Genomic DNA, 57,671 nt, shown 5'->3' on the forward strand with positions numbered 1-57,671 from the left:
CGGGCCTTTTCCGTATAGGGGCCTTCGAAGTGGGTGTCGAGGGTGTGGTTGAAATGGTCGAACCAGAGTTCGAAGTGTTCACGGCTCAGGGGGAACTTGTCGTGGACGCGTTCATGGCGATAGACCATGTTACGGTGGTAGGTGTCCTTGCCCAGTAGCATCTTGCACCAGTAGCCTTCGATCATCGGCAGATGCTCGGCCAGATGCACGCCAGCCACCTCCATGAACACCGGTTCCATCACCGGATCATCCAGCAGGCTGGCGTAGAACAGCTGTACCATGCGGTGGATCGCAGCAGGATTGTCGAGATCCATAGGCCCTCCGCCCCATTCAGGTTCGGGAATGCCTCAGGCATTCCTCCGGCGAACTTCTGATGATAACGCAGGTTTACCCGAACCCGTCACCCCGTTTTTGCAACGGGTCACCGGTCAGCCCACCAGCCCCGCCGACTGGATAAAGCCGGCGATCCCGGACATCACGATTTCCGCCGCCATCGCCGACAGGATCAGGCCACTGATTTTGGACATGATGTTCAAGCCGGTCTTGCCCAGCGCCTTTTCCAGGTAACCCGACAGGTGCAGCAACACGCCCAGGGCCAACAGTCCGGTGACCAGCCCCAGCAAACCACCGGCCATTTCCGGCACCGTGTTGAGCTCGGCGCCATACACCAGAATCGCACCGATGGTGGCCGGCCCGATGATGATGGGAATCGCCAGCGGCACCACCGCGACATCGTCCCGGTTTTCTTCCGGCAGACTGGTGGCGTGGTTGCGGGTGCCGCTGGTCACCAGGCTGATCGCGGTCAGGAACAGCAGCGATCCGGCACCGATCCGGAAGGAATTGAGCGTGATCCCGATCGCTTCGAACAGCAACGGGCCGGCGAAGAACAGCACCAGCCCGAGGACCAACGCCGAAAACACCGATCGGTTGATCACCCGCTTCTTCTGGCCAGCGTCATCACCCCGGGTCAGGGCCAGGAACATGGTGACGACGAAGAACGGCGCCAGCAGGAACAGGAAGCGGATGGCGCTACTCAGATAGGTCGCGAAAAACGTGTGTAACATGGCAATTCCGGTCAACAAACAGGAGGAAACTCAAAGGGCTGCAGACCATAGCCTAGACCGGTACCGACGACTATGCGTAGTTGCAACCGGTGGGCAATGGGTTTCCATACACGGGTGTATTGTGGGAAGCTGACGGACCCAAAACCGACCCATCGGAGAGCCTATGCCATTGAGCCGCCCGGAAACCCTCGAGACACCGCGAGGACAATTTGCCTATCGGGAAAGCGGGCCCACCGATGGACCGGTCGTGGTCATGATCCACGGCTGGCCGGAAAGCAGCTATTGCTGGGCCGGCGTCGCCGAGCATCTGGACCCGGACCTGCGGGTGATCGCACCGGACCTGCGCGGGCTCGGCGACAGTGAACGCACCCCGGGTCAGGAACCCTACCGCAAAGCCGCTCTGGCACGGGACGTTATGGCGCTGCTGGACACGCTGGAGATCGACGATTTCTATCTGGTGGGCCACGACTGGGGCGGCATCGTCGCCCAGGAAATCGCGCTGGCGATCCCCGACCGGGTGAACAAACTGGTGATCATGAACATTGCGATCATCAACAACCTGAAGGGCAACCAGGAAGTGATCGAGACGGTGCGCTCCGGCAGTGGCAGTGTGTACTGGTACCAGCACTTCCTGCAGACCCCGGATCTACCGGAGGCCATGATCCCCGGCAACGAGAAAACCTGGCTCAAGCATTTCCTGCGCACCTGGAGCCGCGACGGCTTTCCCGAGGACGCTCTGCAGGAATACGTGCGCATGTTCCGCATTCCCGGCACGCCGGGTGCCAGCGCCAACTACTACCGCACCTTCCACGACGACGCCAAACGCTGGGCTACCACCGCCGGCCACATCTGGCCCATGCCGGGGCTGTACATCTACGGCAACCGGGACAAGGTCATCATCCCCGAGTACCTGAACCACATCGAAGACTGTTTTGAGAGCATCCGGGTGGAACAGGTGGATGCCGCCCACTTCCTGCAGGAGGAGAAGCCGGCGGAAGTCGCCGGTTACCTGAACGATTTCCTGGGAGAGTAATCAGGGACGAGAGGTGCTGGCATCGGCTTTCGGGGCCGCCGGCTTGCGGAACAGCACGTAGTTGCCCAGCAGGGCCAGCACGGCGCCGACAACGGCGGGTGCGGTCCACTGGAAACCTTCCAGCCAGGTGGACACGCTCAGCGCGACAACCGGGAACAACACGGTGGCATAGCCCGCGCGGTCGGCGCCGAGCGTCCGGATCACCGTCAGGTAGCTGTAGAACGCGATGATCGAGCCGGGGATCGCCAGGAACAGCGTCGCACCCCAGAAGCTGGGCGCGGCCGGCAACTGCCATTCAACGCCCTTGATCAGGCACCAGACACCCAGGATCACCGCCCCGTAGAACATCGCCCAGGCATTGCCCGCCAATAGCGGCACCTCGGCCGCACGGACCTTGAGGCTGATCAGGTTGCCGAAAGAGAACCAGTAAGTGCCTGCCAGCGCAAACAGGATGGCCGAGGCGCGGGCATTACCCAACTCCAGATCGGTCCAGAACAGCAGCGCCACCCCGGTCACACCCAACGCCACTGCGGGATAGATCCGCCGGTTCGGCGTCAGGCGCAGCAACAGCCAACCGTTGAAGGCGTTGAACAGGGCCGCCAGGGAAAACACCACCGCCAGCAGGCCGGAGGTCATGGATTCGGCAGCCCGATAGATCAGCAGGAAATTAACGCTGTAGAGGGTCAGCCCCTGCAACACCAGCCAGCGATGCTGCAGCAAACTCAATTTGGGAAGCTGGCGCGCCAGCTTGAGCACGCCCAGGGTCACCGCCGCCGCCAGCACAAATCGATAGAATACCGAGATATCCACAGGCGCCGACTCCACCTGCAGGCGAATCGCCGTCCAGGTCAGCCCCCAGATCAGGACCGTCAGGCAGTAATGTGCGGCGATGGGCATGGGTTACGTCCTTGTCGCGAAATCCTCGAAACAGGACCGAAAGGGTAGCGTAACCCCGAAAGAAATGCTGCAGGGCGGCGTCACCTGTCGCTTTGGCGACACCGCTTGTCGTCAGGAGTTGTTGAGGATATCGACAATCTCGCGGGTGTCGCGGATCACGCGGTATACCTTGTCTTCAATCCGCACACGGTCGTAGCGCCCATCGAGGTGGTGAACCTCGCCGTAGCGATAGTAATCGCGAGGCAGGTGATCTCCGCGGTGCAGTTTTTTCTGCCATCCAGGCGGCAACGATTCCCCCCGATCGACCTTTTTCTGCAGGCCTGGCGGCAAGTCATCGTAACCATCGTGATGGTGGCCACCGGCGTAGGCGACACTCACAGCCCCGGTCAGCAGGACAGCGGTCATCAGTAGACGTTTCATGGCGGTTACTCCCTGGCCATCTTCGGTACAGGAACGCTACCACGTGTGTGGCGATGCGTGCCGTTACCAAAGCTTAAAGAACCTGTCATGCATCGTGCTGGCCCATGACGATGCGCGCCATCAGGTCCTCTATGCGGCCGATGTCATCCTCCTCCCCGCTGCGCCCGGTCAGGACGACCTGGGAACCGATGGTCGCAACGTAGAGCAGGAGTGAGAGATCCCGCGTACGCTCCGGGTCGCTGCTGATGCGACTGAACAGAGAGGCATTCTGGCTGATCCGCGCCTCGTCGACTTCGGCCACCAGCTCGGCGGCGTAGGTATTGCGACGGGCAAAGTCGCGGACCGCCAGCTCCACCTGCAACCGGCGCACGTTGCGGGCGGCGTCGGTCAGCAGCAGCTCCAGGATCTGACGCAGTTCGGTTTCCACATCCCCACCCTGGGGCTTCCAGTACTGCAATTCGTGCAGGCGGCGATCGCGCCAGCGGTTGAGGAAACTGACCACCAGGTCTTCATGGTCCTTGAAGTGCCAGTAGAAGCTGCCCCGGGTGACGCCCAGCTTCTTGGCCAGGGTCAGCACCCGCAAGTGACTGAAACCACCGGCGGCCACTTCGCCGGCGGCCGCGTCCAGCCAATCGTCCCGCGTGAGCTGACTCTTGTCGCCGGTGGCCAATCGACCGCGTTTGGCCCGGGTTTTCGCTTCACTCATACCGCTTATCGTTCCTGTCGAGACATCATGACGTGGGATTCTACATGAACCGGCCAACCGTTGACCGCACCCACAACATACATTAGTGTACGGAAAAACAATACACCAGTGTATGGAGCCATCACCCGACGACTCCGTCACCTGTCTTCCATCTTTCGCGCGGGTCGGCGCCTTGGTTCGCCCCGCCTGCCAACAAGGAGCAACGCGATGAGTAGCGCGCACTACGACGTGAACGGCGAGATCGCCGTTATCCGCCTGGATAACCCGCCGGTGAACGGCCTGGGACTGACCCTGCGCCAGGGGATTGTGGATGGCATCAAACAGGCCGAAGGCGACGACGCTATCAAGGCCGTGGTCCTGATCGGCTCCGACCGGGCCTTCTCCGGCGGCGCCGACATCAGCGAGTTCGGCACGCCGAAGATGCTGGCCGAGCCGATCCTGACGACCGTCATCCATTACCTCGATACGGCGAAAAAGCCGGTCATCGCTGCCATTAGCGGCGCCTGCATGGGCGGCGGTCTGGAACTGGCCCTGGGCTGTCATTACCGCGTCGCCAAACCGGACGCACAGATCTCGCTGCCGGAAGTGAAACTGGGCATCCTGCCCGGTGCCGGCGGTACCCAGCGCCTGCCGCGAGTGATCGGCGTCGAGCACGCCCTGAATATGATCGTCTCCGGCGCGGCCGTGCCGGCCAAACAGTTCCAGGGCAGCCCGCTGTTTGATGACATTATTGACGGCGACCTGCTGGAAGGTGCTCTCGCCTATGCGAAAAAAGTGGTTGCCGAGAAACTGCCGCTCAAGCGCGTACTTGACCTGAAGGCGACCCACGCCAATCCGGAAGGATTCTTCATGTTTGCCCGCAACACCGTGGGCGCGGTGGCCAAGAACTACCCGGCTCCATTGAAGTGCGTGGACGCGGTGGAGGCCGCCGTCACCAAGCCGTTTGACCAGGGCATGGCCGTCGAGCGTGAAGCCTTCGCCAACCTGCTGCAGACTCCCGAATCCAAGGCCCTGCGCCACGCGTTCTTCGCCGAGCGCCTGACCAGCAAGATCGCCGACGTACCGAGCGACACCCCGACCCGCGACATTAAGCAGGTGGGCGTGATCGGCGGCGGCACCATGGGCACCGGCATCACCATCAACTTCCTCAACGCCGGCATTCCGGTGACGCTGGTGGAGATGAAGCAGGAAGGCCTGGACCGGGGCGTCGCCGCCATCCAGAAGGTCTACGAAGGCCGGGTGAAGAAAGGCAAGATGAGCGAAGACAAGGCAAAAGCCTGCCTGGATCTGCTCACCCCCAGCCTGTCCTATGACGACCTCAAAGACGCGGATCTCGTGATCGAGGCGGTGTTCGAGGAAATGGGCGTCAAGCAGTCCGTTTTCGAAACGCTGGACGCCACCTGCAAGCCGGGTGCGATCCTTGCCTCCAACACCTCCACCCTGGACCTGAACAAGATCGCCAGCTTCACCCAGCGTCCGGAAGACGTCATTGGCCTGCACTTCTTCAGCCCCGCCAACATCATGAAGCTTCTGGAAGTGGTGCGCGGCGACGAGACCGCCAAGGACGTGCTGGCCACGGCCATGAAACTGGCCAAGACCATCAAGAAGACCGCTGTGGTCTCCGGCGTCTGCGACGGTTTCATCGGCAACCGCATGATCAACCAGTACCAGCGTGAAGCCATCCTCATGCTGGAAGAAGGCGCCACGGTGCAGCAGATCGACAAGGCCATCGAGAAGTTCGGCTTCGCCATGGGCCCACTGCGCATGGCGGATCTGGCCGGCGGCGACATCGGCTGGGCCATTCGCAAGCGCCTGTACGCCGAGCACCCGGACATGACGAAGATGGTCGTGGCCGACCGCCTGTGCGAGATGGGCCGCTATGGCCAGAAAACCGGCTCCGGCTTCTACCGCTATGAGCCGGGCAACCGCAACGCCCTGCACGACCCGGAAGTGGACAAGGTGCTGGACGAAGTCCGCGCCGAGCTGGGCATCACCCCGCGCAAGATCAGCAACCAGGAAATCGTCGAGCGCTGCGTCTACGCCTTAGTGAATGAGGGTGCGCGCCTGCTGGACGAAGGCATCGCCCAGCGGGCCTCCGACATCGACATGGTGTACCTGACCGGCTACGGCTTCCCGGTGTTCCGCGGCGGGCCCATGCACTACGCCGAGGAAGTGGGTCTGCCCAATGTGGTTCGAGCCATGGAGCCCTTCGCCAACACGCACACCCAGCCGGGCTTCTGGGAACCGGCTCCGCTGCTGGCGCGCTGCGCCGCCGAGGGCAAGCGTTTCGATGAGCGCGCCCAATAAGTCGGGTATCCGGTCAACGAATTTCAGCGGGGTTGCCTGCGGGCAGGCCCGCCAACAGGAGAATTGTTATGTCCAATGATGTCGTCATCGTATCCACCGCCCGTACGCCGCTGGCCAAGTCCTGGCGCGGCGGGCTGAACATGACCCACGGCGCTACCCTGGCCGGCCATGCCATCCAACACGCGGTCGAGCGCTCGAAGGTCGATCCCAATGAAATCGAAGACGTGCTGATGGGCTGTGCCCTGCCCGAAGGCTCCACCGGCAACGACGTGGCCCGCATGGGTGCGATCCGCGCCGGACTGCCGGTCACCGTCGGCGGCGCCACCATCAACCGCTTCTGCTCGTCCGGCCTGCAGGCCATCGCCATGGCGGCCCAGCACATTGCGGTGGATAAAGTCCCCGTGATGGTCGCTGGCGGTGTGGAATCCATCTCCACCGTGCAGGCCAACGTGAACCAGAACTACCTGATGGAACCCTGGCTGGCCAAGCACAAGCCGGAACTCTACTGGTCCATGCTGCAGACAGCGGAAACCGTCGCGGAGCGCTATGGCATCAAGAAGGAAGCCATGGACGAGTACGGCGTGCGCTCGCAGCAGCTGGCCGCCAAGGCCCGTGAAGAGGGTAAATTCAACGACGAGATCGTGCCCATTACCACCACCATGGGCGTGGCGGACAAGGCCACCGGTCAGCTGAGCACGAAAGAGGTCACCGTCAGCCAGGACGAGGGCATCCGCCCGGATACCAACCTGGAAGGCGTTAGCAAGATCCGCTCGGCCATGCCCGGCGGCGTGGTCACGGCCGGTAACGCCAGCCAGTTCTCCGACGGCGCCTCCGCCTGCGTGCTGATGGACGGCACACTGGCACAACAGCGCAACATCGAACCGCTAGGCATCTTCCGCGGCTTTGCTGTCGCCGGCTGTGAGCCGGACGAGATGGGCATCGGCCCGGTGTTCGCCGTGCCCAAGCTGCTCAAGCGTCACGGCCTGACCGTCGATGACATCGGCCTGTGGGAGCTGAACGAAGCCTTCGCCGTCCAGGTGCTGTATTGCCAAGAAAAGCTGGGCATCCCGATGGATCGCCTGAATGTGAACGGCGGCGCGATCGCCGTGGGCCACCCTTACGGCACCACCGGTTCCCGCCTGGTCGGCCACGCGCTGATCGAAGGCAAACGGCGCGGCGTAAAGTACGTGGTGGTGACCATGTGCGTAGGCACAGGCATGGGTGCGGCCGGGCTGTTTGAAGTCGCCTGACGTAAACCTGAGGCTGATGCTTTGGAGGTGGGCGCCAAGACTTGATCGAAACCAGTGGATGCCATCGCTGGAGCAGAGGACAGGATGTCCTCGTCGCATAAGCGGCCATGGACGGCCCTCTTAGGCGACGGAAGCGATGGCATTCACTGGTTTCAGCCCCAAGTTTGCGAGCTCGAGCAGGAAGCCAAGGGACACCCTTGCCTACGCTGTATTAGACGGCCTTCCCTGGCCGGCTAATACGACCGGGACATCCCTGTCCCTCCTTCGGCAAGGGCATCCCCTGGCTTCCCGGCAAGTCTGGAGTGAGCGCCTATCAGGCGAAAATGACTTGCCAGCACCTGCAGAACCACCGGAAATCAAACCATCAGCTACATTTAAAACGAGCACCCACAACAAGACAGCGTTTCCAGACGTCGACCTGACAACGAGGTTAGCCATGGACCTGAACTATACCCCCGAACAGGAGGCCTTCCGTGAGGAAGTGCGCCGGTTCCTGAAAGACAATCTCCCCAAAGACATTCGCGATCGTGTCAAAAAGCGCCTGCGCCCGGACAAGGCGATGACCCAGCGCTGGCAAAAAATTCTGTTCGACCAGGGCTGGGGCGCATCCACCTGGCCGAAGGAACATGGCGGCCCGGGCTGGTCGCCCGTCGAACAGCTGATTTTCGAAGAGGAATGCGCCCTCGCCGGTGCGCCGCGCCAGTTGGATTTCGGCCTGCGCATGGTCGCCCCGGTGATCATGGCCTTCGGCAACGAAGAGCAGAAGCAAAAGTACCTGCCGCGCATCCTCAGTGGTGAGGACTGGTGGTGTCAGGGCTACTCGGAGCCCGGCGCCGGTTCCGACCTCGCCTCACTGAAGACCAAGGCGGTCCGCGAGGGCGATCATTACGTCGTCAACGGCCAGAAAACCTGGACCACCCTGGGTCAGCACGCCAACTGGATCTTCTGCCTGGTGCGCACCAGCAACGAGGGCAAGCCACAGGAAGGCATTTCCTTCTTCCTGATCGACATGAACACCCCCGGCATCGACGTGCGGCCCATCATCATGCTCGACGGCGAGCACGAGATTAACGAGGTCTACTTCGACAACGTGAAGGTGCCTGTGGAAAACCTCGTCGGCGAGGAGAACAAGGGCTGGACCTACGCCAAGTTCCTGCTGGGCCATGAGCGCACCGGCCTGGCCAACGTCGGCCAGTGGAAAGCCATGATGAAGCGCCTGCGTGAAGTGGCCGACGAGCAGCCGGATGGCGATCGGGCGCTGATCGAAAACCCCCGGTTCCGTGACCGCCTCGCCCAGTTGGAAATCGAGCTTCGCGCTCTGGAGTTGACGGTCCTTCGGGTGTTGACTGACGAGAACGGTCCAGGCCCACAGGCCTCGATCCTCAAGATCCGAGGAACCGAGATCGGCCAGGCGCTGTTCGAGCTGATGATGGAAGCGGTGGGGCCCGACGCCCTGGCGCACATTCCGGAAGCGCTGGAGCTGGACTACCCCGGATCCCGGGTCGGCTCGCCCGACGCCACACCGGCCGCCGGCGACTACTTCAACATGCGCAAGCTATCGATTTTTGGCGGGTCCAACGAGATCCAGCGCAATATCATCGCCCAACGGGTTCTGGGACTGTAAGGAGGCGCGCATCATGAATTTCAATCTCACCGAAGAACAGCAAATGCTGCAGGACTCCCTGCGCCGCTTCCTGGCCAACGAATACGGCTTCGAGAAGCGCAAGGAGATCATTGCCGCCGGCCAGGGTCTGGACAAGCCGACCTGGAATGCGTTCGCGGAAATGGGCCTGCTGGGCTACACACTGCCGGAGGAATACGGCGGCCTGGGCGGTAATGCGATGGACACCTTGCTGGTGATGGAAAGTTTCGGCCGTGCGCTGGTGATTGAGCCCTACCTGTCCACCGTCGTGTTGGGCGGCGGCATCATCCAGGACGCCGGTTCCGACGAGCAGAAAGAACGGATCCTGCCGAAAATCGCCACCGGCGAGGAGTTCCTGGCCTTGGCCCATCAGGAACCCGGCGGGCGTCACAACCTGGATTACGTGAGAACGGAGATCCAGAAACACGGCGACGACTACATCCTGAACGGGCGCAAGACGGCCGTGCTGAATGCCGCCGGCGCGCACTACCTGATCGTCTCCGGACGGCGGGGTGGGCGGCCGACAGAGCCGGTTTCCCTGTTCCTGGTGAACCACGACACCTCCGGCGTCGAGATCGAGGAATACACCACCCATGACGGTCACCGGGTGGCCGACGTGATCCTCGACAGCGTGATGGTCAGCGACGACGACCGTATCGGCGCCCGCGGCCAGGCCATGCCCATCGTCGAGAAGGGCGTGGACCGGGCGATCGCCGCCCTGTGCGCCGAAGCCGTCGGGGCCATGGAAGCGCTCAACGAAACCACCATGGAGTACGTCAAGACCCGCCAGCAGTTCGGCATGCCCATCGGCAAGTTCCAGGTCATTCAGCACCGTCTGGCGGACATGTTCATCGCCGCCGAGCAGGCCAAATCCATGGCCATCCTGGCCGCCAGCATGGCGGACTCCGACGACCGCAAACAGCGCCGCGAAGCCGTGTCGATGGCCAAGACCCTGGTCGGTCAGTCAGCCCGCTACGTGGGCCAGCAGGCGGTCCAGCTGCACGGCGGCATGGGCGTGACGGACGAGATGTTCGCGGCGCACCTGTTCAAGCGGCTGACGCTGATCAACCTGCAATTTGGCGACGCCGACTACCACCTCGGACAAGTCAGCGACGGGCTGCTGAAAAGCGCCTGAAACCTGCCGGGTGCTGTCATGGCGGCAGCACCCGCTTCAACCACAAGGGGAAGTGAGTGAGCGTTAAACAACTCTTCGACCTGAGCGGCAAGGTGGCCCTGATCACCGGCGGTTCCCGGGGTCTGGGCCTGCAAATGGCCGAAGCACTGGGCGAAATGGGGGCCAAGGTTGCCCTCACCGCCCGCAAGCAGCACGAACTGGATGAGGCCGAAGCGCACCTCAAGCAACAGGGCGTCGAGGTGATGACCCTGGCAGCCGACATGTCCGATCTGGAAGGCATTCCGGCGGTTGTGGACAAGATCGTTGCCGGTCTGGGCGATATCGACATCCTGGTCAACAACGCCGGCGCCACCTGGGGCGCGCCCGCCGAGGATTACCCGGCCGAAGGCTGGATGAAAGTGATGAACCTCAACGTCAACGCGGTCTTCTTCCTGACCCAGACCGTGGCGAAGAAATGCTTCATCCCGCGCCAGTCCGGCAAGGTCATCAACATCGCCTCCATCGCCGGCCTGTCCGGCAACCCGGAAGCCATGAAGACCATCGCCTACAACACCAGTAAAGGCGCCGTGGTGAACTTCACCCGGGCGCTGGCGTCGGAATGGGGCCACCACAACATCAACGTGAACGCCCTGTGCCCGGGCTTCTTCCCGTCCAAGATGTCCCAGGGCCTGCTGGACGCCCAGGGCGACACCATGCTGGACCGCATTCCGCTGAACCGGTTCGGCGGTGAGGAGGATCTGAAAGGGGCCGCAGTGCTGATGGCGTCCGAGGCAGGCCGGCATATTACCGGGCAGTGTCTGGCGGTAGATGGGGGGACACTGGTGAGCTAATCCACCGATACCCGCGGTGAACTCCGCAAGCCGCGGGTATAACCGGGTTGGATGAGATACCTCAGGCACTCTCCAACCCTGCAAGCTGGCAAAACCAGTCCTATGCTGAAAAGGTAATGACGTGCCTCAAGTGGACTGCCACCACTGGGATATGATCATGACCTCACAATCCCCCGACATGCATTCGCACCCGGGCACGGTCACGGCGCTCATCCTCTCTGCTGTCCTCTTGCTTCCTGCTAAGACGATTGCCGAATCCAATTGCCGCGAGCCCCTGGTCCCCGAGGATCAGGTACGACGGGCAGCCGGCGTTACCGTCACAGGCGTGGGGTTGATCACAGCGTGGGGAATCGTGAATTGGGATTATTTCTCCGTCTCACCCACCGCGTCTTCTGAAGGGTGGTTCGGCCAGGATACGCCGGAGGGCGGCGCCGACAAGCTTGGACACCTGTTCACCACGTATGCAACGACCCAAGGGGTTGCCAGTCTGTTTGAACACTGGTGTTTCACGCCGGAGGATGCCGCTCTCTATGGTGCGCTCTCGTCATTTACCATGCTGAGCTACATGGAGCTCGGAGACGCCTTCAGTGACTATGGGTTCTCTTATGAAGACCTGATCGCCAATGCGATCGGCGGCATTGCGGGCTACTACCGATACCGGTACCCCTCCCTGGCCAAGAAGATCGATCTTCGCTGGGAAGTCGGCTTCCAGCCGAATCAGGGCGACATTGTGACCGATTACGACAACGCCAAATACTTGGTGGCGGTCAAGCTCAACGGTTTCGATCTTCCGGGAAACAGCTTTCTTCGGCATCTCGAGCTGCATGCCGGCTACTACACCCGGGGCTACTCGGCCCCGGACGAACCCGATGAAAGAACGCTGTATATCGGCATCGGACTGAACCTGACGGATCTGTTTCGCCGGCACGGACATCACAAGGTGGCCACGTTCCTCAACTACTACCAACCACCGTTCACTTATATCCCGTTGGAGAAAACACTGCCGGAGTAACGGGTGATCCGTCCGGTTCCTCATCAGGCCGGCACGGCCTCTCCAGCGACTTCCCGCAATGACGCCGACGTCTCGCACACATAATGCTGCGCGTCGAACCGGTTTGTCTGCTGCCGGAAGGCCCAGGTAAAGCTCGGCCACAGGGTGGTGTTCTTGCCGTTCTCGTTCACGTACCAGCTGTTGCAGCCGCTATCCCAGACCGAGCCGTCGGACTTGGCCTGCAGCATGGCGTTGTAATCCGCCTGGACACCTTCCTTCACATCGACCGCTTCCCAGCCCTGCTGGCGCATCTGGGCCAGCGCGTCCATGACGTACTGGATCTGGGATTCGATCATGTAGACCATCGAGCTGTGGCCCAGGCCGGTGTTGGGACCGACCAGCATGAAGAAGTTGGGGAAACCGTGCACGGTGGTGCCCTTGTAGGCTTCGGCGCCGTCGCGCCAGGCGTCCAGCAGATCACGGTTGCCGCGGCCGAAGATCATGCCGTGGGGAATCGGATCCTGGGCCTTGAAGCCGGTGCCAAAGATGATGGCGTCCACTTCCCGCTCCACGCCGTTTTTATCCACAACCCCGCCGGCCGTGACTTCCTGGATACCGTCGGTGCGTACGTCCACATGGTCCTGCGCCAGGGCCGGATAATAGTTGTTCGACAGCAGGATGCGCTTGCAGCCGATGGTGTAGTCCGGCGTCACTTTCTTGCGCAGGGCCTTGTCGGGGATCTGCTTGCGGATATGGCGACGGGCTTCCAGCTCGGCCACTTTCATCAGGCGCGGATTCAGGGCCAGCGCCAGGACACGGGATTCCAGCTGCCAGTAGATGGAATTGCGCAAGGCCGACTGGGCCGCCGGTACGCGGCGGAACAGCGCCTTCTCCCAGCCTTTCATAGGCCGGTCCGGCTTGGGCATGACCCACGGCGGCGTACGCTGGTAGAGATCCACGCGGGCGGCTTCTTTCGCCACTTCCGGTACGAACTGGATGGCACTGGCGCCGGTGCCGATCACGGCCACCCGCTTACCTTTCAGGTCGTAGCCGTGGTCCCAGTCCTGGGAATGGAACATCTTGCCCTTGAAGCGATCAAGGCCCTCGATGCTCGGATAGGCCGGCGTGCTCAGCCCGCCCATGCCCGAGACAAGAATGTTCGCCTCCAGCGCCTCGAAGGCCGGCAGGTCGGGATCGTTCACGTCCAGAGTATCGCCGGGCTTGAGGTCATGCTTCTGCATGTAGGCCCACAGTACCGGGCTGTCGGCGGTCTCCAGCTTCCACAGGTTGCGCTGGTCGTCGAAGTGGGCAGTCGCCAGGTGTGTATTGAAGCGGATGTGCCTCATCAGACCGTACTTCTCAGCGCAATGGCGCAGGTAGTCGAGTATTTCCCCTTGCTGGGCGTACATCCGCGACCAGTTCGGGTTCTGCTCGAACGAGAAGGAATACAACGCCGACTGGACGTCACAGGCGCAGCCCGGGTAATGGTTGTCGCGCCAGGTGCCCCCGACGTCGCTGCCCTGTTCCAGGATCACGAAATCCTCGTAGCCGGCTTCCTTCAGCTTGATGCCCATACCCAGCCCGGCAAAGCCGGTGCCGATGATTGCAATCGGAGTCTTGTCAGTCATAACCACCACACCTCGTTGTCGCTTGTGCGCGTCTTGTTGTCAGCGATGGCTCCCGAGTAGACACCTGTCTACCTGAGCCAGTAGACAGATGTATACACCCCATGTAGACGACTGTATACTTTTGCTGATCGAAAAATAGGCGTTTGGCCCATAGCGACAAGAAGGCGTCCTGATGAGCGTGATGACCGGAGGAAAACTGAAGCTGGTGCAGGCGGCCCTGCGGCTGATTACCGAAAGCCGCAGCCTGACCTCACTGGGTCTGCGCGAACTGGCGCGCGAGGCGGGGCTGAACCCCAATACCTTCTACCGGCATTTCCGCAATCTCGACGAGTTCGGCCTGCAGGTGCTGGGCTATATCGCCGAAGAGATGAAAACCGGCGTGCGGGAACTGCGCCGGATGGCGGAGAGTTCCGACCAGGCGTCCCGGGAGACGGTGGCCTTTGTCTATCACTATTTCCTGAACAACGCCGCGGCGACGACGGTGGCCGTGCGTGAACTGCATGGCCCGTCACCGGTACTGCGCCGGGCCTTGGAAAGCCAACTGGACGCCAGCGCCCGGGAGATGGCCGAGGACATCATCGAACGCCGGCTTGTGCCGGGTGTGGATAACGCCACGGTCCACGAGATCTCCCACATGACGATCCGCTACATCCTGTTCCGGGCCATGGACTACATCGAAAAACCCGGGCAGCGCGATCGCATCCAGATCGAAACCGAACACTTCATCAACCGCCAGTTCCGCGGCGCGCTCGTGGAATCCCTGCCGCCCGAGACCATCGCCCGCTGGGTCAGTAAAAACTAACCCAGGAGAGATAGTGGGCGCTTACTTCTTGGTCGTGTTGTAAACGTAGGAATCGACCGTATCGTCGGCGTTGAAGCGCACCACCAGGTCGGTGGTCTGGGCATCGCTGAAGGCGGACCAGCGATACTTGCCGTAGGTCCAGGTGGACTTGCCGTCCTCGATCCCGGTGCGCCAGGGCTCACCGAACATCTGCCGGATATCGGCGCGGGTGGTCTGGTCGATGCGGATCTGATCGACGTTCTGGGTGGGGAAATCGTGGCCGACCGTGGCACAGCCGGCGGTGAGGGCCGTTGCAACGACAACGGCGCCAAACAGCGGTTTCATTCCTGGCATCACGTCACTCCGTCAATGGATGATGCCTCCATCATACGCAACAACGTGACGTGTGCGATTACGGACCGGTAAGCCGGCCCGCAATCGCGCGGCCCTCTTCGTACCGCTCGGAATCAGTAAAGCTTGGCCAGAGACTTCTTGGCGAACGGCTCGACGTCACCGATACGCCCTTCCTTCACCTTCACCAGCCACTCCGGATCTTGCAGCAGCGCGCGGCCCACGGCGATCAGTTCGAACTCGTGGTTGTTCATGCGCTCCACCAGCTCGTCGATGCCGGACTGCTCCACCGCATCTTTCTTGCTGGCAAAGGTGCCGCTGATGAAGTCCTCGGTCAGGCCAACGCTGCCGACGGACATCGTGGGCTTGCCGGACAGCTTCTGGGTCCAGCCGGCCAGGTTCAGGTCGGAACCTTCGAATTCCGGTTCCCAGAAACGACGGGTCGACGCGTGGAAGATATCCACACCCGCCTCCGCCAGCGGTTTTAGGAACGCTTCCAGCTCTTCCGGCGTCTTGGCCAGCTTGGCGTCGTAGTCCTGCATCTTCCACTGGGAGAAACGCAGCATGATCGGGTAGTCCGGACCCACCCGGTGGCGGACCGCCTCGATGATCTCGATGGCAAAGCGCTGGCGATTGGCCATGCTGCCGCCGTACTCGTCATCCCGCTGGTTGGTGCCTTCCCAGAAGAACTGGTCGATCAGGTAGCCGTGGGCGCCGTGGATCTCGACACCGTCAAAGCCCAGCGCCTTGGCATCCTGGGCCGCATCGGCAAACGCGTTGACCACGTCGGCGATGTCTTCTTTGCTCATGGCCTTGCCGTTGGGCTTGCCCGGCGCGTAGAAGCCGGACGGGCTGTAGCCCGGTACGGACGGATCCGGCTCCATGCCTTCCTTGCGCACGGCACCCACGTGCCAGAGCTGCGGGAAGATCGCGCCGCCGGCGTCGTGGACCGCATCGACGACCTTTTTCCAGCCCGCCAGCGCGTCGGTGCCGTGGAAAGCCGGCACGTTCTCATACCCGTTGGCCGCCGCGTGGTTCACGGTGGTGCCCTCGGTGATCAGCAGGCCCACGCCACCTTCGGCGCGTCGGCGATAGTAATCCACCACGTTTTCACCCGGGACATTGCCCGGCGAGAAATTGCGGGTCATCGGTGCCATGGCAACGCGGTTGCGCAGTTTCAGATCATTCAGTTCAAAGGGGTCAAACAGGGGACCGAGATTCATGGTCATGGAAGTAGCCTCCTGAGGAAATGGAGCGCCGGACGACACGCGGCGAATTTGGTTTCGTTATGCAACCCTATTTAATCTGGTTTTAAAATGCAACTCTTTTCGGTAGACTCGAACCATGGCCAGAAAACGTTTTGATGATTCCAACTGCTCCGTGGCCCGGGCCCTGAATGAAGTCGGGGACTGGTGGTCGCTGCTGATCGTACTGCAGGCGATGTACGGCACCCGCCGCTTCGTCGACTTTCAGCAGGAACTCGGCATTGCCCGCAATATCCTCTGCGACCGCCTGGCCCGCCTGGTGGATAACGAGGTCCTGCGCAAGGTGGAAGTGGGTGAACACGGCTCGCGGCATGAATATCGCCTGACCGAGAAAGGCCGGGACCTGTTTCCGGTGGTGGTCGCCCTGCGCCAGTGGGGCGACAAGTGGAATCCGGCCCCCCATTGCGGCGCCCTGGATCTTCGCGACCGGGCCACCGGCCAGCCGATTCGGCCCATGACCGTACAGAGCGCCGATGGGGACCCCCTTTCGGTACGCGATGTGTTTATGCCGGACGCCGAGAGCACCTCCAAAACCGGTTGATTCAGCACTGCATTTTTTGAGCTGAATCAACGGATTGATGATTCCCGCCCGGCGCTCTCCGAATTCTTGCGTCAGATCAATATCCTACGCCGGCGACGCCCTACTCTCAGGCTATTCCCTCTTTTCATATCAAGGAGATAGCCATGAGAAAGACCGTCCGTAACGGCCTGATTGCAGTCGCCCTGTTACCCGCTTCCCTCGCCCAGGCCCATGAGGCCGGCGACCTGATCCTGCGGGCCGGAGCGGCTATGGTCGATCCACACGATTCCAGCGGCGACGTCCGGGTTGGCAGCACCAAACTGGATAACTGGAAAGTGAGCGTCGATTCCGACACGCAACTCGGTCTGACCGCCAGCTATATGCTGAGCCAGCATTGGGGGATCGGCGTGTTGGCCGCCACGCCTTTCAAACACGACATCAATGGCGCCGGTGCCCTGGGCGGTGCCGGCAAGCTGGCCGAAACCAAACATCTGCCGCCCACCGTCACGCTCCAGTATTTTCCGCTGGATCCGGGGATGACGATTCAGCCGTATGGCGGGATTGGCGTGAATTACACCCACTTCTTTGACGAGAAAACCACAGATACGCTAACCAACGCCCTGGGCGCGGCTTCAACCGATATCAAGCTGGATGACAGTGTGGGTCTGGCGGCCGAGTTGGGAGCCGACGTGATGCTGACCGATCGATTGCTGCTGAACGCCGCCGTCTGGTATGCGGACATCGACACGACAGCCACCATCAAGGCCTACGATGGCGCCGGCAACAAAGTGGCCACCGGGAAGGTCGATGTGGATATCGATCCGTTCGTCTACATGATCGGCGTCGGATACCGGTTCTGAGCCGGCCGGAAAGGAAACGGGCCGATACGGGATCGGCCCGTTTTGAGGCTAGGCGTTAGCGGACGGACGACGAGCGCCACCGCCGGAACGACCCCGACCGCCACGACGGCGCGAGCTGTTATTACGCGGGGGTCCACCAGCGTTACGCTTGCTGCCGTTACCGCCGCGCCCCTGATCACTGCGGGGTTTGGTGACCAGGGCAACACTGGGTTCGAACCCGTCGATCACTTCCCGCGTCAGGTCCTGCTTGATCAGCTTTTCAATGCCGCCCAGCAGCTTGCCTTCGTCGGCACTGACCAGTGAGACCGCGTGGCCGCTCTCGCCGGCCCGGCCGGTACGACCAATCCGGTGCACGTAGTCTTCCGGCACGTTCGGCAGCTCAAAATTCACCACTTGGGGCAGTTGCTTGATGTCCAGGCCCCGGGCGGCGATGTCCGTCGCTACCAGGACGCGAATCTCGCCTTCTTTGAAATGGCTCAGGGCCCGGGTGCGGGCGTTCTGGGATTTGTTTCCGTGAATCGCCGCCGCGGTGATCCCGTCACGCTCCAGTTTCTGGGACAGCCGGTTGGCGCCGTGCTTGGTGCGGGTAAACACCAGCACCTGCTGCCAGTCGTTGTCATGCACCAGACGGGCGAGCAGCGCCGTCTTGCGATTCTGGTCCACCGGGTGAACCGTCTGACGCACGGTTTCAGCGGTGGTGTTGCGCGGTGCCACGTCGATCTGGACCGGCTCATTCAGCAGGCCTTCCGCCAGCTTGCGGATCTCCGCTGAGAACGTCGCTGAAAACAGCAGGTTCTGACGCTGTTTCGGCAGCAGGGCCAGGATCTTGCGGATGTCGCGGATAAAGCCCATGTCGAGCATGCGGTCCGCTTCGTCCAGCACCAGTATGTCCAGCGCGTCAAAACGCACGGCGCCCTGCTGGTACAGGTCCAGCAGCCGGCCGGGTGTGGCGACCAGCACATCGACGCCTTCGCGCAGTTTCCGGATCTGCGGGTTAATCTTGACGCCGCCGAAGATGACGGCGGAGCTCACCGACTGGTAGCGGCCATAACGCCCCACGCTCTCGCCCACCTGGGCGGCCAGTTCGCGGGTCGGTGCCAGCACCAGCGCGCGCACGCCCTTGCCACGACGCGGCAGCTCACCAAGACGCTGCAACAGCGGCAGCGTGAAGCCGGCAGTCTTGCCGGTACCGGTTTGCGCAGCGGCCATAACGTCGCCACCCGACAAGACGGCCGGAATAGCCTGGGCCTGGATGGGGGACGGCTCTTCGTAACCCTGTTCGCGGGTCGCACGCAACAATGCCTCGGACAGGCCGAGTGATTCAAAACTCATAGGTATGATCTCGTGCGATGCGCTGACCGGCCAGGGGCACGTGGCGCATCGGATGGACTAAAACGACTGCAGGCATCGCCGGGTTGGCGTGCCGCCCTCTGAAAGGTCGTATAAGTGGGGCCGCGCCGATGGCGGCGAAGTCCTTCGAGGTAGGAATGTGAGGAGCCTAACAGAGTTCGCCCATAAAAACGACGTCGGGCACCTGTGGATAACCGTGACAGGGCCATATCCCCTATACTAAGAGGCCATTGAACCTGTCCCGGAGACGATGATGCTGTGGTATCGCCTCGGCCTGATTGGCGTGTGTGCGTGGCTGGCCCTGCCTGCGGCCGCCGCGACCTTTCGTGTGGGGTTGCTGCACGGCGATGCCGAGGTGTTCGACTACGAGCTGTCGGTGATCCGCCTGGCCCTCGACCACGCACCCGGCACGCAGACGCTGGAAGTGGTTCCGCTACCGAAAGTGCCCCAGAACCGTGTGTTCGCCATGCTTCATGAGGCGCATCCGAAGATCAACGTCTTCTTCAGTGGCTACAGCCCCGAACGGGAAGAGAGCCTGTTGCAGGTCAACATTCCCATGACCCGGGGCCTGCTGGGCTACCGCCTGTTTGCCGTGCGCAAGGATCGGGTGGCTGAACTGAGTCCAATCGACACCCTGTATGAGCTGCGACAGGTCACCGTTGGCTCCGGCACCGGTTGGCCGGAAAACCGGATCCTGGAACACAACGGGGTCAAACTGGTGACCAGCCAGTATGAAAACCTCTGGCGTATGCTCGAGTACCAGCGTTTCGACCTGTTCCACCGGGGTATCCAGGAAATCTTCACCGAGCTGGCCAAACCCGGCCGGGAGAACCTGGCGATGCTGCCCGGCGTGGCCCTGGCCATGCGCTACGACTACTTTCTCTATGTGTCGAAGTCGCGACAAGACCTCCACGACATCCTGAAACAGGGTCTGATGAAGGCCTATGAGGACGGATCGTTCATGGACAACTTCCGCCACCACCCTGCCATCCGGGCCGCGCTGGATCGGGGTGAGCTGGACCAGCGCCAGATCATCTGGCTGGAGACACCGGAAACCAGCCACACGCTGGATGAGATCCCGGATCGCTACTGGCACCTGCCGTCGCAAGAAGAGTGATCAGCGCTGGGCGCTGGCCAGAACGGCCCCAAAGAACAGAAAGGTGGAGCCGGCGGTCCGATTCATCACGCGCCCGCCCCGCTCCGACGTCAACCAGCCTCGAATCCGCTTCGCGCCGAGGGCGTAACCCAGGTGCACCAGGGCCACGATCACTGCATACGTCAGCGTCAGCAGGACAAACTGGATTTGGAAATCGCCGGCCGGATCGATGAACTGGGGGAAAATCGACAGGAAGAACAGCACCACCTTGGGATTGCTGAGCTGCAGCAACAACGCTTCAATAAAGCGCCGCCCGAAGCGATCGTCCGCCGCCCCGGTGTCCGTCTGCAGGTTCAGGCCCGGCTTGCGCCACAGGCGAATGCCCAGATATACCAGGTAGGCCGCGCCCACATACTTGACCAGGGTAAAGGCCGTCGCCGAGGTGGCCAGAAGAACCCCCAGACTCGTCGCCGACAGCGCCGACACCACGAGAGCCCCGGCGGAAATCCCCAGGATACCGCCCAACGTGCCTCGCCGCCCCAGGCGCAGGGCGTTCGAGAGGGTCATGACGACACCGGGCCCGGGACTCAGGGCGGTGGCCGTCGCCATCAGCAGGAACAGTAGGTACAGGTGCACCGGAATCTCCATGGGCCAGTCAGCGACAAGGCGGGTGCTTGTGCAAATCACCTCGATCGGGTGACACTCATTGTCCACCTTCCTGGCAATGGATGCCAGGACGCCCAACACCGCCCGGAGAACGCATGACGACAACATGGCTTGAAGACATCACCCTCACGAACCAGACCGCCAGCCTGGTACCGATGGCCTCGGAACACCGGGACGCACTGGTCGAAGCCGCCGGCGACGGTCGCCTCTGGGAGCTCTGGTTTACCGGCGCGCCGTCCGCCGACACGGTGGACACCTACATCGAGCAGGCGCTCAAGGACAAGGCCGCCGGCCGCGCCCTGCCGTTCGTGGTGATCGAGAATGCCAGTGGCGACGTGATTGGTGCCACCCGCTATTGCAACGCCGAGCCGGACCACCAGCGCGTCGAGATCGGCTACACCTGGTACGCCCAGCGCGCCCAGCGCACTTCGGTGAACACCGAATGCAAGCAGCTGCTGCTGACCCACGCCTTCGAGCAGTTGAACGCCATCGCTGTGGAATTCCGCACCCACTGGCACAACGAGGCCTCCCGCCGCGCCATCGCCCGCCTCGGCGCCAAGCAGGACGGCGTGCTGCGCAATCACCGCATTGAGCCGGACGGCGCCTACCGGGATACCGTGGTGTTCTCGATCCTGGAAAGCGAGTGGCCCACGGTGAGGAAATCCCTCGCCTTCAAACTGGCCCGGCTGCGCGAGCGCGGCTAACGTCGAGACGGGCGGGGTATTGTGGCGCCGGTGAGCAGCACCCGACCATGGATACCATGGACGTTGGCCCGGTAAACCCACACAATGGCGAAAAAAACGCGCCGGAGAAGCGCCATGACGATGCTGAGAGGGATCCTGCTGGTGGCCACACTGGCCCTGGTCGCGGGGCCCACGCCTGCAGACACGCTGCAACCGTTTTCCACCATGTCCTCCCTGGACGACGGCTGGGCACCGCTGGAATTTCCCAACATCAATAAACACTCGCAATATCAGTTGGTCACCGAAGACGGTGTGCAGGTGATCAAGGCGCAGACCCGAGGGGGCGCCTCCGGGCGGATAGCCCGAATCCGCATCGAGCCGGGCGACAAGCTGACCCTGCAGTGGCGTTGGAAGGTCAGCAACATCTACCAGACCGGCAACGCGCGCAAGAAGGACGGCGACGACTACCCGGCGCGGATCTACGTGGCTTTTGCCTTTGAACCGGACAAGGCCGGTTTCTTTGAACGGGCCAAACGCAAGGCCGCCGAACTGATCTACGGCGAGGAACTCCCCGGCAACGCCCTGAACTACATCTGGGCCAACAAGCTGCCGGTGAATACCGTCATCGCCAACCCCTACACCGACCGGACCCAGATGATCGTGGTGCAGAGCGGGTCGGAACAGACCGGGCAATGGGTCATGGAATCGCAGGACATCGTCGCCGACTACAAGCGGGCGTTTGGCGAGGCGCCGCCGCCGATCATCGGTATTGGCATCATGACCGACGCCGACAATACCGGGGAATCCGCCACCGCCTGGTACGGCGACATCACTCTGGAGCGCTGACGCCCCCTTCCGCCGGCATGGGAAACCCCGGCAGTGCCGAAACCGGCCGTTGATCCCCCGCCAGTGGCAACGAACCTGTTGCCTTGAGGCGCTGGAAAGCCGCATCGAACGCCTGTCGCATGCGCTCCGACTTGGCGTCTTCTACCGAGAACAGCCAGGCCGCTTCGCGCTCCCGGATAAAACAGTGTTCCAGCCCCTCGGGGCCGTTGGTGGCGCCGATCGCCGCCACCGGGTCCCGGTAATCGAGCAGGTATTCCCCGCGGCGGCGGTGCAGCATGTCGACGCCGGCCTGGTGTGTGGAGGTGTAGGTCAGGTCATTGTCGCCCTGGTCGGCCAGGTATTGCGCCAGTCCGCCATAGGTGTAACCGGATATCAGGATCAGGCGCTGACCCTGCAGGTCACTGAACTGACGGATGGGCGGTGTGTCCTTGAGGTGCCAGGCACTCAGTTCGACGTGGATCGGGCGAGTGGCACTGGGCCGCACCTTACCCTCCAGGGAAGGGATGTGAGTCAGGCCGGGCCAGAGATCGATGTGGCCCTTTCGCAGGTAGAGATACACCCGGCTGATCGGCAGATAGACGAAAACCGGCCGGTAGCCGGCCTCGATGGCCACTTTGCGGGTCAGGTCGATAAAGGTGCCGGCGGGCTGACCCTGCGCATCCCGATATTCATAGGGTGGAAAAGCCACATAACCGATTCTCGCGACCGGCACATCGGCCCGCGCCGTGACCGACAGCAGCCCGACCAGCACCGCCGCCAGCCCCCGAAACAGGGCGCGGTAACCGACAAACGACCTGATCCAATCGATCATCACATCGGACTCCGGAAAACCATACCGCTCAACACTCTGCCGGGAGCGACACAACGCCTCGACCCGGGTTTGATCACAGAACACCTATCTCTCAACATAACCTGCCCCCCGTCAGGCAACCACCTTAGGCGCGCGATTATTTGACGGAGGTGGCGTTTCACGCATCCGCGTTGATTGGGCTGCCGGTGATTTCGGCCCATCGGGCCAATGGTCCAGCCACAGGCACCGACCTAAACTGATCATTAAACCATCAACATGAGTCACTGCCATGCCCACCTCCCCGCTTGCCCACTGGCAGCATCAGGCATCGGCCATCCTCAGCGGGCTGCTGGGCGACTGGCTGGCCAGTCGCGGTAATCCGCTGGCGATCGACATGCAGCTCTATCGTCACGGCCGGCCCCTGGCTCTGGATGACCTGATGCAGGACGGTCAGACGCCCCGGCGCAGCCTGGTGATCCTGGTCCATGGCCTGACCGAGCTGGAATCCATCTGGGATTTTCCGGGGCAACACGGCACCAACTACGCCACCGCACTCTGCGAGGGCTTGGGCGCCGAACCCCTCAGCCTGCGCTACAACACCGGGCGCGCCATTCCCGACAACGGTCGGGCGCTGGCCCAGCAACTGGACGCCCTGGTCACCGCCTGGCCGGTGCCTGTGGAAAACCTGGTGCTGATCGGCCACAGCATGGGCGGTCTGCTGATTCGCAGTGCCTGCCATTACGGGGAAGCTACCGGCTATGACTGGATACGAGCCGTCGACAGCTGCATCTACCTGGGCTCACCGCATGATGGCGCCTGGCTGGCGCGTCTGGCACAGGGCGGTGCCGGCGTGCTGCAGGCCCTGCCCCGGGATTACCTGAGAGCGATCGGCGATGTGATCGATTTGCGCAGTGTTGGCATCCGCAACCTGAATCGCGGCCAGATCACCGACCAGCCCGAGGAACAGCCGCCGCTGCTGGCGACAGCCCGACACTATGCGATCTGCGGCTTGCTGGGCCGGCATCGGGCCAATCCGGCCAACTGGCTGTTCGGCGACGCACTGGTGCATGAGGACAGCGCCCGGGGGCACCACCAGCCGGGCTGGCAGTTGACGGATCAGGCGACGTTTGCCGGAATCGATCATATCCGGCTGGCTCATCACCCGGCGGTGCTGGCCCAACTGGAGGACTGGTTACGATGAAGACGACACAGCGACCGGAGAGTCCCGGAATCTGGTGGCGAGGCGTGGCCGATCTGGCCAGCGCCAGCGCCGAAGTCACCGCTCGCCGGCTGGAAGGGGTGCATCGATCCATCGCCGACGAAACGTTCGACGTGCTGGCCCGGATTCCGGTGACCCGGCCGTTCAGCGAGCCGGTGCGCCGAATCCATCACGGAATTGCAGCGCTGAGCTACCGCAGCGTGGCGCTGGGCGCTCGGGGACTCAACCAATGGGTTCGGTCCCCCGCGCCCGAGGAGAGGGCGCCTAGCGAAGAATAAGCACCGGCGTCTGGGTCGTGGTCAGCATGCTGGTGGTGGTACTGCCCACGAGGAACTGGCGGATCCGGGAATGGCCATACGCCCCCATCACCAGCAGGTCGATGTCCTGTTCCGCCTGGTAGGCGTGCAGGGTCGGTTCCACGTCGCCGGCGCGGATGGCCACTTCCACGTTGCAGCCCGCTTTCAGCAGCTTGTCTTTCGCCTCGTCCAATTGGGCCCGGCGGTCACCGGTGTCCGGTCCCACCATCACCAGGTGCAGCGGAAAATCCCTGAAAATCGGGCTATTTGACAGCAGTTCGATGCCTTTTCGCGCCGTTTCGCTGGCATCGAACGCCAGCATGGCGCTGCGCGGCGTGCTGAACTCATCCGGCACCAGCAACAGCGGGCGATGTAGGGTGCGGATCACCGTTTCCAGCTGACTGCCGATGTGGATGTCCCGATCGGTGCTGCTCTCGCCATGCAGTCCCATCACCAGCAGGCGGGTGTCCTGCTCGATGTCCAGCAGGCTCTCGGCCAGATCGCCGTGACGCTGACGCTGGCGAATGTCTGACACGCCATCTTCGCGGACCCGAGTCTCCGCCGCATCCAGCATGTGCCGGCCCTGCTCCAGCGCCAGCTTGCTGCGCTTCTGGTCCAGCTCGGCCAGCTCTTCCAGCAGGTGCTCGCGGCTGCCGAGGCCGATGCTGCCGGCCAGGTCCGGTTCGGTGGGGTAACGGGCATGATCCAGCACGTGGAACAGGGTCAGCGGCGCATCCAGGCGCTGACTGGCCCAGGCGGCGTAATCACACACCGCCGTGGTGGACCGTGAGCCATCGATGCAGGCTACAACTTGGGACATGAAACCGTCTCCCCTCGCTCTATTATTGATGTTTCCGTACGAACAGTTTGCCCTGATTGCATGACAGCCGTCATCAGTGCCCCATCAATTGATCAGCGGCTTCGGGCTTGTCGTGGATCGCAAACCGGTCAACGATGGTGGCGCTGGCCTCATTCAGGCCAATCACCTCCACGTCCGCACCTTCCCGGCGGAACTTGATCACTGCCTTGTCCAACGCGCCCACCGCCGTGATGTCCCAGAAATGGGCACGGCTCAGGTCGATGACCACGTTATCCACAGCCTCCTTGAAGTCGAACGCCGCCAGGAATTTTTCGGTGGAGCTGAAGAACACCTGGCCAACCACCTTATAAGTGCGGGTCTGACCGCTCTCATCCAGTGACGGGGTGACCACCATGAACCGACCGATCTTGTTGGCAAAGAACAGCGAGGCCAGCAGCACGCCGGCCAGCACGCCCAGCGCCAGGTTGTGGGTGGCCACCACCACGCAGACGGTGACCAGCATCACCAGGTTGGTGGACAGCGGATGCCGGCGCAGGTTGCGCACCGAATCCCAGCTGAATGTCCCGATAGAGACCATGATCATGACCGCCACCAGCGCCGCCATGGGAATCTGTACCAGCCAGTCCTGCAGCACCAGCACCATGAACAGCAGGAAGGTACCCGCCACCAACGTCGACAACCGGGTGCGGCCGCCGGATTTCACGTTGATCACAGTCTGGCCGATCATGGCACAGCCGGCCATGCCGCCCAGCAGGCCGGAGAAGATGTTGGCCACGCCCTGACCCTTGCACTCCCGGTTACGGTCGCTGGTGGTGTCGGTGAGGTCGTCCACGATGGTCGCCGTCATCAGCGACTCCAGCAGCCCCACCACCGCCAAGGGCAGGGAATAAGGCAGGATGATCCACAGGGTCTCCAGATTCAGCGGCACGTCCGGCCACAGGAACACCGGCAGGGTGTCTGGCAAATCGCCCATGTCGCCTACCGTGCGCACGTCCAGGCCCAACACCATCGACACAATGGTCAGCAGGATAATGCAGACCAGAGGCGAGGGAATCACCTTGCCCACCTTGGGCACCAACGGGAACAGGTAGATAATGCCGAGACCGGCCGCGGTCATGGCGTAGACGTGCCAGGTCACGTTGGTCAGCTCCGGCAGCTGGGCCATGAAAATCAGGATCGCCAGCGCGTTGACGAAACCGGTCACCACCGAGCGGGAGACAAACCGCATCAACGACCCCAGCCGCAGGAAGCCGAACAGGATCTGGAAGACGCCCGTCAGCAGCGTTGCGGCCAGCAGGTACTGCAGCCCGTAATCCTTGACCAGCGTCACCATCAACAGGGCCATGGCCCCGGTGGCGGCTGAAATCATGCCGGGCCGACCACCGGCGAAGGCGATCACCACCGCGATACAGAACGAGGCATAGAGCCCGACCCGGGGATCGACACCGGCGATGATGGAGAAGGCAATCGCCTCGGGAATCAGCGCCAGCGCCACCACGATACCGGCGAGAACATCCGCCCGGGTGTTGGAAAACCAGTGCTTCTTGATGGAAGAGAGCATTGAGAAAGACCTTTGAATTCAGCGTTGTTGCAGGCCGACAAAAAAACACGGCTCTCCAAGAGAGCCGTGTCAGTCAACCAATATTTGGGAGCCCCTGCCGCGTCAGACCAGATACACGACGCACAGCAGGCCCACGCCGCCCAGCACCAGGGTATACGGCAACGCCATCAGCACCATGCGCCCGTAGGACAGTCGCACCAGTGGGGCGATTGCGGACGTCAACAGAAACAGGAAAGCCGCCTGGCCGTTGGGCGTTGCCACACTGGGAAGATTGGTCCCGCTGTTGATGGCGATCGCCAGCTGCTCAAAATGGGGCTGGGAGATATCGCCGGCTTCCAGGGCTTGCTTGATTTCGCTGATGTAGACCGTCGCCACGAACACGTTGTCACTGATCATGGACAGCAGGCCGTTGGCGACGAAGAACATACCCGGCTGCTGGGATACCGGCAAAGCGAGCACGTAGTTTATCACAGGTGTAAACAGGTGCTGCTCGTGGATGACCGCGACCACCGCGAAAAAAACCACCAGCAAGGCGGTGAACGGCAGCGCCTCCTCAAACGCCCGACCGATCTGGTGCTCCTCGGTGATGCCGGTAAACGCGGTAATCAGGATGATCACCAGCAGGCCGATCAGCCCCACTTCGGCCACATGGAAAGCCAGGCCGAGCACGAGGATCACTGCCGCGACCGCCTGTACCCAGAGCCGGGCCCGATCCGCCGGGGTACGGCGCGCCTGCTCGTTAGCCGCAAACTCCTCCAGCACCTGACGGACCGGTTTGGGCAGTCGGGCGCCGTACCCGAACCAGCGGGTTTTCTCCAGCAACGCGCAGGTCAGCAGCCCCGCCACCAGCACCGGCATGCTGACCGGTGCCATGCGCTGGAAGAACTCGACGAAGTTCCAGCCCACTTCCTTGGCAATCAGCAGGTTCTGCGGTTCGCCCACCATGGTGGCCACGCCGCCTAACGCGGTGCCGATCGCGCCGTGCATGAGCAAGCTGCGCAGGAAAGCGCGAAAGACTTCCAGATCTTCCCGGTGTAGTTCGATGACCCCTTCGTCAGAGCCGGTGTTGTGATCGTCGTGGTGATAGCCCTTCCCGGAAGCGACCTTGTGGTAGACGGAAAAGAACCCGACCGCCACGCTGATGATCACTGCCGTGACCGTCAACGCATCGAGGAACGCCGACAGGAACGCCGCCGCCAGCGAAAACAGCAGGCCCAGAAGCACCTTGGACCTCACCCCAATGAGAATGTGGGTGAAGGTCACCAGCAGCAGTTCCTTCATAAAGTAGATGCCGGCCACCATGAACATCAACAGCATGATTACCGGCAGGTTGTGCAGGATTTCCAGATAGACGTCATCGGCGGTGGTCATGCCGATCGCCAGCGCTTCGATGGCCAGCAGGCCGCCGGGCTGCAGCGGGTAACATTTGAGCGCCATGGCCAGGGTGAAGATGAACTCGGCCACCAGCAGCCAACCGGCCAGGCCCGGTCCCAGCCACCAGAAAATCGGCGGATTGATCACCAGGAACAGGAGGATGACCTGCTTGTACCAGGTCGGGGCGTTGCCCAGGAAATTGGCGCGCAGGCCGGCAAAGAGAGTGGAAGGCATAAGGTTGTCATTACGTCGGTGGATTCTTGTGACAGGGGAAGGTGGCCGCATTGGCCTGCGACGGGTCGCGCTTCCCTGCCGTGAATCAACCGGCCTCGTCGCCGGTTATCCCGATAGTAGCAAAGTCTGGGCACCCTTCGCTGTTTCCGACCGCCCAATCCTCCGAAAAGACGGGATTTTTGCGGCTTCAGCCACCCACGCGGCGGGCGGGCACCTTGACATCAATCAAATGGAAATGATTTTCATTTGTCTTTAATTGTTTTCTGGACCATGCTCTGGAGGGCAGATCAGTGACCGGAGAACGATTATGAGCGAGTGCGCAACCCGGATGGCCGGCTCGGCCTCGTCGCTTTGCCAGGCATGGCGACGGCTGAAGGCACAGGCGCGAGAAGACAGGATAACGACCACGGGTGCCATGACCCGGGCCGTCACGCACCGACAGGCCGCCCATTCGGGACGGCCTCCGGCGACGTAAAACAGGCGCTAGTGGGTAACGCCCACCGCATGTGCGGTGCCGGCCACCTCGACGCTGTCGGCCAGCATTTCCGCCGTGATCGCGGACAGGGTCCAGCCCAGGTGGCCGTGCCCGGTGTTGTAGAACACCGTGGGCAGATTCCCCTGGCCCACTTTGGGCATCATGTTGGGCAACATGGGCCGCAAACCGGCCCAGGGCACGACTCGGCGCGTGCTGATGCCAGGGAAGCATTCTTCCACCCAGCGGGTCAGCGGGCGCACGCGATCGGCGCGGATGTCCCGGTTGTAACCGTTGAATTCGGCGGTGCCCGCCACCCGGAAGCGATCATCGCCCAGGCGGCTGGTGACGATCTTGGTTTCGTCGTCCAGCAGACTGACATCGGGCGCCGAGGCCTGGGAATCGGCATCGTCCAGGTGAACGGTGATGGAGTAGCCTTTCACCGGGTAGATGTTGACCCGGTCCCCCAGTTTGGCGGCCAGAGCCCGACTGCCGACGCCTGCGCAGACCACCACACCGTCGTAGCTTTGCTGGTCTTCCTGCTCGCCGTCGCTGGAGCGGACCCAGGCGGCGTTGGCGTCTGCCCCCAGATCCTCCACCGCATAGCCGTAGCGGGTGGTCACGCCCAGTCGTTCGATGGCCTGGGCCAGACCAAACGTGAACTTGTGGATATCGCCGGTGGCATCGCTTTCGGTGAAGAAGCCGCCATAGTAGTCGCCGGCCAGGGTCGGTTCGATCGAACGCATCTCGTCCGGGGTGACGGCACGACGTTCCAGGCCGCCGGCGGCCAGCAGTTTGGAGACTTCCGCCGCGTGGTCGTAGCCGGACTTATTGCGGTAGATGTGCAGGATGCCGCGCTTTTTCAGGTCGAAGTCGATGCCTTCGCTGCGCGCCCAGTCGAACAGGTACTCGCGGGCGGCGATCGCCATGCGGGTGGTTTCCGTGGTGTTGTGGGCGTATTGCGGAATGGCGGCGATGAACTCGGCAAACCAGCTCATCTTGTGCCAGGACGGCTTGGGGTTGACCAGCAGCGGCGCGTCGCTGCGCATCATCCACTTCAGGCCCTTGATAATGGTTTGCCAGTTGTTCCAGACCTCGGCGTTGGAGGCCGACAACTGTCCACCGTTGGCAAAGGAAGTTTCCATTGCCGCGTAGCGGTTTTTCTCGTACAGGGTCACGTCGAGGCCACGCTTGGCCAGGGAATACGCCGTGGTCACTCCCGTGATACCACCACCAATAACGGCTACTCTTTTCATGAGACTCTCCAGTTTTCCGGCGTCAGAGGTCGCCTTTCAACCTGAATGAGGTTGAAAGTACCCCTTCCGTCACGGAACCTGAGAGATTCACGAGCCGCAATCATGCAAGCGGCCGCTTGCTCCTTCGGTGTGCCGGGTGACGCTGTCACCGGCAGCTCTTCGGAAAGTGTTTGTGGGGGCGGTCCTTTTGCCTGAGAGTTTCCGGGGCTGTTGCTCCTTCGGCGCCGATCCCGCTGGGGATCGATCTCTCCCGCCCACACATTATCAATGCGGTCTACATATGACCGCACGTTCATAATAGCAAAAACCGCCCGGCCCACAAACTGCAGGCCGGGCCAGTGGCCCGGAGCCGGTCTCTATTCCACCGTCACACTCTTGGCCAGGTTGCGCGGCTGGTCCACGTCGGTGCCCTTGAGCACGGCCACGTGGTAGGACAGCAGCTGCAATGGCACCGTGTAGACGATCGGGGCCGTGATCGGGTGCACTTCCGGAATCGACATGACGTGCACGTGGTCTTCCTCATGCAGTCCCGACTGGTCGTCGGCAAAGACGAACAGCTCGCCACCGCGGGCCCGGACTTCTTCCAGGTTGGATTTGAGCTTTTCCATCAGGGCGTTGTTGGGCGCCACCGTGACCACCGGCATTTCGCTGTCCACCAGGGCCAGCGGGCCATGCTTCAACTCGCCGGCCGGGTAGGCTTCGGCGTGGATGTAGGAAATTTCTTTAAGCTTCAGAGCGCCTTCCAGAGCCACCGGGAACATCGCGCCCCGGCCGAGGAACAGGCTGTGGCTCTTCTCCATGAAGGCTCGGCTCATGTCGGCGATCCGGCCATCCAGGGACAGCACCTGATCCACCTGACGCGGCACCTCGCGCAGTGCCCGGACAATGTCGGCTTCCTTCTCGCTGTCCAGGCCGTTATGCCGGGCCAGCGCCAGGGTGAAGATCAGCAGCGCGGTAAGCTGGGTGGTGAAGGCCTTGGTAGAGGCCACGCCGATTTCCGGTCCCGCCTGGGTCATGATCACCAGGTCCGACTCCCGCACCAGGGAGCTGCCCGGCACGTTGCAGACCGCGAGCGCCGCCCGGAAGCCGGCTTCCTTGGCCTGGCGCAGGGCCGCCAGGGTGTCGGCGGTTTCGCCGGACTGGGAAATGGTCAGGAACAGGGTGTCGGGCTGGACCACATGGTGGCGATAGCGGTATTCGGACGCCACTTCCACGGAGCAGGGAATCCCCGCCAGTTCCTCGATCCAATAGCGGGCCACCATACCGGCGTGGTAACTGGTGCCGCAGGCGATGATCTGGACGTGACAGATACCGGCCAGCAGGTTGCCGGCCTCGGTGCCCAGAGCCTGTTCCAGCACGCGGGAATCGGTTAACCGGCCTTCCATAGTGGCCTGGATCACCCGCGGCTGCTCGTGGATTTCCTTGAGCATGAAGTGGCGATACTCGCCCTTGTCGGCGGAATCGATCGAATGCTCGAAACGCGACACCGGCCGCTCGGCCACCTGCTCATCCGCGTCCCAGATGCGCACGGCGTCCCGGCGGATTTCGGCGATGTCGCCCTCTTCCAGGAACATGAACCGGTCGGTCACGGGCAGCAGGGCCAACTGGTCCGACGCGATAAAGTTCTCGCCGATGCCCACGCCGACGACCAGCGGGCTGCCGCGGCGGGTGACCACGATGCGGTCGGGATCGTCGGCGTGCATGACCGCCAGTGCGAAGGCGCCGTGCAATTCGGCTACGGCGGCCTTGACGGCGGACAACAGGTCGTTCGACTGGCGGAAATAGGACTCGATCAGGTGGGCGACGACTTCGGTGTCGGTCTGGGAACTGAATGCAAAGCCCTCATCCTTCAGTCGGTCGCGCAGGATCTGGTAGTTCTCGATGATGCCGTTGTGGACAATCGCCAAGCGTTCACCAGACATGTGCGGATGGGCGTTCAGCTGGGACGGAATACCGTGCGTGGCCCAGCGGGTATGGGCAATACCCACCACACCCTGGGGCTCGGACTTTTCCAGCGCTTCGGCCAGGGCCTGGACCTTACCGACTTCCCGTTCCCGCCGCAGGGCGCCGTCGTCGCCGAGGATGGCCATCCCGGCCGAGTCGTAGCCGCGGTATTCCAGTCGCCGCAGCCCTTCCAGCAAGATGGCCGGCACATCCCGTTGTGACACCGCACCTACAATTCCGCACATAATCTTGTCCTGTCGTTCCTGGAGTTATTTCTTCTCGGGCCGGGGCCAGTTCTGGATATTGCGCTGCCGACCGCGGGCCACGGCCAGCTCGTCCGCTTCGACGTCCCGGGTAATGGTCGAACCGGCGCCGATGGTGGCATTATCCGCAACCGAGACCGGCGCCACCAGCGCCGTGTTGGAGCCCACGAATACGCCGTCGCCCAACTGGGTCAGGTGTTTGTTCACCCCATCATAATTGCAGGTGATGGTCCCTGCACCCACATTCACGTGCCGGCCCAGCACGGCATCGCCAACATAACTCAGGTGGTTGATCTTGGAGCCCTGGCCGACCCTGGCCTTCTTGGTTTCCACGAAATTGCCCACCTTGGTGTTTTCAGCCAGTTCGGTGCCGGGGCGCAGACGGGCGAACGGGCCGATCTGGGCATGGGCCCCCACATCAGCGCCATCAATCACCGTGTTGGCATCAATGCGTGCGCCGCTGCGAATCACCGCGTCACGGATAAAGCAGTTGGGCCCGATGTGGACATCGTCTTCCAGCACCACGCGTCCTTCAAACACCGCATTGACGTCGATCACCACATCCTGGCCCGTCTGCAGGGTGCCGCGGACGTCCAGACGCGCCGGATCCAGCAGGGTGGCACCGGCGGTCATCAGCCGTCGCGCCTGCTCGGCCTGGTACCAGCGTTCCAATTCGGCCAGCTGAATCCGGTTGTTGACGCCCTGCACTTCAAACGCCGTCACCGGATGCGCCACTTTGACCGCCACGTCGTGGGAGACAGCCATGGCGATCACGTCGGTGAGGTAATACTCACCCTGGGCGTTGCTGTTGGACAGACGCGGCAGCCAGTCTTTCAGGTGCCGGGCCGACAGCCCCATGATGCCCGTGTTCACTTCCTGGATGCGAAGCTGCTCGCTGCTGGCGTCCTTCTGCTCGACGATCGCCTGAACATTGCCGCCGCTGTCCCGCAGGATACGGCCGTAACCGTCCGGATTGTCCAGCGCCACCGTCAGCAGGCTGATCGCCGAATCGCTGACCTGATCCGCGAGGTGGCCCAGGGTGGCCGCATCCAGCAGGGGCACGTCGCCGTACAGCACCAGCACCCGGGCATCATCCGGCACGTTGGGCAGGGCCTGAGCCACGGCGTGACCGGTACCCAGTTGCTCTTCCTGCAGCACCCACTGGATGTCGTCAGCCGGCGTCGCCGCCCGCACCTGTTCGGCCCCGTGCCCGATCACCGTGTGGATGCCGCTGGCGCCCAGTGCCCGGGCGGTGTCGATGACGTGGTGCAACATCGGTTTGCCGGCCACGGCATGCAGCACCTTGGGCAACCGCGACTTCATGCGCGAGCCCTGGCCGGCGGCGAGAATGACGACGTGAAGGGGATGGGTCATAGGACGATCGGTTCCTTGGGAGTCGTGGCGGCGATCCGTCGGCCACGGCCTGATGGGTCTGAATTAAAAAAGCCGCATCCCTCGATAACGGGCCGGATCGGTCGTTATGTCGGGAGGCGGCTTTCAGAGTTGCCTGTACGGTAGCGCCGGTGGCGGCTTAGCGTTTCTTCCGCAGCTGCTGGATGGTTCTCAGCTTGGCGGCCGCTTCGGCCAGCTCGGTGGCAGCACGACTGTACTCGAACTCACTGGTCTGGTTCGCCAGTGCTTTCTCGGCTTCACGCTGGGCTTCCTGGGCGGCCGCCTCATCCACGTCTTTGGCGCGGATGGCGGTGTCGGCCAGCAGCGTGATGACCGACGACTGAACCTCCAGGTAGCCGCCGGACACGTAGAGGATTTCCTCCTCACCGCCCTGCTTGATCAGGCGAACCGGACCCGGCTTGAGTGCCGTCAGCAGTGGCGCGTGTCCCGGTGCGATACCGAGATCCCCTTCCGAACCGGCGGCAATCAGCAGCTCAACCAGTCCGGAGAAAATCTTCTGTTCAGCACTGACGACATCACAATGTACGGTCATAGCCATTTCTTAGCCTCTTTGATCAGTCAGGAAAAGGGGGCCTCTTACTTCTCTTTGGCCTTCATTTCCTTCGCTTTCTCAACGGCTTCTTCAATGGAACCGACCATGTAGAACGCCTGCTCGGGCATGTCGTCATAGTCACCGTTCAGGATTCCCTTGAAGCTGCTGATGGTCTCTTTCAGCGGCACGTATTTACCCGGTGCGCCGGTGAAGACTTCAGCAACGTGGAACGGCTGGGACAGGAAACGCTCGATCTTACGGGCGCGGGCAACGGTCAGCTTGTCTTCTTCTGACAGTTCGTCCATACCCAGGATCGCGATGATGTCCTTGAGCTCCTTGAAGCGCTGCAGAACCGTCTGCACACCACGGGCCACGTCATAGTGCTCGTGACCGATCACCAGCGGATCCAGCTGACGGGAGGTGGAGTCCAGCGGGTCGATCGCCGGGTAGATACCCTTGGAAGCGATGTCACGGCTCAATACCACGGTCGCATCCAGGTGCGAGAAGGTGGTTGCCGGAGACGGGTCGGTCAAGTCATCCGCCGGTACGTAGACCGCCTGGACAGACGTGATGGAGCCGTCTTTGGTGGAGGTGATCCGCTCCTGCAGCTGGCCCATCTCTTCGGCCAGGGTCGGCTGGTAACCCACCGCGGACGGCATACGGCCCAGCAGTGCAGACACCTCGGTGCCGGCCAGGGTGTAACGGTAGATGTTGTCAACGAACAGCAGGACGTCACGGCCTTCGTCACGGAACTTTTCCGCCATGGTCAGGCCGGTCAGTGCCACGCGCAGACGGTTCCCGGGGGGCTCGTTCATCTGGCCGTAGACCATTGCCACCTTGTCGAGAACGTTGGAGTCCTTCATCTCGTAGTAGAAGTCGTTACCCTCACGGGTACGCTCACCAACACCGGCGAAAACAGACAGACCGGAGTGCTCTTTGGCGATGTTGTTGATCAGCTCCATCATGTTGACGGTCTTACCAACACCGGCACCGCCGAACAGGCCAACCTTACCACCCTTGGCAAACGGGCAGATCAGGTCGATGACCTTGATGCCGGTTTCCAGCAGGTCCGCAGAAGCGGCCTGATCCGCGTAGCCCGGCGCCTTGCGGTGAATCGGCATGCGCTCTTCTTCGCCGATTTCGCCGGCTTCGTCGATCGGGCGACCCAGCACGTCCATGATCCGACCCAGAGTCTGGGTACCGACCGGGACGGAGATCGGGGCGTTGGTGTTTTCTGCCTTCAGGCCCCGCTTGAGACCTTCGGTGCTGCCCATGGCAATGGTCCGCACAACGCCGTCGCCCAGCTGCTGCTGGACTTCCAGAGTTGTTTCACCACCTTCAAGCAGCAGCGCGTCATACACTTTGGGGACGGAATCGCGCGGAAACTCCACGTCGATAACCGCACCAATGATCTGAACGATGTGTCCGCTACTCATGCTCAGTTCCTCGTTATCTTTAAAGTCAATAAAACCAGTTGGATCGTGGGGTCATCAGACCGAGGCTGCGCCGCTCACGATTTCCGAAATCTCCTGGGTGATCGCGGCCTGACGGGCCTTGTTATAGGCCAGCTGCAGATCGTCGATGATGTTGCCCGCGTTATCGGTCGCGCTCTTCATGGCAATCATCCGTGCAGCCTGCTCGCAGGCCAGGTTTTCCATCACACCCTGATAAACCTGAGATTCGATGTAACGTGTCAGAAGACCATCGAGAATCGGCCGTGCATCCGGCTCGTAGATGTAATCCCACTGGCTCTTTTTGACGTCTTCTTCATCAGTGTCCCTGGGCAAGGGCAGGAGCTGTTCCACCGTAGGACTCTGGGTCATGGTGTTCACAAACTCGTTGCTGACCAGGTACAGGCGATCGATCTTTTCGTCCTGGAACGCATCCAGCATGACCTTGACGGAGCCGATCAGCTTGTCGGCGCTGGGCGTATCGCCCAACTGGGTCAGTGCGGAGACGACGTTGCCGCCGTAGTTCCGGAAGAAGGACGCGCCTTTCTGGCCAATGGCGCAAAGATCAGTCTCAACGCCCTTTTCCTTCCATTGCCGCATTTCGCGGACCAGTGTCTTGAACACGTTGATGTTCAGGCCACCACACAGACCACGGTCCGAGGACACCACGATGTACGCCACGCGCTTGACGTCGCGCTCGATCATGAACGGGTGCGTATACTCGGCATTGGCCTTGGCAATGTGCCTGATCACCTGCCGCATCTTTTCCGCGTACGGGCGAGTCGCCTGCATACGCTCCTGAGCCTTACGCATCTTGCTCGCCGCCACCATTTCCATGGCGCTGGTGATCTTCTGCGTGCTCTTGATGCTGGAGATCTGGTTACGTATTTCTTTTCCGACGGCCATAACTCACTGCCTTTTCAAGTTAGACACTCGAGCCCGAAACCAACAGAGCCCGCCGGGTGGGCGGGCCGTCTGTCGTTACCAGGTCTGAGTGGTCTTGAATTTCTCGAGTGCAGCTTTCAGGCCTGAGGCGATCTCGTCGTTGTAATCGCCTTTTTCGTTGATCTTGGCCAGGAGCTCACCCTGTTCGGTGCGCATCCAGTCCATCAGGGCCGCTTCAAAAGCCACGACCTTGTCGACATCAACGTCATCCAGGAAACCTTCGTTCGCTGCGTACAGAACCGTACCCATCTCAGCCACGGACATCGGGCTGTACTGGTTCTGCTTCATCAGTTCGGTGACACGCTGACCATGCTCGAGCTGCTTGCGGGTCGCGTCGTCCAGATCAGACGCAAACTGGGCAAACGCCGCCAGTTCGCGGTACTGAGCCAGGGCTAGACGAATACCGCCACCCAGCTTCTTCATGATCTTGGTCTGGGCCGAACCACCGACCCGGGAAACCGAGATACCCGCATTCATCGCCGGACGGATGCCGGAGTTGAACAGGTTGGTTTCCAGGAAGATCTGACCGTCGGTAATCGAGATCACGTTGGTCGGTACGAATGCAGACACGTCACCGGCCTGGGTTTCGATGATCGGCAGCGCGGTCAGGGAACCGGTCTGGCCTTTCACTTCACCGTTGGTCTTCTGCTCCACGTAATCGGCATTGACGCGGGAAGCCCGCTCCAGCAGACGTGAGTGCAGGTAGAAAACGTCACCCGGGTAGGCTTCACGGCCCGGCGGACGACGCAGCAGCAGGGAGATCTGGCGATACGCCACAGCCTGCTTGGACAGATCGTCAAACACGATCAGCGCGTCTTCACCGCGGTCACGGAAGTACTCACCCATGGAAGTACCGGCGTACGGCGCCAGGAACTGCATGGCGGCCGGATCGGCGGCACCGGCAGCGACCACGATGGTGTGGTCCATGGCGCCATGCTCTTCCAGCTTGCGCACGACGGCGGCAATGGAAGACTGCTTCTGGCCAACGGCAACATAGATACACTTGATGCCACTGTCTTTCTGGTTGATGATCGCGTCGATCGCCACAGCGGTCTTACCGATCTGGCGGTCACCGATGATCAGCTCACGCTGGCCGCGACCGATCGGCACCATGGTGTCGATGGCTTTCAGACCGGTCTGGACCGGCTGGTCGACGGATTGACGGGCGATAACACCCGGCGCGACCTTCTCGATCGGAGCGGTCAGCTCGGCGTTCAGATCGCCGTTGCCGTCGATCGGGTTACCCAGGGCGTCGACAACCCGGCCCAGCAGCTGTTCGCCAACCGGAACTTCCAGGATACGACCGGTGCAACGCACCTTCTGGCCTTCGGCCAGCCCTTCGTAGTCACCCAAGACAACCGCACCGACAGAATCACGCTCCAGGTTGAGCGCCATGCCGAAAATGCCGTTGTCGAATTCAATCATCTCACCGTACATGACGTCGGCGAGACCGTGGATCAGCACGATACCGTCGGAAACCGACAGGATGGTGCCTTCGTTACGTGCTTCGGAAGAGATATCGAGCTTTTCGATTCTCTTCTTGATGATGTCACTGATCTCGGATGGATTCAGTTGCTGCATGCCTTTATCCTCAAACCGTTATCTGCAATCAGGAACCTATCGCGTCCGCCAGCTTCTCAAGCCTGCCTCGTACAGAGGCATCGATGACGACGTCGCCCGCGCGAATCAAAACTCCACCAATCAGCGACTTATCCGTAGTGGTAGACAGGTTCACTTTGCGGCCTAGCTTACGGGAGAGTGCTTCCACCAGTTTGGCTTCTTCATCGCTCGATACCTCGAACGGAGACGCCATCTCAACGCTGACGGAACTCTCCAGTTGCGCCCGCAGTCCTTCAAACAAGGCATTGATTTCCGGCAAGAGGGGCAATCGCTTGTTTTCAGCCAGCAGCGCGATGAAGTTGCGCCCCTGCTCTGACAATTTACCCTCGCAGAAATCGGCAAATGCCGATGCTTTTTGCTCGTCCGGAAGGGTCGGATGCGCCACCATGGCTTTCGCCTGTGGGTCATTCGCCACCGCACTCGCGAAAGCCAGCATGTCCGACCACTCTTCGAGCGCGCCGGTATCCTGCGCAATCGCAAACGCGGCGTTCGCGTACGGCCGGGCTAGCGTTATCAACTCTGCCATGTCAAACCCCGTTTACAGTTGCGCAGACAGCTTGTCCAGCATCTCGCTGTGAGCTTTGGCGTCGACAGAGGTTTCCAGGATCTTCTCTGCACCGGCGATGACCAACGAAGCCAGTTCCGCGCGCAGTGCTTCTTTCGCACGGTTCTGTTCCCGTTCGATCTCGGCACTGGCCTGGGCCAGAATCCGCTCGCCTTCGACGCGTGCGTTTTCCTTGGCCTCGTCGACCAGACGGGCCGACCGCTTGTTCGCTTGATCGATGATCTCGGCTGCCTTTTGCTTGGCTTCACGCAGTTCCTGGGCCGCTTTTTCCTGCGCCAGCTCCAGATCACGATTGGCGCGGTCAGCCGCGCTCAGGCCATCGGCAATTTTCTTCTGCCGTTCTTCCATGGCCTTCGTGATCGGAGTCCACACGTACCGCATGGTGAGCCATACAAATACGGCAAACGCGATCATTTGACCGATAAATGTAAGGTTAAAACTCACACCGCTTCTCCACTAAATGGAATGAATTAGGTGGTCAACTTCGGTGCTTAGCCTGCAACAACGAACAGGATGTAGAGCCCCAGACCAACGCCGATCATCGGAACCGCGTCAACAAGACCCATAACAACGAAGAACTGGGTACGGAGCATCGGGATCAGTTCCGGCTGACGTGCACCGCCTTCCAGGAACTTGGAACCCAGGATACCTACACCGATGGCGGCGCCAACAGCTGCCAGACCCATCAGAATACCGCTTGCCAGTATGATCAGAGCTTGTGCTTCACTCACTTTTTTATCTCCCGTTAATGGTTGAGCTTGGGTTAGGTTTAAACTTTTAGTGACTCTCGCTGGTCTCGAAAGACTGCGACATGTAGACGATGGTCAGAACCATGAAGATGAACGCCTGCAGCGAGATGATCAGGATATGGAACATAGCCCATACAATCTGCAGGCCGCCACCGAAGATGCCCAGAACCGGACCGGCACTGTACATCAGGGCAATCAGGATAAAGATCATTTCGCCGGCGTACATGTTGCCGAACAACCGCAGGCCCAGTGAGACCGGCTTGGCAATCATGTTGACGAATTCGAGGACGAAGTTGATCGGGATGAAAATCGCCTGGACGATCGGGTTCTTGTTGCTGAACGGATGCAGGGTCAGCTCACCAATAAAGCCGCCCAGGCCTTTCTCACGAATGCTGAAGAACAGGATCAGCAGGAAGACGTCGAACGCCATACCCAGAGTCACGTTCGGGTCGGTGGACGGCACCACCTTGAAGAAAACGTGGTGCGGATCCGCACCCAGGACGTGCTCACCGAACAGCTGCGCCACGAACGGCAGCAGGTCGACGGCGATCAAGTCCATGAAGTTCATCAGGAAAACCCACACAAGAATGGTCAGTGCCATCGGGGCGACCAGCGGGTTCTTGTAGGGGAACATGCTCTTGACGTTGTCCTGGACGAAGTCCACGACCATTTCCACAAAGTTCTGGAATCCGCTCGGGGTGTCGGAGGTCATCGTCTTGGCGACCTTGCGGAACATCAGGAAGAAGATCAGTCCCAGAACCAGCGACCAGCCCATCATATCGACGTGGATCGCCATAAAGCCCATCTGCTGGGCCTCTGCACCGTTGTGCGCCATTGTCCAGATAGCCTGGTCCTGACCGGGACGCGTGCCCGCCGGCAGCTGGCCGAATGTCAGGTTCGTCAGGTGGTGATCGATATAACTGGACGCAGTGAGGTTTTCGCTTTCGCCTGCCATGTTCAGTCTCTCAAGCCCTATTTTTCAAAGATTTAGAGCCCCACAGCGCCGGGGCCAATGTATTCGTTGTCAGTACCAGGATAAAGGCCAGAAACAACACCCCGGCATTCAGGGGCTGGACCCACTTGAAAACGGCGGCAAACAAAAGCGCCGTGAGCGCCAACTTGACGACTTCACCCCAGTAAAATGCGCGCACAATGTGGCCCATCGCCCTTGCCGGCCGATAGGCAAAAACCTGTTTTGTAAAAAAGGCGTTGGGAATCGTGTAGATCAAACCGCCCAACAGCCCGGAGTACCCGGCTACTTGTCCCGCGATCAGGTACCCAACTCCGGCTATGGCGACAGTGAAGGACAGCTGTATCCATGTCAATCGGTGGACCGGTGGTCGAGTCGCGTCTATCCGGCGACCCGGAATGTTGTTAGAACAGTTTTTCATGTTCCGCGCCACCTGCCGCTGCCGGGTGCTGATAAACCTCTATTGTCAAGGCAGCGGGATTATATGTGTTAACTCAACCGGGTTCAACACAACCCGCCCTGTTATCGGGCAGGGAAAATGCCCTTCTTTGGCACTAATTCCTTGGTTCTGGCGCCTTTCCGAACCATTGTGATCCATCATTAAAATTCATTTTTTAGTGCAATATTTTCGATGTAACCGTCGCCGATGCTGACCGAAAAACACGCACAGCGAGACCCACGCCGATGACTGCGTGCGGTCAGGCGATCACAAAAAAGGGGAGGAAAATGCCCGTCGGAATCAGGCGTTACTTGATATGACCCAGGATGCCATCCAGCTCATCCAGGCTGCTGTACTCGATAACGAGTTTGCCTTTGCCTTTCTGGCCGTGATTGATGGCCACCCGAGCGCCCAAACGCTCGGCGAGATCGTCCTGCAGACGACGGATGTTGGGATCCACCTGCGACTTTTTGTCGCGGCTCGGTGATTCGGCCTCCTGCTGGAGGCGGCGGACCAGCGCTTCGGTCTGACGTACGGAGAGGGATTTGGCCACCACGTGGCGGGCCGCCTGCAATTGCAGCTCCGGCGGCAGGGTCAGCATGGCCCGGCCGTGCCCCATTTCCAGATCCCCGTGTTCCAGCATCACGCGCACGTCTTCGGTCAGGCCGATCAGGCGCAGCAGGTTGGTGATGGTGGTGCGGGACTTGCCGACGGCTTCGGCCACCTGGGCCTGGGTCAGGCCGAATTCGTCCTGCAGGCGCTGCAGGGCGAAGGCTTCCTCGATGGGGTTGAGGTTTTCGCGCTGGATGTTCTCGATCAGCGCCATGGCGATGGCGGCTTCGTCCGGCACGTCGCGAATGATGGCCGGGATCTGGTCCAGCTCGGCCAGCTGCGTCGCCCGCCAGCGGCGCTCACCAGCGATCAGTTCGAAGCGGCCTTCCGACAACGGGCGCACCACAACCGGCTGCATGACGCCCTGCTGGCGAATGGAGTCTGCCAGTTCCTGAAGGGCCGCCTGGTCCATGTCTCGGCGCGGCTGATAGCGGCTGCGCTGGATGAGGTCCACGGGAATTTCCCGCAGTTCACCGTCGTGCTCGCTCAGCTCTTCCCGGTCGAGATTGACCTTGGAGCCTGCCAGCAGCGCTCCCAGTCCGCGCTCACCCAATCCTCGCTTTTTCGCCGCCATCGTATCCGTCATTCTTTATGAGTGTTATCGAAACTGTGTGCCGGGAAGTGTCAGACCGCCACCGGCTGGCTCTGACGCTGCTGTCCGTTACGCCGGACCATTTCACCGGCCAGAGCCAGGTAGGCAATCGCCCCCTTGGAGGCCCGGTCGTACTTGAGCGCCGGTACCCCATAACTGGGAGCTTCGGCCAGGCGTACGTTCCGCGGGATGACCGCCTTGTAGACCTTGTCGCCGAAATATTCGTTGAGCTGGGCCGAGACATCCAGCGTCAGGCTGTTGCGTGGATCGTACATGGTCCGAAGGATGCCTTCGAGAACGAGGTCCGGATTCACGGTTTCCTGGATCTGCTCCACGGTGTTCATCAGCGCGGCCAGCCCTTCCAGCGCGTAGTACTCGCACTGCATGGGAATCAGCACGCTGTCCGCAGCCGACAGGGCGTTGACGGTCAGCAGGTTCAGCGACGGCGGGCAATCCACCAGAATGTAGTCGTAGCGATCGCGGACGCTGTTGAGCTGCAGGCGCAGCCGGTGCTCGCGGCCGATCTCGTTCATCAGTTCGACTTCCGCCGCGGTCAGGTCGCCGTTGGCCGGCAGGATGTCGAAACCGGAGGCTTCGGCGAGGATGATCACGTCCGCCGCGGACTGACGCTTGGTAAGCACGTCGTAGCCGGACAGGGCCAGCGCGTTCTTGTCCACGCCGCTGCCCATGGTGGCGTTCCCCTGCGGGTCCATGTCCACCAGCAGGACGCGGCGCTTGGTGGCGCTGAGGGAGGCGGCCAGATTGACGCAGGTGGTGGTCTTGCCCACACCGCCCTTCTGGTTGGTCACCGCGATAATGCGCGCCATGGTTAGCCTCCTGTCGTCCGAACGCGATCAATGATAAGCAAGTGACGTGCCCCATCACAACCTGGAATCGACAGCGCAACATCCTCACGCAGTCGCCAGTCGGAGGGCAACTCCGCCAGCTCATCTTCCGGGAACTGGCCCTTCATGGCCAGGAACTGCCCCTCATCCGCCAGCAGATGCCCACACCAGGTCACCAGGTTGGCCAGGGCCGTAAACGCCCGCGAGGTGATCTGCTGGAAGGGCTGATCCGGCAGGTAGTCTTCGGCCCGCGCATGCACGACTTCGACGTTATCCAGCCCGAGTTCCAGCACGCATTGTGTCAGGAATCGCGTCTTCTTGCTGTTGCTGTCCAGCAGGGTGATGTGACGATCGGGACAGGCGATAGCCATGGGGATACCCGGCAATCCGCCACCGGCGCCCACATCCAGCACGGATGGGGCCTGGATATAAGGCAGAATCGCCAGGCTGTCGAGCAGTTGTCGGGACACCATCTGATCCGGCTCGCGGACGGCCGTCAGATTGTAGGCCCGGTTCCATTTCTGCAACAGCCCCAGGAAGGCCAATAGCCGTTCCCGGGTGGCATCGGACAGGTCCAGCGCCATGGCAGCCAGACCGCTATCGAGCTGCGATGGCCAGTTGGCCGGGATGTCCCGACTCATGCGGATTGCTTGCGCAGCAGGTCACGCTTCTTGAGGTGCACCAGCAACTGGGAAATGGCCGCCGGGGTCACGCCCTGGATCCGCGACGCCTGGGCCACGGTTTCCGGCCGCACGTCCTTGAGTTTCTGTTTGATCTCGTTGGACAGACCGCCCACGGCATCGTAGTCCAGATCCACCGGCAGCGGCAGGTTCTCGTTGCGGCGCAGGCGATCGATTTCCGCTTCCTGGCGAGAAATGTAGCCTTCGTACTTCACTTCGATCTCGACCTGACTGGCCACCACTTCTTCCGCCTGCTCACCGCTGATGTCCGCGATGTGCGAATAGACAATTTCCGGCCGACGCAGCAGATCCGCCAGGGTATGTTCTTTCTGCAGCGGCTTGTTCAGGTACTGGTTGGCCCGCTCGGCTTCCGGCGTATTCGGGTGCACGTGGGTCTTGTCCAGGCGCTGACGTTCGACCGCGATGGCCTCGCGCTTGGCGTTGAACTGCTGCCAACGCGCCTCATTCACCAGGCCCAGCTGGTGGCCGGTTTCGGTCAGGCGCAGGTCGGCGTTGTCCTCGCGCAGGATCAGGCGGTATTCCGCCCGGCTGGTGAACATCCGGTATGGCTCGGAGGTGCCCATGGTGATCAGGTCATCCACCAAAACGCCCAGGTAGGCTTCGTCGCGGCGCGGGTACCAGGCGTCTTTTTCCTGGGCCCGCAGCGCAGCGTTGATGCCCGCCAGCAGCCCCTGCGCCCCAGCTTCTTCATAGCCGGTGGTGCCGTTGATCTGGCCCGCGAAATAGAGCCCGCCGATGAACTTGGTTTCCAGCGTGTGGCGCAGGTCCTGCGGGTTCAGGTAATCGTATTCGATGGCGTAACCCGGCCGCGTGATGTGGGCGTTCTCGAAACCCGGGATCGAACGCACCGCTTTGAGCTGGATGTCGAACGGCAGACTGGTGGAAATACCATTGGGGTACAGCTCATTGACCGTCAGCCCTTCCGGCTCGACAAAGATCTGGTGCGAATCCTTGTCCGCGAAACGGTTCACCTTGTCCTCGATGGACGGGCAGTAGCGCGGCCCCACACCTTCGATATCACCCGCAAACATCGGCGAGCGATCGAAGCCACTGCGGATGATGTCGTGGGTTTCCTCCGTGGTGCGCGTGACGTAGCAGCACACCTGCTGTGGATGCTGGTCGCGGGAGCCCATGAAGGACATCACCGGTGTCGGGTCATCGCCCCACTGTTCCTGCATCACGGAGAAATCCACCGAGCGGCTATCGATGCGCGGCGGCGTGCCGGTCTTCAGGCGACCGACATTGAACGGCAGCTCGCGCAGACGTTGCGCCAGGGCAATGGCGGGCGGATCCCCGGCGCGACCGCCGGCGTGGTTTTTCAGCCCCATGTGGATAACGCCGCCCAGGAAAGTGCCCGTGGTCAGCACCACATTGGCCGCGGTAAAGCGGATGCCGGTCTGGGTCACGACGCCGCGCACCTGATCACCCTCGACGATCAGATCGTCGGCGGCCTGCTGGAAGATGGTCAGGTTGGGCTGATTCTCGAGCACTTCGCGAATGGCGGCCTTGTACAGGACGCGGTCAGCCTGTGCACGGGTCGCCCTGACGGCCGGGCCTTTACGGGAGTTGAGCACCCGGAACTGGATGCCGGCACGGTCGGTGGCCTGCGCCATGGCGCCGCCCAGGGCGTCGATTTCCTTGACCAGATGGCTCTTGCCAATCCCGCCGATGGCGGGGTTACAGGACATCTGGCCCAGGGTTTCAATATTGTGGGTCAGCAGCAGCGTACGGGATCCCATGCGCGCCGCCGCCAAGGCGGCCTCGGTACCGGCATGGCCGCCGCCGATTACGATGACATCGAAACGATCCGGGAATTCCACAGTACACCTCAAGAAACATAGAAAAATGGGGCGAAAGTATACCGGTTACGGGGGGAAATTGCAGGGGCGATGAATAATTTTTAACCACCCCTGGTAGCACCCCGGTTTTTGGCAACGAGTCTGTTCTACTTTCTGAGAAAAATTCTTATCCGTCAGCCGCTTGGATGGCACTCCTCAGAAAAGTTTTCAAAATACTTATCCACATTGTGGTCAAGTCCTAAAATGCCTCTTAAACAACTTAACATTTTGATTTTAAAGAACCCATTAAAAGGTATCCCAAAGCTACCCCCGGGTTATCCATAAACTTATCCACAGGCTCTAGGGATTTTCCGCAACCGGTCACGCCTGGCGGCCCCGCAGGTCACGGACGGTCGCTTCCAATCCTTCGGCGCTCACCTGCTCCGGCGACCAGATGGGGCCAGCCACCAGTCCGATCCGGGACCAGAAGCGTTTGGGCGGGTGCGTTCCGGCCGCGCCGCCCTTGTGGCTGAATACGCTACCCCAGAGGCCCTGCAACGCCATGGGCACCACCGGGACGGGCGAGCGTTCCACCAGCGTCTCGATGCCCTGGCGGAACTGGTCAATCTCGCCATCGGTGGTCAGCTTGCCTTCCGGGAAGATGCACACCAGATGACCCGCCGCCAGCTCCTCGGCCACCTTGTCCATGGCCGCGTGATACACCTCCGGCTTCTTGCTGCGCGGGGCGATCGGAATTGTCTGAACCAATCGGAAAAACCCGCCGATCAGCGGCAGGTTGAAAATCCGGTCATCCATCACGAAACGCACCGGACGCTTGACCGCCCCGGCAATCACCAGCGCGTCCATGTAGGACACGTGATTACAGACGAGGATGGCCGGTCCTTCTTCCGGAATATGCTCCAGCCCCTCATGGCGAACCCGGTAAATCGTGTGGGACAGGCACCAGATGATGAAACGCAGGGCAAACTCCGGCACCTGGCTGTAGACGTACCCCGCCACCACCAGATTGGCGATCGACAGGACCAGCAGGAATTCGGGAATCGACAGGCCCAGCGGGCCCAGCATCAACGCCCCGACCAGCGCACTTACCACCATGAACAGCGCATTGATGACGTTCAGGGCGGCGATTACCCGGGCCCGTTTGCCCGGCTCCGCCTCCTGCTGCACGAACGCGTACAGCGGCACAATGAAGAAGCCGCCAAACAGGCCCACACCGAGCAGGTCGACCAGCACCCGCAGGCCTTCGTGATGGGTCAGGAGGACCCACCAGTCCGACTGGACCGGCGCCGCCGGCACGCTGAAATAGAGATCCACGCCGAACAGGCTCAGGCCGAGTGAACCGATCGGCACGATGCCCAGCTCCACCCGATGGCCGGACAGTTTTTCGCAGAGCATCGAGCCCAGGGCGATCCCGACGATGAACACCGCCAGCAACAGGGTGACCACGGACTCGTCCCCCAGCAGGACCACTTTGGCGAAATTGGGGAACTGGGTCAGGTAGGCGGCCCCCAGGAACCAGAACCAGGAAATGGCCAGCACGCTCTGGAACACCGCGTGGTTTTCCCGGGCGATGCGGATCAGCGCCCAGGTCTGGCGCAGCGGCTGCAGTCTGAGGGTCATCCCCGGCACCGCCGACGGTGCCGACGGTACTTTCCGGGCCGCCAGATAGCCGAGCACCGACATCACCAGGACACCCAGCGCCACCCAATGTTCGGCGGCGCCCAGCCCCATCACGACTCCGGCCGCCAGCATGCCCAACAGAATGGCCACGAACGTGCCCATCTCCACCAGTGCGTTGCCGCCGACCAGCTCGTCGTCTGCCAGCACCTGCGGCAGGATGGCGTACTTGACAGGACCGAAGAAGGTGGACTGCGCGCCCATCAGGAACAGCAGCCCCAGCATCAGCGCGTACCAGCCCAGCCAGAGGCCGACGGCCGCCACCAGCATGATGCCGATCTCCGCCAGCTTGACCCAGCGAATCACCAGCGCCTTGTCGTACTTGTCCGCGATTTCGCCGGCGATGCCGGAAAACAGGACGAAGGGCAGGATAAACAACAGGGCGGCAAGATTGACCGCCACATCGGTCGGCAGGCCCAGCAGCCCCCGCGCCAGCCCGTAGGTGATCATGAACAGCAGGGCATTCTTGAAGAAGTTGTCGTTGAGCGCCCCCAGGAACTGCACCAGGAAAAACGGCAAATAACGCCGCTGTCCCAGTAACCGGAACTGGCTCTGGTCTGCCATCGTCGAATCCGTCCTTAGTTTGTTATCGTTCTCTTTCGCCAGCCGGGAAAGTCCGCTTTGTCGATCAGCGGAAAAGTCTGCGCCAAGCCCCGATCCTGCGCAAGATACGACGATACGGCTTTCATCAAAACGCCCCAATTCAGGGCAATCGCACCATCTCTGCCCAAAATTTCTGTCCAGTTGCACAGGTTCCGGGAGATCGATCCTTATTTGACGCTCAAATGATGAGGCATGCGTCAGTTTATTAACGAAATGGCACAGGATTCGCATTCATTCCATTTCGGATTAATTACCGGTGGCTCGCCTCTATGGGGAAGACGACACCCCACCAGGGACGGTTGCGAGCGACCCGTTATCAACGCGATGGAGTGCCACTGCCGGTCCGTGTCCGGCCGGGCGGTCGTGCCCCAGCACGACACCATTCAGCCCAGACAAGAGGCCCCATGCCGCACATCGCATCTTTCAACAGAGCCCGTCGTGGACGCCGCCCCCATCGGCTTGCGGACATCGAGTTCAGCTCGGCGTTCCAGCCCATCTTCAGCCCGACGCACCAGCGGTTAGTGGGCTATGAGGCGCTGATGCGCGGTCGCTACGACGAACAGCCGGTGTCACCCCCTGAGGTGTTCAAGCTGGCCGAAAAGGCCGACGCCCTGGCCTCCCTCGACCGCCAGCTGCAATCCCTGCACATGCGGCAGTTCGCCCGCCATGCGCCATCCACCTGGCTGTTCCTGAACATCACGCCCACCACCTGCATCCAGCCTGCCCAGGCGCTGGCCCATCTCGACCGCGCCTGTCAAAGCCAGGGCCTTCACCCCGAGCAGGTGGTACTGGAAGTGGTGGAGACGGCCACCGACGATCAGGCCCGCTTGCTGGACTTTATCCACCTGGCCCGAGAGCAGGGATTCCAGATCGCCATCGACGACTTCGGCGTCGGCGACTCCAATTTCGAGCGGGTCTGGCAACTGGAGCCGCTGATCATCAAGATCGACCGCAGCTTGCTGGTCAATGCCGAGGCCCACCCCCGGGCGCGCCAACTTCTCAACGGTCTGGTCAGTATGATTCGGGAAAGCGGCAGCCTGGTGTTGATCGAGGGCATCGAAACGCCTGCCCAGGCGCGGATCGCCCTGGCCACCGAGGCCGATCTGTTGCAGGGCTTCCTGTTCGGTCGCCCGGATGTGCTGGGCAAGCCGAGAAACGTACCGGAACTGGACTTTGGCCGCCACCTGGCGAGCTATCGCCAACACAGCCAGCGTAACAGCGACCAGCACGGCGATTATCTGCGTCAATTGCGGGAGTCACTGCTGGACGCCTGCCATGGACTGACCGACGGCCATGACCTGGAGACCGCCTGCGGAAAACTTCTGACCCGGGACGGCGTGCAGCGCTGCTTCCTGCTGGACCAGGCGGGGATCCAGCAGGGCGGACTGGCCAGCAAGAACCACGTGCGCCGGGACGTCTATTTCAACCCGCTCTACCAGTCCAGCGGGGCCCGCTGGTCGCACCGGGACTATTTCCGCCAGGCCCTGGAACGGCCGCACCGGATCAACGTCTGCCGCCCCTATGTCGCCCTGCCCGACGCGGTACGCACCGTCACCCTGTCGGCCTGCATCACCCGTGGGGGCAACACCCAAGTGTTCTGCGTCGACTTGCACCCGGACGCCCTGTTCGACGGACAGCTCGACTTTCCCGACAGCCTGTAGCGGTCTCAGGCGTCATCCTGTCGCGGCGCCTGGGCACCACCGGCCACGGCACCGGAACGCCCCTGCCGGCGGATCTCCCGCTGCAGCTCCCGGTCCACCGTGTTGGCGGACTTGGCGAAGCGGGCGATCAGGCTGTAAAGCACCGGGATGATGAACAGCGTCAACGTGGTGGCGAAGATCAGGCCGCCCAGCACCACCACACCGATGGCCGCCCGGCTCTCGGCCCCGGCTCCGGTCGCAATCACCAGGGGAACCGCGCCGAAAATCGTGGAAATGGTCGTCATCAGCACCGGGCGGAAGCGCAGGATTGCGCCTTCCACAATGGCGTCATGGACGCTGTAGCCTTCATCCCGTAACTGGTTGGCAAATTCGACGATCAGGATGCCATTTTTCGCCATCAACCCCAGAAGCATGATGATCCCGATCTGACTGTAGATGTTCAGGCTGATCCCCGACAGGGCCAGCGCGATCAGTGCACCGGTTACGGCCAGGGGCACCGACAGCATGATGATCATCGGATGGATCCAGCTCTCGAACTGGGCCGCCAGCACCAGGAACACAATGATGAACGCCAGGATGAAGGTAACGTAGATGGCGTTGGACGAGTCCACAAATTCCCGGCTCAGCCCTTTGTAGCTGATGCGGGCTTCCGGTGGCAGATTATCCACAGCCAGCTGACGCATGTAGTTCAGCGCCGAGCCCAGGTCATACCCCGGCGCCAGGGAGCCGCTGATCACGACCGCCGGCAACCGGTCGATGCGTCGCAGGTCGGGATTGGCACCGATCTCCTGCAGGTTCACCAGCGCGCCGAGCGGGATGAGGTTACCGCCGGCCCGGGGCCGAAGGAAGATGTTGCTCAAATCGGTGGGCGTGGCCCGGTCCGCGTCGGCGGCCTGCAGGATCACATCGTATTCCCGGCCGCGATCCAGGTAGGTGGTCACCTGCCGCGAGGCCAGCATGGTCTGCAAGGTGGAGCCCACGTCCTGCACGGTCACATCCAGATCCGCCGCCCGCTCCCGGTCCAGCGTCACCCGCAGCTCCGGTCGGGTCAGCTCGAAATCCGTTTCCAGGTTCTGCAGGTTGGGATTCTCCTTGGCGCGTTCCAGGATTTCCTCGCTCCAGCGCTGCACCGTGTCGTAGTCCGGCCCGCCGATGACGAACTCGATCGGCTGATTGAAGCCCCGCTGACCCAGACCGGGCGGATTCACCGCCACGGATCGCACACCGGGTACCTCTTTCAGCTTGGGTCCGATTTCAGCCGTCAGGGCCTGCTGTTTGATGTCTCGCTGATCCCAGGGCGTCAGGCCCATGATCAGGAAGGCATTGTCCGCTTCATCGCGAAAGCCGGTGATGGACAGCAGCCGGTCCGCCGCGCCTTCGTCGATGTAGGGCAGCAGGCGCTGTTCAATCTGCTTCACCTGCTGATCGGTGTATTCCACCGTTGACCCCCGTGGCGCCTTGGTGGGCATGATGATGACGCCCCGGTCCTCCGTCGGTGCCAGTTCCTGCGGCAGGCTGGGAAAGATTACCGCCGACAGCAGGATACCCGCCAAGCCCAATCCCAGCAGCAGGCCGGGTTGGCGCAGCGAAAAGCGCAGCAGCCGTTCGTAGCCCCGGTTCAATCCCCCGAATACCTTCTCCGACGCCGCCCAGAGACGATGCCCCTCGGCACTGACCGGGCTGTGCTTGAGCCACTTGGAGCACAGCATCGGCGTCAGGGTGAGCGCAACGATGCTGGAAACAATCACCGCGCTGGCGAGGGTAAAGCCGAATTCACTGAACAGACGACCGATGTTGCCGCCCATGAAAGAGATAGGGATAAACACCGCCACCAACGTCAGCGTCGTGGCGATGACTGCAAAGGCCACTTGCCGGGCGCCAAAATACGCTGCCAGCAGGGGCGGTTCCCCGAGATCAATGCGGCGCTGGATGTTCTCCAGCATGACGATGGCATCGTCCACCACCAGGCCGATCGCCAGGATGATCGCCAGAAGCGTCAGGACGTTAATGGAAAAGCCCATGATCCCCAGCCCGATAAAGGCACCGATCACGGCGACCGGGATGGTCACGGCCGGAATCAGCGTGGCACGCCAGGAGCGCAGGAACAGGAAGATCACCAGGATCACCAGCGCAATGGCAATGCCCAGGGTGAACATCACCTCCTTGATGGAGGCGCGGATGAAGATGGATTCGTCGTAGCTCTGGCGGATACTGACTTCCGGCGGCAGGGTTTCGCGGATCTTCTCCATCTCCGCCCGGACCCGATCGGACACCGCCACAGTATTGGCCTTGGATTGGCGGATGATGCCCATGCCGATCGCGGTGCGCCCGTTGGCCCGCAGGCGGCTGGTGTCCGATTCCACGCCCATCACTACGTTGGCCACCTCACCCAGGCGCAGCAGGTCGTTGCCGTCCCGGCGGATCACCATGTTGCGGAATTCCTCCACCGTGGATAACCGGCCTTCGGCCCGCACGGTGAAATCCCGGGTGTAGGATTCGATCGAGCCGGCCGGCAGCTCCACATTATTCGCCCGCAGGGCCGCCTCCACTTCGGCCACGGTGATGTTGCGCGAAGCCAGCTTCTCCCGGTCCAGCCAGACACGGATGGCGTAGCGCCGTTCGCCGCCAATGCGCACATCCGCCACGCCATCGAGTACCGACAGCCGATCCACCAGCACCCGCTCGGCAAAATCCGTGAGCTGGGCAGAATCCCATTCGTCGCTCTGCAGGGTCACCCACATCATCGGCCGGGCATCGGAATCGGCCTTGCGGATGACCGGCGATTCCGCCTCATCCGGCAGGTCGTCCACCACCCGCGCCACGGCGTCGCGCACATCGTTGGCGGCCACATCGACGTCCCGGGAAGTGGTGAATTCGATCGAGGTGCGGGATTCCCCCTGCTCGGTACTGGACTCGATCGAACGGATCCCTTCAACGCCGCTGATGGCGCCCTCGATCACCTGGGTGATCTGGGTATCGACCACTTCCGCGGCGGCGCCGGTGTAGTCGGTGGAAATGGAGACTTCGGGCGGGTCGATGTCCGGATACTCGCGCACCGGAAGCCCCCGCAACGCCGCCAGTCCGAAAACCAGGATCAGCAGGCTGATGACCGTTGCGAAAACCGGTCGTTTGATGGAGACGTCGGACAGGATCATGGATGGCTACTCACCCTTCCCGTCGATCGGGCCAATCGCCGCCGATCAGGTTGGCGCCGCCTTCCAGCACGTCCAGGGCATCACCGCTGCTGAGGCGGTCCTGGCCGGTAATCACCACGGCGTCGTCCTCGGCCAGACCGCTGATGACCTCGACCCGGCCCGGCGATCGGGTGCCCAGTTTGAGGATCTGGCGTCGCGCCGTGCCGTCCACCGCCACAAACACATACTGGGTATCGCCGCGGGTCATGATTGCCTGCTCGGGAATCACCAGCGCGCGCCGGGTGTCCAGCGTCAGCGACACCGCCATGAACAGGCCCGGCCGTAGCAGGCCGTCGGGGTTGCTGATCAGCGCCTTGACCGGCAGTGCGCGACTCAGCGGATTGAGGCGGGAATCCAACTCCGCCAGGCGACCGTCGAAGGATTTGCCCTGATAGGCCGCGGTGCTGGAATGGAGCGGCTGGCCCAGACTGATCTGGCCCAGATAGCGCTCAGGGATGGAGAACGCGAGTTCCATCGGATCCACCGCATCCAGGGTCGCGATGCTGTCACCGGCTTCCAGGTAGGCACCCACGCTGATGTTGCGCAGGCCGACCACGCCGGCAAACGGCGCTTCGATGCGGTGATTCTCCAGCCGCACTTCCGCCGCCGCCTTCTGGGCTTCGGCCACGCTCAGGGCGGTGCGCAGCTCATCCACCTGGGACTGGGAGATGCTATTGTTGGACTGCAACCGCGACGCCCGGTTGAACTTGGTGCGGGCGTCCAGCAGCTGGGCCTGAGCCACCTGCAAATCGGCCCGGGCCTGACGATCGTCCAGCTGCACCAGCAACTGCCCCTTGCGGACCGGCTTGCCAGGGTCGAAGTTCAGCTCTACGATGCGGCCACTGACCTCGGCGGTGATCATGATGTCCTCCCGGGCCTGGAGCGTGCCCACCGCCTCCACCACGTCCTGCACTTCCGCCATGCGCGGATGGACCACGTTGACCTTACTGGCCGGCCGGGCCTGGTCCATCGCGGTTGCCGCCTTCTGTTGCTGCATCCACATGAAACCGCCGGTCGCCCCACCGGCCAGAATCAGCACCAGCAGGGCAATCGCCACCTGCTTCCCCATGGTTCTCTCCATGCCCTGATCGGGGTCGGTGCCCCGCGTTGTCGAAATCTTCGGCTACTGGCGGCTTGCCGGCTCGCGGCGAATCACCAGGACCAGTTCCCCCACTTTGACGCCCCACTTGCTCATCCGCGTCTGGTTGATGACGGTGTCGTCCGTCACCGCGTACATCCAGTCGTCCAGGCGCACGTCGATGGTGTCATCGTCATAGGGCACCCGCAGCACATAGTTCATGTGAATCGCGTTGCCCTGCCACTGCATCAGCCCCGGCTCCACCACATCGCCGGCGGTCGCTCGATAGCCACCCTCCACCGGCGTCAACGTCCAGGTGCGGGTCTGGATTTCGCCGTCATCAAACCGGAAGGTTTCATCCAGCGTGCCCACGCCCTGCCCGTTCCAGCTGGCCTGGATGTCCGCATCGAATGTGCGGATCACTTCGCCGCCGAAATCCTTGACGATGCCGCGAGCCGACAGGCTTCCATCAAAGAACGTGCGCGGCTCCAGGGTCGGCGTGCGATCGCTGTAATCGGTCAGGGACGGACCGGCGCAACCGGCCAGGATGGCTCCCATCAAAATTACGCCGATCAGACCCGGGAGGCTACTGCGGGAACGCAACTTCCACCTACTTTGTATGATCTTCCTACCTGTTGTCGGTTAAAACGGGTTACCAGGCTCATACGCCCCGTCGCCACAGACGGACCAACGCGCAGAAATTGTCATTCAAGGCCAAGAGATTGAGGTCAACGATTGGCCGCCTTGGCCCGCATGACCCGGAGGCGGCGGCTCCTGACGCCCTTCCGTCATTTCAGCCAATTGGCTAATCCGACAGACCCCCAGGCGCTTTTCGTCAATGGCAGCCCCTGGCGATTGTCGTACAACGTGCAGCAACTGCCGGTCATCCTGACCGCGCCGAGCTTTCAAGCTGTACCGATTCCAGAGGTGATGCTATGCCGACGTACAAGGCGCCCCTGCGCGACATGAAGTTTCTGCTCAACGACGTGTTCGACTACCCGAAGCACTACGCGTCCCTGAAGGCGGGTGAGAACGCCACGCCGGATATCGTCGACGCCATCCTGTCCGAGTGCGGCAAATTCTGTGAGGAAGTGTTGAGCCCGCTTTACCAGAGCGGCGACGAGGAAGGCTGCAAGCTGGAGGACGGCGACGTCACCACGCCCAGAGGCTATAAGGAAGCCTACCAGCAGTACATGATGGGCGGCTGGCAGGGTCTGTCCGCGCCGGAAGAACTGGGTGGCCAGGGCCTGCCCGCCTCCATGGGTCTGCTCAAGCAGGAAATGATGGGCACCGCCAACTGGCCGTTCAGCATGTACCCGGGGCTGTCCCTGGGCGCGATGAACACCATCCAACTGCACGGCAGCGACGAGCAGAAAGAAACCTACCTGGTTCCCCTCACCGAGGGCCGCTGGGGTGGCACCATGTGCCTCACCGAGCCCCAGTGCGGTACCGACCTGGGCCAGGTGAAGACCAAAGCCGAACCCCAGGCCGACGGCTCCTACAAGGTCACCGGCACCAAGATCTTCATTTCCTCCGGCGACCACGACCTGACCGAAAACATCGTCCATGTGGTCCTGGCCCGCCTGCCGGACGCGCCGAAAGGTACCCGGGGCATTTCCCTGTTCATCGTGCCCAAGTTCCTGCCGGACGCCAACGGCGGTGTGGGTGAGCGCAACGGCGTCACCTGCGGCAGTCTCGAGAAGAAGATGGGGATCAAGGCGTCGGCCACCTGCGTGATGAACTTCGACGAGGCCAAAGGTTTCCTGATCGGCCCGGAAAACGAAGGCCTGAACTGCATGTTCACCTTCATGAACACCGCCCGCATCGGCACCGCCATCCAGGGCGTCGGTCCGGCCGAGCTGTCCTATCAATGGGCGCTTGAGTACGCCAAAGAGCGGCGCTCCATGCGAGCCCTGTCCGGCAAGAAGGAACCGGACCAGGTGGCGGACAGTCTGATCCACCACGCCGACGTGCGTCGCATGCTGCTCACCCAGAAGGCCATCGCCGAGGGAGGCCGCGCCATGCTCTATTACTCGGCGCGCCTGGCCGACCATATGGTCGAGGGTCACCTGGAAGGGGACGAGAAAAAGGCCGAGACCTACGACGACAAGCTCGGCTTCCTGACCCCGATCCTCAAGGGCTTCCTGACGGAGATGGGCTACGAGGCGGCCAACCTGGGCGTGCAGGTCTTCGGTGGCCACGGTTACATTCGCGAGCACGGCATGGAGCAGATCGTGCGCGACACCAAGATTGCCACGCTGTACGAGGGCACCACCGGCATCCAGGCCCTGGACCTGCTGGGCCGCAAGGTGATGCTGATGACCCAGGGCGGCGCCGTGCGCGAATTCACGCTGCGCATTTCCAACTTCGCGCGCAAGCACGTCACCAACAAGAAGCTGCGCCCCTACGCCTGGGAACTGCTGAAGCTGGCCGCCCAGTGGAACGTGCTGACGGTGCGTCTGATGCTCAACGCCCGCAAGGACCGGGACATGATCAGCGCCGCGGCCCACGACTTCCTGATGTTCAGCGGCTACGTCACCATGGCCTACATGTGGGCCCGCATGGCGGTGGTTGCGGCGGACAAGCTGGAGAACGGCGGCGAGGAGTCCGAGGCCTTCTACGAGGCCAAGCTGGCCACCGCGGAGTTCTACTACGACCGTCTGCTGCCGCGCGCGCAGGCCCATGCCACCAGCATGCTCTCGCCCACCCGCAACCTGATGCAGCTGGATGCCGAGCACATGGCGTTTACCGACTGATTTATCGGCTCTTCAGGCCTTTTGATCCCGGCTCCGGCCGGGATTTTTCGTTGTGGAATCGGTAGTGAGAAGCCAAGAGTCCCCCCACGCGCGCACCCCGTCCTTCCCTGCTATGCTCGAAAATGTGACCGGTGGTCACGATGAACATCGGCGAACCGCCATAATGATCCTGTAGCGATATTGACGAGGGCTTTGCCGTACCAGCCCCTCATACAGTGCCGAGAGGGATGGGCAGTGACCCGGCAGGCCGGCACAAGGCAAATCACAGGATCGGTTTGGCCGGTCCGTTACCGTGCATGTAGGGATACAGACCATGACCAGACTCCGCTCTGTTGCAGCCGCGTTAGTAACTCTCTGGGCAACCGTTGCCCTGATCGGCTGTGCATCCTCTCCGCCTCCATCCACCACATCCGTTATCCAGAAAAAAACCGAAGCTCATCCCGAGGGTCGGTACGAGGACCTCATCACCCTGGCCGTCACGGCCAACCAGGACTACCGGGTCACCATCGAGCGCACCCTGGCGGAAAAATTGATCGATCGGGGGTTTCAGGTCTCTCGCCTGGCCGACGATGACCTGCCCTGGGGGGATGTGGATAAGTTGACGGCCACCGTGACGGACCTGGCGTCCCGGGCGGGGGCCGACGGTATCCTGGTGACCACGTTGGTCCGCAAGGACGAAGAAAAGAACTACGTGCCCACCCAAGTGATCCAGAAACCGATGGTGGTGGGCGTCGGCGCCCATGCCCAGACCTACATGGATACCACGGTGGCGCCGGGCTACTATCAGGATCGCAAGGTTTATGTACTCAAGACCACGCTGTTCGACGTACAGAGCGGTAAAGCGGTCTGGGAACTCTACTCCAATACCGTCAACCCGGGCTCCCTGCAGCAGGCCGCCCGGGACTATGCCGTTGCGGTG

Annotated in this window: 52 protein-coding genes and 2 riboswitches (2 of these 54 running past the window's edge); of the genes, 18 read left to right on the plus strand and 34 right to left on the minus strand. The window is 62.0% G+C overall.

What is annotated here, in order from left to right; translation table 11 throughout:
- Both J3364_RS12610 and J3364_RS12615 read right to left on the minus strand, forming a co-directional pair.
- A protein-coding gene (locus J3364_RS12610; RefSeq protein WP_349558689.1) for a group III truncated hemoglobin crosses the window boundary here: on the minus strand, window positions 1-314 show its 5' portion. 73 nt of this gene lie to the left of the window's left edge; 314 of the gene's 387 nt are visible here — the first part of the coding sequence; the start codon lies at window positions 312-314; the stop codon falls past the left edge of the window.
- A gap of 114 nt (window positions 315-428) precedes the next feature.
- Window positions 429-1,064, minus strand: a complete 636-nt coding sequence (locus J3364_RS12615; RefSeq protein ID WP_349558690.1) for a MarC family protein — start codon at window positions 1,062-1,064, stop codon at window positions 429-431.
- 163 nt (window positions 1,065-1,227) lie between these two features.
- Here J3364_RS12615 and J3364_RS12620 point away from each other — a divergent pair, with 163 nt between their 5' ends.
- Window positions 1,228-2,097, plus strand: a complete 870-nt coding sequence (locus tag J3364_RS12620) for an alpha/beta fold hydrolase (protein WP_349558691.1) — start codon at window positions 1,228-1,230, stop codon at window positions 2,095-2,097.
- Here the strand turns inward: J3364_RS12620 and J3364_RS12625 are convergent, their stop codons facing one another.
- The 3 genes from J3364_RS12625 to J3364_RS12635 all read right to left on the minus strand — a co-directional run bounded on the left by J3364_RS12625 (window position 2,098) and on the right by J3364_RS12635 (window position 4,120).
- On the minus strand, window positions 2,098-2,994 hold the full coding sequence (locus J3364_RS12625) for a DMT family transporter (RefSeq protein WP_349558692.1): 897 nt from the start codon (window positions 2,992-2,994) through the stop codon (window positions 2,098-2,100).
- A 111-nt stretch (window positions 2,995-3,105) separates the two neighbouring features.
- Window positions 3,106-3,414 carry a hypothetical protein gene (locus J3364_RS12630; protein ID WP_349558693.1) on the minus strand — a complete coding sequence of 103 codons (309 nt, stop codon included), beginning with the start codon at window positions 3,412-3,414 and terminating at the stop codon, window positions 3,106-3,108.
- An 85-nt stretch (window positions 3,415-3,499) separates the two neighbouring features.
- Window positions 3,500-4,120: a TetR/AcrR family transcriptional regulator gene (locus tag J3364_RS12635; RefSeq protein ID WP_349558694.1), complete on the minus strand. Its 621-nt coding sequence runs from the start codon at window positions 4,118-4,120 to the stop codon at window positions 3,500-3,502.
- A gap of 207 nt (window positions 4,121-4,327) precedes the next feature.
- Between J3364_RS12635 and J3364_RS12640 the strand changes: the two genes are divergently transcribed.
- The 6 genes from J3364_RS12640 (at window position 4,328) to J3364_RS12665 (ending at window position 12,296) form a co-directional block, all read left to right on the plus strand.
- Window positions 4,328-6,427: a 3-hydroxyacyl-CoA dehydrogenase NAD-binding domain-containing protein gene (locus J3364_RS12640; protein ID WP_349558695.1), complete on the plus strand. Its 2,100-nt coding sequence runs from the start codon at window positions 4,328-4,330 to the stop codon at window positions 6,425-6,427.
- Between the two features lie 68 nt (window positions 6,428-6,495).
- Window positions 6,496-7,677 carry an acetyl-CoA C-acyltransferase gene (locus tag J3364_RS12645; RefSeq protein ID WP_349558696.1) on the plus strand — a complete coding sequence of 394 codons (1,182 nt, stop codon included), beginning with the start codon at window positions 6,496-6,498 and terminating at the stop codon, window positions 7,675-7,677.
- 436 nt (window positions 7,678-8,113) lie between these two features.
- Window positions 8,114-9,301 (plus strand): acyl-CoA dehydrogenase family protein, encoded by a 1,188-nt coding sequence (locus tag J3364_RS12650; protein ID WP_349558698.1) that lies wholly within the window; start codon window positions 8,114-8,116, stop codon window positions 9,299-9,301.
- Window positions 9,302-9,314: 13 nt separating this feature from the next.
- A complete protein-coding gene (locus J3364_RS12655) occupies window positions 9,315-10,454 on the plus strand; it encodes an acyl-CoA dehydrogenase family protein (protein WP_349558699.1) in 1,140 nt (379 codons plus the stop codon).
- A gap of 56 nt (window positions 10,455-10,510) precedes the next feature.
- Entirely contained in the window at window positions 10,511-11,284 is a 774-nt protein-coding gene (locus J3364_RS12660) for an SDR family oxidoreductase (protein ID WP_349558700.1), read from the plus strand.
- A gap of 157 nt (window positions 11,285-11,441) precedes the next feature.
- Entirely contained in the window at window positions 11,442-12,296 is an 855-nt protein-coding gene (locus J3364_RS12665; protein WP_349558701.1) for a DUF2279 domain-containing protein, read from the plus strand.
- Between the two features lie 23 nt (window positions 12,297-12,319).
- Here the strand turns inward: J3364_RS12665 and J3364_RS12670 are convergent, their stop codons facing one another.
- Window positions 12,320-13,903: a flavin-containing monooxygenase gene (locus J3364_RS12670; protein ID WP_349558702.1), complete on the minus strand. Its 1,584-nt coding sequence runs from the start codon at window positions 13,901-13,903 to the stop codon at window positions 12,320-12,322.
- Between the two features lie 172 nt (window positions 13,904-14,075).
- Here J3364_RS12670 and J3364_RS12675 point away from each other — a divergent pair, with 172 nt between their 5' ends.
- Window positions 14,076-14,705, plus strand: a complete 630-nt coding sequence (locus J3364_RS12675) for a TetR family transcriptional regulator (RefSeq protein ID WP_349558703.1) — start codon at window positions 14,076-14,078, stop codon at window positions 14,703-14,705.
- Between the two features lie 21 nt (window positions 14,706-14,726).
- Here J3364_RS12675 and bamE read toward each other — a convergent pair whose 3' ends face one another.
- Together bamE and J3364_RS12685 are read right to left on the minus strand one after the other, a co-directional pair.
- Complete coding sequence (gene bamE, locus J3364_RS12680) at window positions 14,727-15,038, minus strand: outer membrane protein assembly factor BamE domain-containing protein (protein ID WP_349558704.1); 312 nt, start codon at window positions 15,036-15,038, stop codon at window positions 14,727-14,729.
- Between the two features lie 113 nt (window positions 15,039-15,151).
- Window positions 15,152-16,264: an NADH:flavin oxidoreductase gene (locus J3364_RS12685; RefSeq protein WP_349558705.1), complete on the minus strand. Its 1,113-nt coding sequence runs from the start codon at window positions 16,262-16,264 to the stop codon at window positions 15,152-15,154.
- 115 nt (window positions 16,265-16,379) lie between these two features.
- Between J3364_RS12685 and J3364_RS12690 the strand changes: the two genes are divergently transcribed.
- Together J3364_RS12690 and J3364_RS12695 are read left to right on the plus strand one after the other, a co-directional pair.
- Window positions 16,380-16,841 (plus strand): winged helix-turn-helix transcriptional regulator, encoded by a 462-nt coding sequence (locus J3364_RS12690; protein ID WP_349558706.1) that lies wholly within the window; start codon window positions 16,380-16,382, stop codon window positions 16,839-16,841.
- A gap of 143 nt (window positions 16,842-16,984) precedes the next feature.
- Window positions 16,985-17,680 carry an OmpW/AlkL family protein gene (locus J3364_RS12695; protein ID WP_349558707.1) on the plus strand — a complete coding sequence of 232 codons (696 nt, stop codon included), beginning with the start codon at window positions 16,985-16,987 and terminating at the stop codon, window positions 17,678-17,680.
- A 48-nt stretch (window positions 17,681-17,728) separates the two neighbouring features.
- On the opposite strand, the gene J3364_RS12700 is transcribed toward J3364_RS12695, so the two are convergent.
- Window positions 17,729-19,012, minus strand: a complete 1,284-nt coding sequence (locus J3364_RS12700) for a DEAD/DEAH box helicase (protein ID WP_349558708.1) — start codon at window positions 19,010-19,012, stop codon at window positions 17,729-17,731.
- A gap of 271 nt (window positions 19,013-19,283) precedes the next feature.
- On the opposite strand from J3364_RS12700, the gene J3364_RS12705 reads away from it, so the two are divergent.
- On the plus strand, window positions 19,284-20,147 hold the full coding sequence (locus J3364_RS12705) for a transporter substrate-binding domain-containing protein (protein ID WP_349558709.1): 864 nt from the start codon (window positions 19,284-19,286) through the stop codon (window positions 20,145-20,147).
- Here the strand turns inward: J3364_RS12705 and J3364_RS12710 are convergent, their stop codons facing one another.
- Window positions 20,148-20,762 (minus strand): LysE family translocator, encoded by a 615-nt coding sequence (locus tag J3364_RS12710; RefSeq protein ID WP_349558710.1) that lies wholly within the window; start codon window positions 20,760-20,762, stop codon window positions 20,148-20,150.
- Between the two features lie 125 nt (window positions 20,763-20,887).
- On the opposite strand from J3364_RS12710, the gene J3364_RS12715 reads away from it, so the two are divergent.
- Together J3364_RS12715 and J3364_RS12720 are read left to right on the plus strand one after the other, a co-directional pair.
- Window positions 20,888-21,496 carry a GNAT family N-acetyltransferase gene (locus tag J3364_RS12715; RefSeq protein WP_349558711.1) on the plus strand — a complete coding sequence of 203 codons (609 nt, stop codon included), beginning with the start codon at window positions 20,888-20,890 and terminating at the stop codon, window positions 21,494-21,496.
- Between the two features lie 120 nt (window positions 21,497-21,616).
- A complete protein-coding gene (locus J3364_RS12720; RefSeq protein WP_349558802.1) occupies window positions 21,617-22,321 on the plus strand; it encodes a DUF3047 domain-containing protein in 705 nt (234 codons plus the stop codon).
- Here the strand turns inward: J3364_RS12720 and J3364_RS12725 are convergent.
- A complete protein-coding gene (locus tag J3364_RS12725; protein ID WP_349558712.1) occupies window positions 22,305-23,132 on the minus strand; it encodes a substrate-binding periplasmic protein in 828 nt (275 codons plus the stop codon). The two genes, J3364_RS12720 and J3364_RS12725, sit on opposite strands and share 17 nt — an antisense overlap.
- Before the next feature lie 268 nt (window positions 23,133-23,400).
- Between J3364_RS12725 and J3364_RS12730 the strand changes: the two genes are divergently transcribed.
- Window positions 23,401-24,312 carry an esterase/lipase family protein gene (locus J3364_RS12730; RefSeq protein ID WP_349558713.1) on the plus strand — a complete coding sequence of 304 codons (912 nt, stop codon included), beginning with the start codon at window positions 23,401-23,403 and terminating at the stop codon, window positions 24,310-24,312.
- Entirely contained in the window at window positions 24,309-24,608 is a 300-nt protein-coding gene (locus tag J3364_RS12735) for a hypothetical protein (RefSeq protein ID WP_349558714.1), read from the plus strand. Before J3364_RS12730 ends, J3364_RS12735 begins: the two co-directional genes overlap by 4 nt.
- Here J3364_RS12735 and J3364_RS12740 read toward each other — a convergent pair.
- From J3364_RS12740 to J3364_RS12835, 20 genes are all read right to left on the minus strand, one after another.
- The gene (locus tag J3364_RS12740) at window positions 24,595-25,446 is read right to left on the minus strand and encodes a universal stress protein (RefSeq protein WP_349558715.1); all 852 of its coding nucleotides are present in this window, start codon (window positions 25,444-25,446) and stop codon (window positions 24,595-24,597) included. The two genes, J3364_RS12735 and J3364_RS12740, sit on opposite strands and share 14 nt — an antisense overlap.
- Window positions 25,447-25,519: 73 nt before the next feature.
- The gene (locus J3364_RS12745) at window positions 25,520-27,007 is read right to left on the minus strand and encodes a SulP family inorganic anion transporter (RefSeq protein ID WP_349558716.1); all 1,488 of its coding nucleotides are present in this window, start codon (window positions 27,005-27,007) and stop codon (window positions 25,520-25,522) included.
- Window positions 27,008-27,109: 102 nt separating this feature from the next.
- Window positions 27,110-28,615, minus strand: a complete 1,506-nt coding sequence (nhaB, locus tag J3364_RS12750; RefSeq protein WP_349558718.1) for a sodium/proton antiporter NhaB — start codon at window positions 28,613-28,615, stop codon at window positions 27,110-27,112.
- A gap of 483 nt (window positions 28,616-29,098) precedes the next feature.
- A complete protein-coding gene (locus J3364_RS12755; RefSeq protein WP_349558719.1) occupies window positions 29,099-30,343 on the minus strand; it encodes a D-amino acid dehydrogenase in 1,245 nt (414 codons plus the stop codon).
- Between the two features lie 56 nt (window positions 30,344-30,399).
- Window positions 30,400-30,512: riboswitch (glycine riboswitch) on the minus strand.
- Window positions 30,513-30,606: riboswitch (glycine riboswitch) on the minus strand.
- A 93-nt stretch (window positions 30,607-30,699) separates the two neighbouring features.
- Window positions 30,700-32,532: a glutamine--fructose-6-phosphate transaminase (isomerizing) gene (gene glmS / locus J3364_RS12760; protein ID WP_349558720.1), complete on the minus strand. Its 1,833-nt coding sequence runs from the start codon at window positions 32,530-32,532 to the stop codon at window positions 30,700-30,702.
- Between the two features lie 24 nt (window positions 32,533-32,556).
- A complete protein-coding gene (gene glmU, locus J3364_RS12765; protein ID WP_349558721.1) occupies window positions 32,557-33,924 on the minus strand; it encodes a bifunctional UDP-N-acetylglucosamine diphosphorylase/glucosamine-1-phosphate N-acetyltransferase GlmU in 1,368 nt (455 codons plus the stop codon).
- A gap of 157 nt (window positions 33,925-34,081) precedes the next feature.
- A complete protein-coding gene (locus J3364_RS12770; RefSeq protein WP_123633857.1) occupies window positions 34,082-34,501 on the minus strand; it encodes a F0F1 ATP synthase subunit epsilon in 420 nt (139 codons plus the stop codon).
- A 38-nt stretch (window positions 34,502-34,539) separates the two neighbouring features.
- Window positions 34,540-35,931 carry a F0F1 ATP synthase subunit beta gene (atpD, locus tag J3364_RS12775; protein ID WP_123633858.1) on the minus strand — a complete coding sequence of 464 codons (1,392 nt, stop codon included), beginning with the start codon at window positions 35,929-35,931 and terminating at the stop codon, window positions 34,540-34,542.
- A 54-nt stretch (window positions 35,932-35,985) separates the two neighbouring features.
- Window positions 35,986-36,852 (minus strand): F0F1 ATP synthase subunit gamma, encoded by an 867-nt coding sequence (gene atpG, locus J3364_RS12780; protein WP_123633859.1) that lies wholly within the window; start codon window positions 36,850-36,852, stop codon window positions 35,986-35,988.
- A gap of 75 nt (window positions 36,853-36,927) precedes the next feature.
- The gene (atpA, locus tag J3364_RS12785) at window positions 36,928-38,472 is read right to left on the minus strand and encodes a F0F1 ATP synthase subunit alpha (RefSeq protein WP_123633860.1); all 1,545 of its coding nucleotides are present in this window, start codon (window positions 38,470-38,472) and stop codon (window positions 36,928-36,930) included.
- Window positions 38,473-38,500: 28 nt separating this feature from the next.
- The gene (locus tag J3364_RS12790) at window positions 38,501-39,037 is read right to left on the minus strand and encodes a F0F1 ATP synthase subunit delta (RefSeq protein ID WP_349558722.1); all 537 of its coding nucleotides are present in this window, start codon (window positions 39,035-39,037) and stop codon (window positions 38,501-38,503) included.
- Window positions 39,038-39,049: 12 nt separating this feature from the next.
- Window positions 39,050-39,520, minus strand: a complete 471-nt coding sequence (locus J3364_RS12795; RefSeq protein ID WP_349558723.1) for a F0F1 ATP synthase subunit B — start codon at window positions 39,518-39,520, stop codon at window positions 39,050-39,052.
- Window positions 39,521-39,567: 47 nt separating this feature from the next.
- Window positions 39,568-39,807, minus strand: a complete 240-nt coding sequence (atpE, locus tag J3364_RS12800) for a F0F1 ATP synthase subunit C (protein WP_008940031.1) — start codon at window positions 39,805-39,807, stop codon at window positions 39,568-39,570.
- A 46-nt stretch (window positions 39,808-39,853) separates the two neighbouring features.
- Window positions 39,854-40,780 carry a F0F1 ATP synthase subunit A gene (atpB, locus tag J3364_RS12805; RefSeq protein WP_123633863.1) on the minus strand — a complete coding sequence of 309 codons (927 nt, stop codon included), beginning with the start codon at window positions 40,778-40,780 and terminating at the stop codon, window positions 39,854-39,856.
- Between the two features lie 10 nt (window positions 40,781-40,790).
- Window positions 40,791-41,216, minus strand: a complete 426-nt coding sequence (locus J3364_RS12810; protein WP_349558724.1) for an ATP synthase subunit I — start codon at window positions 41,214-41,216, stop codon at window positions 40,791-40,793.
- A gap of 325 nt (window positions 41,217-41,541) precedes the next feature.
- A complete protein-coding gene (locus J3364_RS12815; RefSeq protein WP_203142108.1) occupies window positions 41,542-42,420 on the minus strand; it encodes a ParB/RepB/Spo0J family partition protein in 879 nt (292 codons plus the stop codon).
- A 50-nt stretch (window positions 42,421-42,470) separates the two neighbouring features.
- Window positions 42,471-43,265 (minus strand): ParA family protein, encoded by a 795-nt coding sequence (locus J3364_RS12820; protein WP_123633866.1) that lies wholly within the window; start codon window positions 43,263-43,265, stop codon window positions 42,471-42,473.
- 2 nt (window positions 43,266-43,267) lie between these two features.
- The gene (gene rsmG, locus J3364_RS12825; protein ID WP_349558725.1) at window positions 43,268-43,924 is read right to left on the minus strand and encodes a 16S rRNA (guanine(527)-N(7))-methyltransferase RsmG; all 657 of its coding nucleotides are present in this window, start codon (window positions 43,922-43,924) and stop codon (window positions 43,268-43,270) included.
- The gene (gene mnmG / locus J3364_RS12830) at window positions 43,921-45,804 is read right to left on the minus strand and encodes a tRNA uridine-5-carboxymethylaminomethyl(34) synthesis enzyme MnmG (RefSeq protein WP_349558726.1); all 1,884 of its coding nucleotides are present in this window, start codon (window positions 45,802-45,804) and stop codon (window positions 43,921-43,923) included. The genes rsmG and mnmG overlap by 4 nt, the downstream gene beginning before the upstream one ends.
- 339 nt (window positions 45,805-46,143) lie before the next feature.
- The gene (locus J3364_RS12835; RefSeq protein WP_349558727.1) at window positions 46,144-48,024 is read right to left on the minus strand and encodes an MFS transporter; all 1,881 of its coding nucleotides are present in this window, start codon (window positions 48,022-48,024) and stop codon (window positions 46,144-46,146) included.
- Between the two features lie 443 nt (window positions 48,025-48,467).
- On the opposite strand from J3364_RS12835, the gene J3364_RS12840 reads away from it, so the two are divergent.
- Entirely contained in the window at window positions 48,468-49,724 is a 1,257-nt protein-coding gene (locus J3364_RS12840) for an EAL domain-containing protein (RefSeq protein ID WP_349558728.1), read from the plus strand.
- 5 nt (window positions 49,725-49,729) lie between these two features.
- On the opposite strand, the gene J3364_RS12845 is transcribed toward J3364_RS12840, so the two are convergent.
- The 3 genes from J3364_RS12845 to J3364_RS12855 are packed head-to-tail and all read right to left on the minus strand — an operon-like array spanning window position 49,730 to window position 54,554.
- A complete protein-coding gene (locus J3364_RS12845) occupies window positions 49,730-52,879 on the minus strand; it encodes an efflux RND transporter permease subunit (RefSeq protein WP_349558729.1) in 3,150 nt (1,049 codons plus the stop codon).
- Window positions 52,880-52,889: 10 nt separating this feature from the next.
- A complete protein-coding gene (locus tag J3364_RS12850) occupies window positions 52,890-53,987 on the minus strand; it encodes an efflux RND transporter periplasmic adaptor subunit (RefSeq protein ID WP_349558730.1) in 1,098 nt (365 codons plus the stop codon).
- A gap of 54 nt (window positions 53,988-54,041) precedes the next feature.
- Window positions 54,042-54,554, minus strand: coding sequence for a DUF3833 domain-containing protein (locus tag J3364_RS12855; protein ID WP_349558731.1), 513 nt, complete (start codon window positions 54,552-54,554; stop codon window positions 54,042-54,044).
- 377 nt (window positions 54,555-54,931) lie between these two features.
- Here J3364_RS12855 and J3364_RS12860 point away from each other — a divergent pair, with 377 nt between their 5' ends.
- Complete coding sequence (locus tag J3364_RS12860) at window positions 54,932-56,752, plus strand: acyl-CoA dehydrogenase C-terminal domain-containing protein (RefSeq protein WP_349558732.1); 1,821 nt, start codon at window positions 54,932-54,934, stop codon at window positions 56,750-56,752.
- 313 nt (window positions 56,753-57,065) lie between these two features.
- A protein-coding gene (locus J3364_RS12865) for a YajG family lipoprotein (RefSeq protein WP_349558733.1) crosses the window boundary here: on the plus strand, window positions 57,066-57,671 show its 5' portion. It continues 39 nt past the right edge of the window; the window shows 606 of its 645 coding nt (coding positions 1-606); it begins with the start codon at window positions 57,066-57,068; its stop codon lies beyond the right edge, outside the window.

Source organism: Marinobacter sp. NFXS9, from assembly GCF_040148665.1.
Lineage (GTDB): Bacteria > Pseudomonadota > Gammaproteobacteria > Pseudomonadales > Oleiphilaceae > Marinobacter_A > Marinobacter_A mangrovi.

Bases quoted from the DNA above. Each gene is read 5' to 3' on its own strand.
- J3364_RS12615 (WP_349558690.1), bottom strand. From the start codon at position 1,064: ATGTTACACACGTTTTTCGCGACCTATCTGAGTAGCGCCATCCGCTTC.
- J3364_RS12620 (WP_349558691.1), top strand. From the start codon at position 1,228: ATGCCATTGAGCCGCCCGGAAACCCTCGAGACACCGCGAGGACAATTT.
- J3364_RS12625 (WP_349558692.1), bottom strand. From the start codon at position 2,994: ATGCCCATCGCCGCACATTACTGCCTGACGGTCCTGATCTGGGGGCTG.
- J3364_RS12630 (WP_349558693.1), bottom strand. From the start codon at position 3,414: ATGAAACGTCTACTGATGACCGCTGTCCTGCTGACCGGGGCTGTGAGT.
- J3364_RS12635 (WP_349558694.1), bottom strand. From the start codon at position 4,120: ATGAGTGAAGCGAAAACCCGGGCCAAACGCGGTCGATTGGCCACCGGC.
- J3364_RS12640 (WP_349558695.1), top strand. From the start codon at position 4,328: ATGAGTAGCGCGCACTACGACGTGAACGGCGAGATCGCCGTTATCCGC.
- J3364_RS12645 (WP_349558696.1), top strand. From the start codon at position 6,496: ATGTCCAATGATGTCGTCATCGTATCCACCGCCCGTACGCCGCTGGCC.
- J3364_RS12650 (WP_349558698.1), top strand. From the start codon at position 8,114: ATGGACCTGAACTATACCCCCGAACAGGAGGCCTTCCGTGAGGAAGTG.
- J3364_RS12655 (WP_349558699.1), top strand. From the start codon at position 9,315: ATGAATTTCAATCTCACCGAAGAACAGCAAATGCTGCAGGACTCCCTG.
- J3364_RS12665 (WP_349558701.1), top strand. From the start codon at position 11,442: ATGACCTCACAATCCCCCGACATGCATTCGCACCCGGGCACGGTCACG.
- J3364_RS12670 (WP_349558702.1), bottom strand. From the start codon at position 13,903: ATGACTGACAAGACTCCGATTGCAATCATCGGCACCGGCTTTGCCGGG.
- J3364_RS12675 (WP_349558703.1), top strand. From the start codon at position 14,076: ATGAGCGTGATGACCGGAGGAAAACTGAAGCTGGTGCAGGCGGCCCTG.
- bamE (WP_349558704.1), bottom strand. From the start codon at position 15,038: ATGCCAGGAATGAAACCGCTGTTTGGCGCCGTTGTCGTTGCAACGGCC.
- J3364_RS12685 (WP_349558705.1), bottom strand. From the start codon at position 16,264: ATGACCATGAATCTCGGTCCCCTGTTTGACCCCTTTGAACTGAATGAT.
- J3364_RS12690 (WP_349558706.1), top strand. From the start codon at position 16,380: ATGGCCAGAAAACGTTTTGATGATTCCAACTGCTCCGTGGCCCGGGCC.
- J3364_RS12695 (WP_349558707.1), top strand. From the start codon at position 16,985: ATGAGAAAGACCGTCCGTAACGGCCTGATTGCAGTCGCCCTGTTACCC.
- J3364_RS12700 (WP_349558708.1), bottom strand. From the start codon at position 19,012: ATGAGTTTTGAATCACTCGGCCTGTCCGAGGCATTGTTGCGTGCGACC.
- J3364_RS12705 (WP_349558709.1), top strand. From the start codon at position 19,284: ATGCTGTGGTATCGCCTCGGCCTGATTGGCGTGTGTGCGTGGCTGGCC.
- J3364_RS12715 (WP_349558711.1), top strand. From the start codon at position 20,888: ATGACGACAACATGGCTTGAAGACATCACCCTCACGAACCAGACCGCC.
- J3364_RS12720 (WP_349558802.1), top strand. From the start codon at position 21,617: ATGCTGAGAGGGATCCTGCTGGTGGCCACACTGGCCCTGGTCGCGGGG.
- J3364_RS12725 (WP_349558712.1), bottom strand. From the start codon at position 23,132: ATGATCGATTGGATCAGGTCGTTTGTCGGTTACCGCGCCCTGTTTCGG.
- J3364_RS12730 (WP_349558713.1), top strand. From the start codon at position 23,401: ATGCCCACCTCCCCGCTTGCCCACTGGCAGCATCAGGCATCGGCCATC.
- J3364_RS12735 (WP_349558714.1), top strand. From the start codon at position 24,309: ATGAAGACGACACAGCGACCGGAGAGTCCCGGAATCTGGTGGCGAGGC.
- J3364_RS12740 (WP_349558715.1), bottom strand. From the start codon at position 25,446: ATGTCCCAAGTTGTAGCCTGCATCGATGGCTCACGGTCCACCACGGCG.
- J3364_RS12745 (WP_349558716.1), bottom strand. From the start codon at position 27,007: ATGCTCTCTTCCATCAAGAAGCACTGGTTTTCCAACACCCGGGCGGAT.
- nhaB (WP_349558718.1), bottom strand. From the start codon at position 28,615: ATGCCTTCCACTCTCTTTGCCGGCCTGCGCGCCAATTTCCTGGGCAAC.
- J3364_RS12755 (WP_349558719.1), bottom strand. From the start codon at position 30,343: ATGAAAAGAGTAGCCGTTATTGGTGGTGGTATCACGGGAGTGACCACG.
- glmS (WP_349558720.1), bottom strand. From the start codon at position 32,532: ATGTGCGGAATTGTAGGTGCGGTGTCACAACGGGATGTGCCGGCCATC.
- glmU (WP_349558721.1), bottom strand. From the start codon at position 33,924: ATGACCCATCCCCTTCACGTCGTCATTCTCGCCGCCGGCCAGGGCTCG.
- J3364_RS12770 (WP_123633857.1), bottom strand. From the start codon at position 34,501: ATGGCTATGACCGTACATTGTGATGTCGTCAGTGCTGAACAGAAGATT.
- atpD (WP_123633858.1), bottom strand. From the start codon at position 35,931: ATGAGTAGCGGACACATCGTTCAGATCATTGGTGCGGTTATCGACGTG.
- atpG (WP_123633859.1), bottom strand. From the start codon at position 36,852: ATGGCCGTCGGAAAAGAAATACGTAACCAGATCTCCAGCATCAAGAGC.
- atpA (WP_123633860.1), bottom strand. From the start codon at position 38,472: ATGCAGCAACTGAATCCATCCGAGATCAGTGACATCATCAAGAAGAGA.
- J3364_RS12790 (WP_349558722.1), bottom strand. From the start codon at position 39,037: ATGGCAGAGTTGATAACGCTAGCCCGGCCGTACGCGAACGCCGCGTTT.
- atpB (WP_123633863.1), bottom strand. From the start codon at position 40,780: ATGGCAGGCGAAAGCGAAAACCTCACTGCGTCCAGTTATATCGATCAC.
- J3364_RS12810 (WP_349558724.1), bottom strand. From the start codon at position 41,216: ATGAAAAACTGTTCTAACAACATTCCGGGTCGCCGGATAGACGCGACT.
- J3364_RS12815 (WP_203142108.1), bottom strand. From the start codon at position 42,420: ATGGCGGCGAAAAAGCGAGGATTGGGTGAGCGCGGACTGGGAGCGCTG.
- J3364_RS12820 (WP_123633866.1), bottom strand. From the start codon at position 43,265: ATGGCGCGCATTATCGCGGTGACCAACCAGAAGGGCGGTGTGGGCAAG.
- rsmG (WP_349558725.1), bottom strand. From the start codon at position 43,924: ATGAGTCGGGACATCCCGGCCAACTGGCCATCGCAGCTCGATAGCGGT.
- J3364_RS12835 (WP_349558727.1), bottom strand. From the start codon at position 48,024: ATGGCAGACCAGAGCCAGTTCCGGTTACTGGGACAGCGGCGTTATTTG.
- J3364_RS12840 (WP_349558728.1), top strand. From the start codon at position 48,468: ATGCCGCACATCGCATCTTTCAACAGAGCCCGTCGTGGACGCCGCCCC.
- J3364_RS12845 (WP_349558729.1), bottom strand. From the start codon at position 52,879: ATGATCCTGTCCGACGTCTCCATCAAACGACCGGTTTTCGCAACGGTC.
- J3364_RS12850 (WP_349558730.1), bottom strand. From the start codon at position 53,987: ATGGGGAAGCAGGTGGCGATTGCCCTGCTGGTGCTGATTCTGGCCGGT.
- J3364_RS12855 (WP_349558731.1), bottom strand. From the start codon at position 54,554: ATGGGAGCCATCCTGGCCGGTTGCGCCGGTCCGTCCCTGACCGATTAC.
- J3364_RS12860 (WP_349558732.1), top strand. From the start codon at position 54,932: ATGCCGACGTACAAGGCGCCCCTGCGCGACATGAAGTTTCTGCTCAAC.